Origin of the sequence: Kosakonia sacchari SP1 (assembly GCF_000300455.3) — a bacterium.
In the GTDB taxonomy this organism is placed as follows: domain Bacteria; phylum Pseudomonadota; class Gammaproteobacteria; order Enterobacterales; family Enterobacteriaceae; genus Kosakonia; species Kosakonia sacchari.
The window spans coordinates 171,976-229,646 of record NZ_CP007215.2 but is presented as its reverse complement, the minus strand read 5'-3'; the positions used below and the strand labels follow the sequence as shown (position 1 = coordinate 229,646).

Annotated in this window: 42 protein-coding genes, 1 tRNA gene and 2 other RNA genes (2 of these 45 only partly in view); 13 read left to right on the top strand and 32 right to left on the bottom strand. The window is 55.9% G+C overall.

The window, feature by feature from the left end:
- Positions 1 to 90, top strand: the 3' portion of a protein-coding gene (locus C813_RS24035) for a YdeI family stress tolerance OB fold protein (RefSeq protein WP_017458274.1). Its footprint begins 309 nt before the window's first position; 90 of the gene's 399 nt are visible here — the last part of the coding sequence; its start codon lies off the left edge, out of view; its stop codon occupies positions 88 to 90.
- Between the two features lie 42 nt (positions 91 to 132).
- Here the strand turns inward: C813_RS24035 and C813_RS24030 are convergent, their stop codons facing one another.
- Positions 133 to 891, bottom strand: coding sequence for an SDR family NAD(P)-dependent oxidoreductase (locus C813_RS24030; RefSeq protein ID WP_017458273.1), 759 nt, complete (start codon positions 889 to 891; stop codon positions 133 to 135).
- Between the two features lie 119 nt (positions 892 to 1,010).
- Between C813_RS24030 and C813_RS24025 the strand changes: the two genes are divergently transcribed.
- The 3 genes from C813_RS24025 (at position 1,011) to C813_RS24015 (ending at position 4,583) form a co-directional block, all read left to right on the top strand.
- Positions 1,011 to 1,913 carry a LysR family transcriptional regulator gene (locus tag C813_RS24025; protein ID WP_025263804.1) on the top strand — a complete coding sequence of 301 codons (903 nt, stop codon included), beginning with the start codon at positions 1,011 to 1,013 and terminating at the stop codon, positions 1,911 to 1,913.
- A gap of 49 nt (positions 1,914 to 1,962) precedes the next feature.
- The gene (gene yhjD / locus C813_RS24020) at positions 1,963 to 2,994 is read left to right on the top strand and encodes an inner membrane protein YhjD (protein WP_017458271.1); all 1,032 of its coding nucleotides are present in this window, start codon (positions 1,963 to 1,965) and stop codon (positions 2,992 to 2,994) included.
- Between the two features lie 272 nt (positions 2,995 to 3,266).
- Positions 3,267 to 4,583 (top strand): MFS transporter, encoded by a 1,317-nt coding sequence (locus C813_RS24015; RefSeq protein WP_017458270.1) that lies wholly within the window; start codon positions 3,267 to 3,269, stop codon positions 4,581 to 4,583.
- A gap of 50 nt (positions 4,584 to 4,633) precedes the next feature.
- Here the strand turns inward: C813_RS24015 and C813_RS24010 are convergent, their stop codons facing one another.
- Positions 4,634 to 6,688, bottom strand: a complete 2,055-nt coding sequence (locus C813_RS24010; protein ID WP_017458269.1) for an AsmA family protein — start codon at positions 6,686 to 6,688, stop codon at positions 4,634 to 4,636.
- A 67-nt stretch (positions 6,689 to 6,755) separates the two neighbouring features.
- Entirely contained in the window at positions 6,756 to 7,526 is a 771-nt protein-coding gene (pdeH, locus tag C813_RS24005) for a cyclic-guanylate-specific phosphodiesterase (RefSeq protein ID WP_017458268.1), read from the bottom strand.
- Positions 7,527 to 7,759: 233 nt separating this feature from the next.
- Between pdeH and kdgK the strand changes: the two genes are divergently transcribed.
- Entirely contained in the window at positions 7,760 to 8,689 is a 930-nt protein-coding gene (kdgK, locus tag C813_RS24000; RefSeq protein WP_017458267.1) for a 2-dehydro-3-deoxygluconokinase, read from the top strand.
- A gap of 43 nt (positions 8,690 to 8,732) precedes the next feature.
- Here the strand turns inward: kdgK and C813_RS23995 are convergent, their stop codons facing one another.
- The 9 genes from C813_RS23995 to bcsR form a co-directional block, all read right to left on the bottom strand.
- Entirely contained in the window at positions 8,733 to 10,232 is a 1,500-nt protein-coding gene (locus C813_RS23995; RefSeq protein ID WP_017458266.1) for a M16 family metallopeptidase, read from the bottom strand.
- A 217-nt stretch (positions 10,233 to 10,449) separates the two neighbouring features.
- The gene (locus C813_RS23990) at positions 10,450 to 11,736 is read right to left on the bottom strand and encodes a dicarboxylate/amino acid:cation symporter (RefSeq protein ID WP_017458265.1); all 1,287 of its coding nucleotides are present in this window, start codon (positions 11,734 to 11,736) and stop codon (positions 10,450 to 10,452) included.
- Between the two features lie 157 nt (positions 11,737 to 11,893).
- Positions 11,894 to 13,900, bottom strand: a complete 2,007-nt coding sequence (hmsP, locus tag C813_RS23985; protein ID WP_017458264.1) for a biofilm formation regulator HmsP — start codon at positions 13,898 to 13,900, stop codon at positions 11,894 to 11,896.
- Positions 13,901 to 14,119: 219 nt separating this feature from the next.
- Complete coding sequence (bcsC, locus tag C813_RS23980) at positions 14,120 to 17,608, bottom strand: cellulose synthase complex outer membrane protein BcsC (RefSeq protein ID WP_017458263.1); 3,489 nt, start codon at positions 17,606 to 17,608, stop codon at positions 14,120 to 14,122.
- On the bottom strand, positions 17,590 to 18,696 hold the full coding sequence (gene bcsZ / locus C813_RS23975; protein ID WP_025263803.1) for a cellulose synthase complex periplasmic endoglucanase BcsZ: 1,107 nt from the start codon (positions 18,694 to 18,696) through the stop codon (positions 17,590 to 17,592). The genes bcsC and bcsZ overlap by 19 nt, the downstream gene beginning before the upstream one ends.
- Positions 18,697 to 18,701: 5 nt before the next feature.
- Positions 18,702 to 21,086 carry a cellulose biosynthesis cyclic di-GMP-binding regulatory protein BcsB gene (bcsB, locus tag C813_RS23970; protein WP_017458261.1) on the bottom strand — a complete coding sequence of 795 codons (2,385 nt, stop codon included), beginning with the start codon at positions 21,084 to 21,086 and terminating at the stop codon, positions 18,702 to 18,704.
- A gap of 25 nt (positions 21,087 to 21,111) precedes the next feature.
- Positions 21,112 to 23,715: a UDP-forming cellulose synthase catalytic subunit gene (gene bcsA, locus C813_RS23965; protein ID WP_017458260.1), complete on the bottom strand. Its 2,604-nt coding sequence runs from the start codon at positions 23,713 to 23,715 to the stop codon at positions 21,112 to 21,114.
- Positions 23,712 to 24,476: a cellulose biosynthesis protein BcsQ gene (gene bcsQ / locus C813_RS23960; protein WP_017458259.1), complete on the bottom strand. Its 765-nt coding sequence runs from the start codon at positions 24,474 to 24,476 to the stop codon at positions 23,712 to 23,714. Before bcsQ (C813_RS23960) ends, bcsA (C813_RS23965) begins: the two co-directional genes overlap by 4 nt.
- A gap of 12 nt (positions 24,477 to 24,488) precedes the next feature.
- The gene (gene bcsR, locus C813_RS23955; RefSeq protein ID WP_017458258.1) at positions 24,489 to 24,677 is read right to left on the bottom strand and encodes a cellulose biosynthesis protein BcsR; all 189 of its coding nucleotides are present in this window, start codon (positions 24,675 to 24,677) and stop codon (positions 24,489 to 24,491) included.
- Between the two features lie 173 nt (positions 24,678 to 24,850).
- Between bcsR and bcsE the strand changes: the two genes are divergently transcribed.
- The 3 genes from bcsE to bcsG are packed head-to-tail and all read left to right on the top strand — an operon-like array spanning position 24,851 to position 28,276.
- Positions 24,851 to 26,410: a cellulose biosynthesis c-di-GMP-binding protein BcsE gene (gene bcsE / locus C813_RS23950; RefSeq protein WP_017458257.1), complete on the top strand. Its 1,560-nt coding sequence runs from the start codon at positions 24,851 to 24,853 to the stop codon at positions 26,408 to 26,410.
- Entirely contained in the window at positions 26,407 to 26,604 is a 198-nt protein-coding gene (gene bcsF, locus C813_RS23945; protein ID WP_017458256.1) for a cellulose biosynthesis protein BcsF, read from the top strand. The genes bcsE and bcsF overlap by 4 nt, the downstream gene beginning before the upstream one ends.
- Positions 26,597 to 28,276 carry a cellulose biosynthesis protein BcsG gene (gene bcsG / locus C813_RS23940; RefSeq protein WP_017458255.1) on the top strand — a complete coding sequence of 560 codons (1,680 nt, stop codon included), beginning with the start codon at positions 26,597 to 26,599 and terminating at the stop codon, positions 28,274 to 28,276. The genes bcsF and bcsG overlap by 8 nt, the downstream gene beginning before the upstream one ends.
- Positions 28,277 to 28,315: 39 nt before the next feature.
- Here bcsG and C813_RS23935 read toward each other — a convergent pair whose 3' ends face one another.
- The 19 genes from C813_RS23935 to C813_RS23845 form a co-directional block, all read right to left on the bottom strand.
- Positions 28,316 to 29,311 carry a glycosyl hydrolase family 8 gene (locus tag C813_RS23935; protein ID WP_017458254.1) on the bottom strand — a complete coding sequence of 332 codons (996 nt, stop codon included), beginning with the start codon at positions 29,309 to 29,311 and terminating at the stop codon, positions 28,316 to 28,318.
- An 8-nt stretch (positions 29,312 to 29,319) separates the two neighbouring features.
- On the bottom strand, positions 29,320 to 29,799 hold the full coding sequence (bcsD, locus tag C813_RS23930) for a cellulose biosynthesis protein BcsD (protein WP_017458253.1): 480 nt from the start codon (positions 29,797 to 29,799) through the stop codon (positions 29,320 to 29,322).
- A complete protein-coding gene (locus tag C813_RS23925) occupies positions 29,799 to 33,782 on the bottom strand; it encodes a cellulose biosynthesis protein BcsC (RefSeq protein WP_017458252.1) in 3,984 nt (1,327 codons plus the stop codon). The genes bcsD and C813_RS23925 overlap by 1 nt, the downstream gene beginning before the upstream one ends.
- Positions 33,783 to 33,796: 14 nt before the next feature.
- Positions 33,797 to 36,082, bottom strand: a complete 2,286-nt coding sequence (bcsB, locus tag C813_RS23920; RefSeq protein ID WP_017458251.1) for a cellulose biosynthesis cyclic di-GMP-binding regulatory protein BcsB — start codon at positions 36,080 to 36,082, stop codon at positions 33,797 to 33,799.
- Positions 36,079 to 38,190 (bottom strand): UDP-forming cellulose synthase catalytic subunit, encoded by a 2,112-nt coding sequence (gene bcsA / locus C813_RS23915; protein WP_017458250.1) that lies wholly within the window; start codon positions 38,188 to 38,190, stop codon positions 36,079 to 36,081. Before bcsA (C813_RS23915) ends, bcsB (C813_RS23920) begins: the two co-directional genes overlap by 4 nt.
- A gap of 15 nt (positions 38,191 to 38,205) precedes the next feature.
- Positions 38,206 to 39,009: a cellulose biosynthesis protein BcsQ gene (gene bcsQ / locus C813_RS23910; RefSeq protein ID WP_017458249.1), complete on the bottom strand. Its 804-nt coding sequence runs from the start codon at positions 39,007 to 39,009 to the stop codon at positions 38,206 to 38,208.
- Positions 39,000 to 39,518 (bottom strand): cellulose biosynthesis protein BcsO, encoded by a 519-nt coding sequence (gene bcsO / locus C813_RS23905; protein WP_017458248.1) that lies wholly within the window; start codon positions 39,516 to 39,518, stop codon positions 39,000 to 39,002. Before bcsO ends, bcsQ (C813_RS23910) begins: the two co-directional genes overlap by 10 nt.
- Positions 39,519 to 40,138: 620 nt before the next feature.
- Entirely contained in the window at positions 40,139 to 41,152 is a 1,014-nt protein-coding gene (gene dppF / locus C813_RS23900; protein ID WP_017458247.1) for a dipeptide ABC transporter ATP-binding subunit DppF, read from the bottom strand.
- Positions 41,149 to 42,132, bottom strand: coding sequence for a dipeptide ABC transporter ATP-binding protein (gene dppD, locus C813_RS23895; RefSeq protein WP_017458246.1), 984 nt, complete (start codon positions 42,130 to 42,132; stop codon positions 41,149 to 41,151). The genes dppF and dppD overlap by 4 nt, the downstream gene beginning before the upstream one ends.
- A 10-nt stretch (positions 42,133 to 42,142) precedes the next feature.
- Positions 42,143 to 43,045 carry a dipeptide ABC transporter permease DppC gene (dppC, locus tag C813_RS23890; protein ID WP_017458245.1) on the bottom strand — a complete coding sequence of 301 codons (903 nt, stop codon included), beginning with the start codon at positions 43,043 to 43,045 and terminating at the stop codon, positions 42,143 to 42,145.
- A 9-nt stretch (positions 43,046 to 43,054) separates the two neighbouring features.
- Positions 43,055 to 44,074, bottom strand: a complete 1,020-nt coding sequence (gene dppB / locus C813_RS23885; protein ID WP_017458244.1) for a dipeptide ABC transporter permease DppB — start codon at positions 44,072 to 44,074, stop codon at positions 43,055 to 43,057.
- A gap of 108 nt (positions 44,075 to 44,182) precedes the next feature.
- Positions 44,183 to 45,790: a dipeptide ABC transporter periplasmic-binding protein DppA gene (dppA, locus tag C813_RS23880; protein ID WP_017458243.1), complete on the bottom strand. Its 1,608-nt coding sequence runs from the start codon at positions 45,788 to 45,790 to the stop codon at positions 44,183 to 44,185.
- Positions 45,791 to 46,486: 696 nt separating this feature from the next.
- Positions 46,487 to 46,584, bottom strand: a non-coding RNA gene (locus tag C813_RS23875) — RtT sRNA.
- Between the two features lie 56 nt (positions 46,585 to 46,640).
- A non-coding RNA gene (locus C813_RS23870) (RtT sRNA) lies at positions 46,641 to 46,773 on the bottom strand.
- Positions 46,774 to 46,809: 36 nt separating this feature from the next.
- Positions 46,810 to 46,886, bottom strand: a tRNA-Pro gene (locus C813_RS23865).
- A gap of 91 nt (positions 46,887 to 46,977) precedes the next feature.
- On the bottom strand, positions 46,978 to 48,660 hold the full coding sequence (eptB, locus tag C813_RS23860; RefSeq protein ID WP_017458242.1) for a kdo(2)-lipid A phosphoethanolamine 7''-transferase: 1,683 nt from the start codon (positions 48,658 to 48,660) through the stop codon (positions 46,978 to 46,980).
- A 215-nt stretch (positions 48,661 to 48,875) separates the two neighbouring features.
- Positions 48,876 to 49,307, bottom strand: a complete 432-nt coding sequence (locus tag C813_RS23855) for an organic hydroperoxide resistance protein (RefSeq protein WP_017458241.1) — start codon at positions 49,305 to 49,307, stop codon at positions 48,876 to 48,878.
- 115 nt (positions 49,308 to 49,422) lie between these two features.
- Positions 49,423 to 50,625: an L-lactate MFS transporter gene (locus C813_RS23850; RefSeq protein WP_017458240.1), complete on the bottom strand. Its 1,203-nt coding sequence runs from the start codon at positions 50,623 to 50,625 to the stop codon at positions 49,423 to 49,425.
- Between the two features lie 244 nt (positions 50,626 to 50,869).
- A complete protein-coding gene (locus C813_RS23845) occupies positions 50,870 to 51,559 on the bottom strand; it encodes an autotransporter domain-containing protein (protein WP_017458239.1) in 690 nt (229 codons plus the stop codon).
- Between the two features lie 148 nt (positions 51,560 to 51,707).
- Here C813_RS23845 and tag point away from each other — a divergent pair, with 148 nt between their 5' ends.
- Together tag and C813_RS23835 are read left to right on the top strand one after the other, a co-directional pair.
- Entirely contained in the window at positions 51,708 to 52,286 is a 579-nt protein-coding gene (tag, locus tag C813_RS23840) for a DNA-3-methyladenine glycosylase I (RefSeq protein ID WP_017458238.1), read from the top strand.
- Entirely contained in the window at positions 52,267 to 52,713 is a 447-nt protein-coding gene (locus C813_RS23835; protein WP_017458237.1) for an N-acetyltransferase, read from the top strand. Before tag ends, C813_RS23835 begins: the two co-directional genes overlap by 20 nt.
- Here the strand turns inward: C813_RS23835 and C813_RS23830 are convergent.
- Positions 52,676 to 54,955, bottom strand: a complete 2,280-nt coding sequence (locus tag C813_RS23830; protein ID WP_238593066.1) for a molybdopterin guanine dinucleotide-containing S/N-oxide reductase — start codon at positions 54,953 to 54,955, stop codon at positions 52,676 to 52,678. The genes C813_RS23835 and C813_RS23830 overlap by 38 nt on opposite strands.
- Before the next feature lie 241 nt (positions 54,956 to 55,196).
- On the opposite strand from C813_RS23830, the gene C813_RS23825 reads away from it, so the two are divergent.
- The 3 genes from C813_RS23825 to C813_RS23815 all read left to right on the top strand — a co-directional run.
- Complete coding sequence (locus C813_RS23825) at positions 55,197 to 56,213, top strand: LacI family DNA-binding transcriptional regulator (RefSeq protein WP_017458235.1); 1,017 nt, start codon at positions 55,197 to 55,199, stop codon at positions 56,211 to 56,213.
- A 112-nt stretch (positions 56,214 to 56,325) separates the two neighbouring features.
- Entirely contained in the window at positions 56,326 to 57,087 is a 762-nt protein-coding gene (locus tag C813_RS23820; RefSeq protein ID WP_017458234.1) for a sugar phosphate isomerase/epimerase family protein, read from the top strand.
- Positions 57,080 to 57,671 carry the 5' portion of a sugar kinase gene (locus C813_RS23815; RefSeq protein ID WP_017458233.1) on the top strand. The gene runs 350 nt beyond the window's last position, so only the first 592 of its 942 coding nucleotides appear in the window; it begins with the start codon at positions 57,080 to 57,082; the stop codon falls past the right edge of the window. Before C813_RS23820 ends, C813_RS23815 begins: the two co-directional genes overlap by 8 nt.

Here is a 57,671-nt window from a genome sequence, read left to right as displayed (position 1 = left end):
TCGCCGGATGAACTGATCGGCATCAGCGGCTCGCTGGATAAAAAACAGCAACCGGTGCGTGTCCGGATAACGCATTTCCAGAAACAGTAACGCTGCACGCCCGGTAGCGAAAACTGCCGGGCGTGACCGGTTTTACAGGAACATCCCGCCCGACACTTCCACGCGTTGCGCCGTCATCCATGCCAAATCATCGCTCAGCAATGCGGCAATCGCATCGCCGATATCGTCGGGCTGTCCGACGCGGCCCAGCGCGGTTTGCGAGGCAATGTACTGGTGAACCTGCTCATTATCCCGCACCACGCCGCCGCTGAAATCGGTGGCAATCGCGCCCGGCGCGATGATGTTGACGGAAATACCGCGCTCGCCCAGCTCTTTCGCCTGATAGCGGGTCAACACTTCCATCGCCCCTTTTACTGCGGCATAGCTGGCGCGACCCGGCTGGCAGAAACGCGTTAAGCCAGTCGAAACATTCAGAATGCGCCCGCCCTCTTTAATCAGCGGCAACAGCAGCTGCGTCAGAAAGAATGGTCCTTTAAAGTGGATGTTCACCATCTGGTCGAATTGCTCTTCGCTGGTATCAGCGAAAGTTGCGCTGATACCGACGCCAGCATTGTTCAATAAATAATCAAATGTCTCGCGTTGCCACAACGATTTCAACTGTTCCTGCACATTACGCACAAAAGCATCAAACCCGGTGATATCGCCGACGTTAAGCTGCAATGCCACCGCTTTCACGCCTTTTTGTTCAATTTCACGCACTACATTCTGCGCTTCTTCGGCGTTATTGTTGTAGGTCAGGATAATCCCCGTTCCCTTCGCCGCTAGCTTCAGCGCCGCGTTCTTACCCAAACCGCGACTGCCACCCGTCACTAAAGCAATATGTTGTGTCATAAGAAACCTCGTTTTCGCTGATGTGAGACTGTGGAAAAAGCTTATTAGCTGACGAATAAACAATAAAGGTGCTAAATTACGCTTCACTGTTTCATTACAGGCAACAATCGAGCGTGATGATGGATAAAATTTACGCAATGCAGCTGTTTATCCGCGTGGCGGAACTGGAGAGTTTTTCCCGCGCGGCAGACTCGATGGGGCTTCCTAAGGGTAGCGTATCGCGCCAGATCCAGGCGCTGGAGACGCACCTCGGCACCCAGTTGTTGCACCGCACCACGCGCCGCGTCCAGCTCACGCAGGACGGCATGGTTTACTACGAGCGGGCGAAAGATCTGCTGGCGAATATGGATGAGCTCGACGGCATGTTCCTGCATGATCCCTCGAGCATCAGCGGCCGTTTGCGCGTCGATATGCCGGTCGGGGTGGCGAAAAATCTGGTGATCCCGCGCCTGCCCGCTTTCCTGCAACAATACCCCGGCATTGAACTGGAGCTCAGCAGCAGCGACAGGTTGGTGGATATTATTCGCGAAGGGTTCGACTGCGTCGTGCGCGTCGGCACGCTCAAAGATTCCGGCCTGATCGCCCGCCAGCTCGGTCGGCTGTCGGTCATTAACTGCGCCAGCCCCGATTATCTGGCGCGTTTTGGCTACCCCGAAACGCTCGACGACTTATCCTCCCACGCGCTGGTGCATTACGCCGTTAACCTTGGTACGCGCCCGCCGGGCTTTGAGGTCTGGCAGGATAAGCAGACACACTGGGTGAAAACGGGTGGAATACTGACGGTAAACAGCACCGAAACATACCACGCTGCCTGTCTGGCCGGATTAGGGATTATTCAGGTTCCGCGCGTGGGCGTACGCGACGCGCTGCGGATGGGGAAACTGGTGGAGATCCTGCCGCAATATCGTGCGGAACCGATGCCGGTTTCGCTGATTTACCCGCACCGCCGTAATTTATCGCGCCGTGTGCATCTGTTTATGGAGTGGCTGGCGACGGTGCTGAAGGATTACGTCGACCACTAGCAGCTATAATTTCAGTTACAACACATTCAGGAGAAGGAAAACAGACCTGATGACGCCGGAAAATCATGAAAAACGCCCGACGCAAGACCTCGACTACGAACCCGTCAGGAAGATGGCTGAGCAGCCCACCGAAAAGAAACATTCTGCCCCCACAGCCGCCAGTACAACGCTGGCATCACTCACCGACATGGTGCAAAAAATCCAGCGCTGGCCTGTAGTTGCGCACCTGATCCGCGCGACGGAACGTTTTAACGACCGCATGGGTAACCAGTTTGGCGCGGCCATCACCTACTTCTCGTTTCTGTCGATGATACCCATCATGATGGTGTCGTTTGCCGCCGCTGGTTTTGTGCTCGCCTCGCACCCGACGCTGTTGCAGGACATCTTCAATAAAATACTCATGAGCGTGAGCGATCCGACGATGGCTTCGACACTGCAAAATACCCTCAATATTGCCGTCCAGCAGCGCACGACGGTAGGGATTGTCGGGCTGGCTATCGCCCTCTATTCCGGCGTGAACTGGACCGGTAACCTGCGTGAGGCGATCCGCGCCCAGTCGCGCGATGTCTGGGAGCGTAACGCGCAGGATGAAGAGAAAATCTGGGTAAAGTATTTCCGCGACTTCATTTCGCTCATTGGCCTGTTAGTCGCGCTGATCGTGACGCTTTCAATAACGTCGGTCGCAGGCTCCGCGCAGCAGTTGATTATTAACGCGCTGCACCTCGATTACATCGAATGGTTGAAACCGGCCTGGCGGCTGATTGGTCTGGCTATTTCGATTTTCGCGAACTATCTGCTCTTCTTCTGGATCTTCTGGCGTTTGCCGCGCCACCGCCCGCGCAGGAAGGCGCTGATCCGCGGCACCTTTATCGCCGCGATTGGGTTTGAAGTGATCAAAATGATCATGACCTGGACGCTGCCATCGCTGGTGAAATCCCCCTCCGGCGCGGCATTTGGTTCGGTGCTCGGGTTGATGGCGTTCTTCTACTTCTTTGCTCGCCTGACGCTGTTTTGCGCGGCGTGGATCGCTACCGCGCAGTACAAAGGTGACCCGCGCATGCCGGACAAAACCCACCACTAAAGATGCTATCGGGCTGAAGGAAATGGAATATTTCAGCCCGCTCGGCGATTTCAGCATGAAAATCCAGTCCGTAACTTTTATTTAACCAAAAACCAGTTTTATTCTCTGATTATTAAAATCTGTGAAGCATTTCATAGAAGGTAAATCGTGAGTCTGAAAATTATTCGCTTTTTGCCGGTTTTTTGCGCGAAAGCCCGATTTGTTACAGATTGAAATGTCGCTTTTGCTGTGGCTAATATGGTCGTTCGTTCGCGCAAAAATAAGAAAATTCTATGCAAGTTACAGCCACAACTTTCGACAACGAGCAGGAAAATCCGCCGGTAAATTCACGAAATAAAGTCGTCGTTGCGTCTCTGATTGGTACCGCCATCGAGTTCTTCGATTTCTATATTTACGCCACCGCCGCAGTGATTGTGTTCCCGCATATCTTCTTCCCGCAGGGCGACCCGACGGCCGCCACGCTACAGTCGCTGGCGACCTTCGCCATTGCTTTTATTGCGCGCCCGATTGGTTCCGCTGTGTTTGGACACTTTGGCGACCGCGTTGGCCGTAAAGTGACGCTGGTGGCGTCGCTGCTGACGATGGGGATTTCAACCGTGCTGATCGGCCTGCTGCCAGGGTACGAAACTATCGGCGTGATGGCACCGTTGCTGCTGGCGCTGGCGCGTTTCGGCCAGGGTCTGGGGCTCGGCGGTGAATGGGGCGGCGCAGCGCTGCTGGCCACGGAGAACGCCCCGCCGCGCAAACGCGCACTGTACGGCTCTTTCCCGCAACTGGGCGCGCCGATTGGCTTCTTCTTTGCGAACGGCACCTTCCTGCTGCTCTCCTGGTTACTGACTGATGAGCAGTTTATGGCGTGGGGCTGGCGTGTCCCGTTTATCTTCTCTGCCGTGCTGGTGCTGATTGGCCTGTATGTCCGCGTTTCGCTGCATGAAACACCGGTGTTTGCCAAAGTCGCCGCCGCGAAGAAGCAGGTGAAAGTGCCGCTGGGCACGCTGCTGACCAAACATGTGCGCGTTACCGTGCTGGGCACCTTTATCATGCTGGCGACCTACACGCTGTTCTACATTATGACGGTCTACTCCATGACCTTCAGTACCTCGCCGCAGGGCTTAGGTCTGCCGCGTAACGAAGTGCTGTGGATGCTGATGATGGCGGTGATCGGTTTTGGTGTGATGGTGCCAGTCGCTGGCCTGCTGGCGGACGCGTTTGGCCGCCGTAAAAGCATGATTGTTATCACATCGCTGATTATTCTGTTCGCACTGTTTGTTTTCCCGCCGCTGCTCGGTTCCGGTAGCCCGGCGCTGGTGATGGCCTACCTGCTGATTGGCCTGAGCCTGATGGGGCTGACCTTCGGTCCGATGGGTGCGCTGCTGCCGGAGCTGTTCCCGACGGAAGTGCGTTATACCGGCGCGTCGTTCTCCTACAACGTGTCGTCGATCCTCGGCGCATCGGTGGCACCGTATATCGCCACCTGGCTGCAGGCGAATTATGGTCTGATGTATGTCGGGATTTACCTGGCCGCGATGGCAACATTAACGCTTATCGCGCTGCTGCTGACTCACGAAACCAAACACCAGTCGCTGTAACCTTTTGGCCCTCTCTTCGCGAAAGAGAGGGCCACTTCCCGTAGTGCTGCTTAGTGTTTCATCTGCGACAAAATGGCCTGGCACTGATTCTGCTCGCCTTCCGATGGCGAGATCAACGCCAGTAATGCCGCCGCCGGGGTGACCAGGGTTGCCAGCGCTGCCGCCACCGCACCGCGCGCAATCAACGGCCCGGGTTTTACGCCCGCCTGCGGACTTTTAAAACTGCCACGTACGTAGAGCGGTGAGCGCAGCGTGACTATACGCACGCCTTTGCTTTCAGGATCAATGGTTAAGTCGAGCTGCTCCGACGCCATGCTGGCGGTGCCGGTAATGTTAATCAGCGCGTTTTCCGTATCAAAAGCGAAGATTTGCGGACGTGCGACACCGTTGACTAAATCAAGGTTCGCAGCGGCGCAATTCACCCGTACTTCGTCATCACCAAACAACTGCCCGACAATATAGTTGCCGACGTTAAGGCCGAGAATTTCCATCAGGTTACGGCTGACTACCCCGTCGTTCATCAACAGTTTCAGGTTGCCATTGCTGGTGCCCAGTAGCGCCGCTACGGAGTTGCCCACGCCGCGAAGCTCTGCGTCACCGTTCATCTCACCGAGGGTTTTCTGCATCAGTTCAACATCCGGCATCAGCGCTTTGAGCTTCAGCCGCCGCGCCTGGATCTCCGCCCGACCTTGCATCGGTTTTTTATCCCCTTCGAGATGGATATTCGATGAGATGGTGCCGCCCGCAAGACCAAACTTCAGCGGTTGCAGGCGCAGGTCGGCATTTTTCAGCAGAATGTGGGTCGACAAGTCGCTGATGGGTAGCGTTGAGCCGTGCTCAATCCGGCGGCCTTTAAAGCGCACATCGGCATCCATGACGTCCCACTTATCGGTTTCAAAGCGGTCATACGGCAGCACTTTGTCTGCCGGTTGCCCCGCTTTCTCGCCTTTCTGCTGCTCGGTGCGTTTCGACTGCTCAGCACCTTTGCCGGAATCCACACCAATCAGCGGCCCCAAATCCACCAGCCGTAACTGGCGCGATTCAACGTCGCCTTCCAGTTTTGGTCGCGGTTTACCGGTGGTGTAGCGCAGCGTGCCGTGAATATCGCTTTCGCCGATATGGCCGTTAAAATCGCGGTAATCAAACACCGAGCCTTTATCATTATTGAGTTTCGCGATGAGATGACCATCGGTTTCAAACGGCGGCGTATCCGGCAGCAGCACGCCGGTTAAATCATACAGTTCGCCAAGGGAGTTACCGCCGAACTTGAGTTGCAGGTCGGCACCGCCCATGTTCATTGGGTCGTTGATGGTGCCGACAAACGCCACGCGCGTGTTACCGGAGCGGAAATCGGCCTGCACCGGGAAAGGCGTCCCTTCGCTGCGCAGCGCCAGCATGCCGCCGATTTTGCCATTGCCGGAGAGCGACTGGTCGTTGTAATGCCCTTTCGCGGTCAAACCAAAGACGTAATCGCCAGCTTTGACTTTGCTGTCGCTTTTGCCGGTCACTTCGCTAAACGGTAGCGGCTTGCCTAAGGGGTTGACCAGAATCTCGATATCAGCGCGGTTGAGTGCATCATCAATGGCGATACGCCCGCGATCAAAAAGAATATTATCCAGTCGGAATGACCAACTGGAAGGCTGCGCGTTGGCGTCTTTGTTGGCGTCGCTGGCCAGCGTGAAGGTCCAGTTATTGAGCTTTTCCGAGCGACGAATCAGCCTGGCATCGGGTTGTTGCAGCTTGATCCATGGCAGGTAAACGGTTTTGGTGAATAGCGCCAGCGGCGCAAGCGTGGCTTCAACGCGGGGTAAATGCACCATCGTCACTTCGTCGATGCCCGGCGGGTTGCCAAGGATAATATCGTCGGCGTGAACATGCGGCCATGGAACCCAACTGCGCCAGCCGGTTTCCTCTTTTTGCCGCTCCCACACCACGCCCAAATCACCGCGAATGGCGAACGGGCGGTTAAGCTCCGTGGAGACTTTTTCGTTAATAGTGGGTTTGAGGCGGTTCCAGTCGAATGTGGCGATGATGATAATGGCGACCACAATCAGCAACAGCAACGTCGCGAAGACGGCAATAATCGCTTTACTCGTTTTTGTCATCGTTCTGCCTTTCCTTTAAAGCCTTACCTGTCATAAAGATAGTAGAGGCTCGCAGAAAGGGCTGCGGTTACAGCTCGAGTATCACGTGTTCAAGTTTGGCTAAAGGAACCGGACGGGAGAGAAAGTAGCCTTGTGCCGCGTAAGCAGGTGAATCCTGAACATCGCGCCACTCTTCCAGCGTTTCCACACCTTCGACAATCACGCCCTGGCAATAGCGGTTCATCAACTGCAACAGCATGGTGAACAGATTTTGCCCTTCCGGCGTTTTACGCAGCATGATGAACAGATCGCGCGCCACTTTGATGTAGTCGTAACGCACTTCGCTTAGCGCAGAGAAATTCGCCATGCCGGTGCCAAAGTCATCCAGCCACAGTGGGCCGATTTCGCTGATCGAGGCGAATGTTGAATCCTGCGGGAGACGGATATGTTCCACCAGTTCAAAGCGGATCCACGGCAGCGAATTAACCAGCGTCATCAGATCGCTATCCTGGCGCATCGCCAGCAGTGTTGGGCCGTCAACATTCACCGAGGCCAGCACATCATTGCTGAGGAAGAACTCTTTTTGTTCCGCCAGCAGCGCCACTTGCTCATGCACCACATCAACACGCTGGCGCACCGCCACTTCGGAAAAGTAGCGATCCGGCGCAATGCGCGTTTCCGGCTGCGACGGGTGGGTAACAATGGTTAATACTTCAACAGCCATCAGACGACCATCGGTTTTATAGATGGGCTGATAAGTATAAGCACGCTCGCATTGCAGCCAATAACGACGCTCCTGCAAGCTTTCAATGCTTGCTTCCGGAATGTTTAGCTGCTGGATGACCTGCTTTAACTTCATTTCTGCTGTCCTGTCGAAGGCGATGACCGGGAGGAATTCGTCAATGAGTTATCGGCGGGCGTGTCAATAACTTTACGCTCTGTCTGCGGGCAAATTTAAAAACCGCCGACGAGAAATCTGCCAGGAACAGGCTTTAGCTCAAAAAAATACTGGAACGTTGTTTTAATATAGTTGACCACGAATCACCCACTAACGCACACTACCGTTAATTTATCTGATCCAGGTTGATGACTATGTCCAGGAAAATTGCCGTCATTGGCGAATGCATGATTGAACTGTCACAAAAAGGCACGGAAGTGAACCGTGGCTTTGGTGGCGATACGCTTAACACGTCTGTTTATATCGCCCGCCAGGTCAACCCTGCGGCGCTTTCCGTGCACTATGTTACCGCGCTTGGCACCGACAATTTCAGCCAGCAGATGCTGGATGCCTGGCAAAGCGAGAACGTCGATACCAGCCTGACACAACGTATGGAAAACCGCCTGCCTGGTCTCTATTACATCGAAACCGACAGCACCGGCGAGCGTACCTTCTACTACTGGCGTAACGAAGCAGCCGCCAAATTCTGGCTAGAGAGCGAGCAGTCTGCGGCTATCTGCGAACAGCTTGCGACCTTCGATTACCTCTATCTGAGCGGCATCAGCCTCGCCATTCTTAGCCCGGCAAGCCGCAACAAGCTGTTGTCGCTGTTGCAGGCATGCCGTGCGAATGGCGGCAAAGTGATTTTTGATAACAACTACCGTCCGCGCCTGTGGGCAAGCAAAGAAGAGACGCGTCTGGTTTATCAACAAATGCTGGCTTGCACGGATATCGCGTTCCTGACGCTGGATGACGAAGATCTGCTGTGGGGCGAGAAACCGGTAGAAGAAGTTATCGAACGCACGCAGCACGCGGGCGTAAAAGAAGTGGTTATCAAGCGCGGCGCAGACTCCTGCCTGGTCGCTATTGCCGGTGAAGCGCTGGTGGAAGTGCCGGCGGTGAAACTGCCGAAAGAGAAAGTGGTTGATACCACAGCGGCCGGGGATTCGTTCAGCGCGGGTTACCTGTCGGTACGTCTGACCGGTGGCGACGCAGCAGAAGCGGCAAAACGCGGGCATTTAACCGCCAGCACAGTCATTCAGTATCGCGGCGCGATTATTCCGCGCGATGCCATGCCGCAATAACGGAGTTCGCCCCTCTCCTTTACCGGAGAGGGGCAATTAAGCATTACTGCTGCGGGGGAATGTCCGAGACGTCAGAATGGCTTTCGTCACCACTGGCAGCAGGTGCCGCGGCGTTATCCGCTGGTGGTGCCATCACTTCATCCCATGTTGCCTGCAAATCCTTCATGTTGAACTCCGGCTCGCCTTTCGGCTGCAGCAATACCAGCGCCATATCCTGTGAAAGCTGCTGGTGCAGATCCTGGTTCAGCATCTGCGGCGTCAGGTTGTTCAGGAAACTCTGGCGAAGCTTTTGATACTGCTCCGGCGCAATATCCACCACCTGGTTTTGCAAAGAGCGCATCCGCTGGCTGATCAGAATATCGGTGCTGGCGCGCGCATAGGTGGCGAACAGCTTTTGCAACTCAAGGTTTTTCTGCGCGATAAGCGCTTTAAATTCCTCTTCCGGCAGCCCTTTCTCGCGCACTTTCGCCAGCTCACGCGCAATCACGCCGACATTGGTATTGAGTTTGTCATTGGGTGAATCAACGTTAATAGCACATTGCGCCCGCTGGAACAGCACCCGGCAGTCAAAACCGAGCCCAATCTCTTTGGCGTTGTTTTTGCTCAGGTTCTGCTGGATATGCCAGAACAGGGCTTCACGTGCCAAATCCGCACGCCAGTAACGCTCAAGCGCGGCAGACTCGCGAATCGGTTGCCAGGCCGAATCCCACATAATCGACAAACGATCCTGGGTGACGCCTTCGGTCATCAAACTCACCGACTGGCGCGGCAGCGGCGACAGCGTCGCAACCGGCGCAGGCGTCTGGCGTTTCCCTTTCAGCTCGCCGAAGGTTTTACCAATTTGCTCGGCGATGGCGCGGCTATCCACGTTGCCGACCACAATCAGCGTCATGGCGTCCGGCGTGTACCATTTTTCGTAGAAACCCTTCAGTTGCGCCGCATCGACCGGCTCTTTCAGCGTTCCGGCGGGATCGTGTCCCAGCAGCGGAGAACCTTTCAGGCGGTAGCGCCACCAGCTGTCTTTGGTGTCGGGCGGCCAGGTAGCAACCATATCGTTGCTGGCGAGAGCGTGATTCACCGTTTCCGGCGTGATGGTGAGATTCCCGGCGGCATCCGCCAGGTAAACCATCGCCTCTTTCAGCAGGTCGCTGCGGTTATTCGGAAGGCTCAGGTTATATTGCGTGTATTCGTAGGAGACCAGCGCCGGCGGCAGCGGGCGCTTCGGGTCAATACCTTGTTGCCACAGCGAGCGCACCTGGGAAGGTTCGAGCCGACCGCTATGGGTCAACGCAACGCGGGGAATAAAGTGGCTGAAACCGCTCTGTTGGCTGCCTTCGGTGAGCGAACCGGTATCAATAGACAGGCGAATCTCAATGCGATCGCTGGGGCGCTGGGGCGTGGCCAGAACTTGCCACTGAAAACCATTTGCCAGCGTCCCTTGTTGCCAGGCCGGGTCAGGCTGGAGCGCATCTGCCTGCACATAACCGACAGCTGCCAGCATCAGCAAACCGCCCGTTAACAGTCGAATTTTTGTGCCCTGCATGTGAACCCCTAATCAACATTCCTGGTTAAAAAGTATGCCCGCACAAAGGGGCTAAAAGCGTGTTAAAACACTTCGCTTTTAGACCGCGGGAAATGCAAAACGTCACATCGCAACGTGAATTTTCACGAAATTGCATCGGAAATTGTGACGGATCCAGGAGGTAATTATGCGCAGGTACCCGCAGCCCGACAAGGGACTGCGGTCATAAGTCACGAAATTATGAAGAAATTCCGGGGGTTTTCGCCGCGCTGGACCGGTTATCCAGCGTGTCGACCAGCTGTTTTTGATCCAGCTCTTTTACCCATTTCGCCACCACGATTGTCGCGACGCCATTGCCCACCAGGTTGGTCAGCGCGCGTGCTTCGGACATAAAACGGTCGATGCCCAGAATCAGCGCCAGCCCCGCCACCGGCAAGTGCCCGACGGCGGAAAGCGTAGCGGCCAGCACAATAAACCCGCTGCCTGTCACCCCGGCAGCGCCTTTTGATGACAGCAGCAACACGACCAGCAGCGTTATCTGATGGAAAATATCCATATGGCTGTTGGTCGCCTGAGCGATAAACACCGCCGCCATCGTCAGATAAATGGAGGTGCCATCCAGGTTGAAGGAGTAGCCGGTTGGGATAACCAGCCCGACTACCGATTTACGGCAGCCCAGGCGCTCCATCTTCTCCAGCATGCGCGGCAGCGCCGATTCAGACGAAGAGGTACCCAGAACGATCAGCAACTCTTCGCGGATATAGCGGATGAACTTGAAGATACTGAATCCCGTCGCCCGGGCGATAGTGCCCAGCACCACCACCACAAACAGGATACAGGTGGCATAGAAGCAGATAATCAACTGGCCGAGTTGCACCAGCGTACCGACACCATATTTGCCGATGGTAAACGCCATCGCCCCGAATGCGCCAATCGGCGCCAGGCGCATGATCATATTGATGATGCCGAAGATCACCTGCGAGAAACTTTCGATAACGTTAAAAATCAGTTGGCCTTTATGGCCTAAGCGATGCAGCGCGAAGCCAAACAGCACCGCGAACAGCAGCACTTGCAGAATATTGCCGCTGGCGAAAGCGCCAATCACGCTCGCCGGTATGACATCAAGCAAGAAGGCGACAATCCCCTGCTGCTGCGCCTGCTCGGCATACACCGCCACGGCTTTGGCATCAAGTGTTGCGGGGTCGACGTTCATTCCGGCGCCCGGTTGCACCACGTTAACGATAACCAGCCCGATAATGAGCGCCAGCGTACTGACAATTTCGAAGTAGAGCAGTGCAACCGCACCGGTACGACCCACCGCCTTCATGCTTTCCATGCCGGCGATACCAGTAACAACAGTACAGAAAATCACCGGGGCAATGATCATCTTGATGAGCTTCACGAAGCCATCACCAAGCGGTTTCATCTGCGCCCCGAGTTCAGGGTAGTAATGACCAAGCAGAATACCGATGGCAATCGCGGTCAGAACCTGAAAGTAGAGACTTTTAAACAGGGAGGTTTTCATAAGGTGTCCTTGATATTAAACCTCAGGCTTTGTAGGGTTTTCAGTTAGCCTGCGGTTTAAAAATAACACCCGTCAAACATGACAGAAATAAACTTACATCAGATCTGAAACAACAATGTTAAAAACTTTGAACTGACTCGCACAAGCCCGTAACAAATTACGTGTTTTCAGGCTTATCCGATACGGCAAAAAACTGCTGTTCAAACGCCTCGGCAGATGCCGCGCGGCCAAATAAAAAGCCCTGCGCCACATCAACACCCGCATCAGCCAGCCATGTCCGCTGCGTTTCATTCTCCACGCCCTCAGCGACGATGCGCAGATCCAGACTACGTGCAAGGTGGATAATGGCGGCCACCATGCTGTTTTCATCCGGCAAACCGTCAACAAACATTTTGTCGATTTTCAACACATCCACCGGCAGCGACTTCATATGATGCAACTGGCGCAGCCCGGCATAGCCCATGCCGAAATCATCCAGCGCAATACGTACCCCGGCATCGCGCAGCGGGCGCAGAATCGCCACTGCTGCCTGGGGATCATCAATATGGCGGCTTTCTGTCACTTCGAGGATCAACGTTTGCGGCGCAATACGGTAACGCTGCAACAAATCCAGCATATCGGCCAGCATGGTGGGATGCGTCAACTGGCAGGCCGAGAGATTCACCGAGAGCGGCAGCATAATGCCGCGCGATTGCCAGCCCGCCAGCAGACGGCAGGACTCTTCCAGCACCCAATACCCGACGTTGACCATCAATCCGCAGGACTCAATACGTTCGATAAGCCCTTCCGGTAATGCCCAACTGCCATCTGGTTGGCGCAAACGGAGCAACGCTTCCGCGCTCACCAGTTCGCCGCTCGCCGCATCCACCTGCGGCTGCAACCAAATCGCGAAACGTCCCTCATCGAGCGCGGTAAGAATGTCGCTCTCCTGCGCCAGCCATTGCTGTGCCCGCTCCATCTGCTCTGGATCGAAGAACTGGATCTGGTTTTTCCCTTTGCGCTGCGCACTGACGACAGCGGAAGCCGCCCGGTGGTAAAGCTGCCCGGCAGAAAGGTTGCCGTAAAACATCGCCACACCAATATTGGCATTGGGGCGCAGTTGGATGCCATGCAGCGGCACACGCTCGTTAATTACAGTGAGCACTTGCTTACCGAGCGTCATGGCGTGCCACGGCTCACTCACACCATGGGCGATAATCGCAAAGTCATAAGCGCTCACCTGCGCCAGCACCATCTTCGGCGTCAGTATCGATTTCAGTTTCTCCACCAGCGTCAGCAGCAACATCTCGCGCTGAGACTCCTGCAGCACACCGGCGGTATCACGCAGTGTTTCACAGGCGATAACCAGCAGCGCGGTGGGATTTTGCCGGGTCACCGTTTGCTCCAGCAGCGCCATCAGGAAGGCTTTATTCGGCAATTCAGAAACCGGGAAATGCGTCGCCTGGGCGTTCAGCTCTTCTTGCTGACGCAGCAACAACTGCTGGTTGCGGTTGTAACTGCGCACCATGATGCCAATTTCATCATCATGATGGAGACGAGGCACCGGCAGTTGATGCCCGGCCAGCTCCGACGCCGGAAGATCATTAAGCGCCCGGGAAATTTTTCGCAGCGGGTGAACAACCAGCCGGTTGATACACCAGGTGAGCGCCACCGTGAGCATTAACGTCAAAAGTAAGTAAGCCGTCACTAACGTTGATAAGGTGCTGATAACGAACTTATAAACCCGATATGAATCCGCCTGCAGCACCAGGTAGGCCAGCGGTTGCGGGTTTGCCGGACGCTCCAGCGAATAGATGGGCAAGGAGATTTGTACGGGCAGTTCAAACATCCGGGTAATCATCACTGGAACTGGACGTTCCGGGATAAAACTCATGCGCAAGGCCTGAAATTGATTCGGCAGCACCACATCCGCGCGGCTGACAACGCCCGCCGGTTTAATCTGTTTGATAATCGCTTCTGCTTCGGGAATATCGGCTTTTAAAATCGCCGCGGAAAGCGGTTCGCGTACGGAGCGGGCAATGCTTTCCAGTTGTGTGGCCGTGTTATAGCGATTCTGCTGTAAGAAATGGAACAGCAAAATGACGCAGAAAATAAAAACAAACACCATAGAGACAACAGCAACCATGGCCATTTGTTTAATGGTTAAAGAACGGCTAACACGCAAAATCACTCTCCAGAGACACAATGAGCGCAGAACAGAAAAAAGGGGACTTAGCCGCCAGAGTATACTCTATCGCGCGTCGCTTGAGATAAACCGCTAAGCAGAATCTCAATCAGGGTAAAACTGCGGGGAAAGAAGGTGATAACGTGTTGAATCGCTGGCGGTTAACAACGGTGCGATTATCGCTTTATACCGTTATTTTCCGCCAGGAATACTCCTTTTTTACCAGTCGGCGTGCGGCACCAGCGGCTGGAGCGGCATATCCATATCGCCCTGCCAGCCCGCACCAGAATAACGCACATAAATCAGCGCGTGGCTTGGGGTGTAATCTTTGGCCTGCTGAATATCGACACCCGCACCGACAAACCAGTGGGAAGTTACCCGGCGTTCAATGAGCGCACGCGCGGTATAACCATAGCCATTACTGCTGCCACCGGATTCGGTCTGCTCGCTTGCCAGGGTGCGGAAATCCGCAGGGATCAGGCTAAGCAGAGGATAACGCGGCATCGTTTTAGTGCGGGAGTGCGACCACGACACCGTACCGCCAAGTTCCCAGGACCAGTTCTCCGTACGCTCACGCCACAACACCGGAACAGAGAAAGAGAGATACTCCTGCGGGCTGTAGTAACCGCCATGGCCTAAGGTGTAATAGCTCAAATCTTTGTCGTAGTGCCAGATCATATTGTTCAGGCCCACGGTGACGCGCCGGTTATTTTCGTTGATCAGTTTGTAGTAGTAACCGGTCATCCAGCGCACGCGCCAGTTGTCGTCAACGTTTTTGCCTTCCAGCGTATCCGCCCCGAGGCTCGCCCACACGCCGTTCGCTTCGCCCTTGTCATAACTGAGGCTCAGCGTGCCGCCGTTCGCCCGTACGCCACCCCAGGTTTTACCGGTGTTGCTGCCGGGATCTTTTTGCCCGCCAAAGGCCAGCAAGGAGCTGGAAATGGGGCGGCGATGTAAATCCACGGTATAGCCAAACGGCCCGAGATCGCTGCTGTAACTGACTCCGCCCACCATATCAACAACGTTAAAGCCCATCGGCGTGGTGCCAATATCCATCGACCAGGTATTGTTTCGCCAACCCACCGCTACGCTGGCGCCGTTGTCAGACTGGTGGCGATTCCCGCCAACGCAAGGAACATCAACGCACGTCCCAAAGCGCGGGCGATACGTGCCATCATCACGTGTGCTGAATGTCCCGACATCCATATTCACCACATCGGTACGGAAGAACATCCGCCCGTCTGACAGTGGCGCATCCACCTGCAACATGGTGTTATGCGCTTTTAAATTCGAATACCCCCCTGTACCGCTGGAGTCCGAATACTCATGCTGCAAGGTGACATTGAGATCCTGCTGACGATAGAGATCGGCGGCATCGCTGCGCACCCCGCGTTTCAGCCAGTCATCTTTTTCATCATTGCGTGTCAGACGGGTAAAGGTGTCGTTATCCACCGGGCGCGTCGTCGTGATGCCGGATGCCACCATCGCATCTTTATAACTCTCCAGTGCCTGCTGCGGCTCGCCGTTTTGTACCTCAAAGCGCGCTGCATCGCGCAATACCAGCGCGCTTTCCATTGACGGCGGCTGAGACTTCGCCTGCGGGACAATGGTTGTGAAGATCCGTTTTGCGCTGGCGGTATCGCCCAACTGGGTTTGTACCAGCGCCAGCCGACGCTGGGTGTTGATTGATGGCGGCTGGGCGGGCGTCGTCGCAGGCAGTTTCGCCAGCGCCGCACGTGCGGCCATATGGTTGCCATCTGCGGCATACAGCTCCGCAAGGCCAAGCAACGCCTCTTCATTGGCGGGTTCTCTTTGCAGAACACGCTGGTAATAACGTTGTGCTTCACTATTGTCGCCGCGCTGCTGCGCCCAGTCGGCGAGGGTTAAATCAATGCGTGAAGACGCCGGTTGCTGCGCCAGCAGCGCTACCGCCTGATCTTCATGACCGCCATCGCGCAGCCGGTTGGCGTTGTCCAGCAACTGGTTGGCCTGCAGCCTGTCGGCGAGCTCCTGAATATTGCTGTTCCACTGGCTTTTCGGCAGCGCATTAAGGTGATTCAGCGCCGCCAATGGCTGGTTATTGCCGGAAAGGTAGAGGCCATACGCGTAGACCTGTTCCGGGTCGCGCGGTTTGAGCGTGACCAGCCGGTTCATCTGTGAATCGGCTTCGCCCCGCTGCCCTGCCTGGCGAAGATCGCTGGCCAGCCGGTAGGTTATCCATACGCTGCCGGGGTCGAGCGCCAGCCGCTTGCGTTGCAGCTCTGCCGCCTGCGCCCATTCACCGCTGTTTTCCAGCGCTTCTGCCTGCTGCGCGAGGCGGTCGTTCGTCAACCCGCGTTCAATATCATCAATGCTGCGCCGCTGGCTGGCAGAGAGCGACTGAATAAACTGCTCCGCTTTCTCCGGCGACTGCGCGCGGTAAATATTCGCCAGACCACGCACCGCATTACTGTTGCCGCTATCCATGCGCAGCGCCTGGCGATAGAAACCTTCGGCCGCCGCATTATCTTTGCGCGCCGCGGCAGCATCACCAAGCCCGAGCACCGCGTAACTGTCAGTGTTATCCGTGCTGCGCGCCTGCTGGTAATAACGTTCTGCCTGCTGCACATTGTTGGCTTTCAGCGCCGCATCACCCTGCTGAATCAATAGCCAATAGCGGTTAGTTTTCAACAAGCTGTCCCACTTGCTGCGATTGCCGCTGGTCGGATCCATGGCGATGGCTTTTTCCAGTTGCGCCACCGCGCGGGCGCGATCGCCACTTTGCGAATAGGCTTGCCCCAGCGCCCCAACCGCTTCGCTGTCCGCGCGGTTAGCATTGACCGCTTGCTGCAACTCGCCCACCGCTTTCGCGCCCTGCCCGGCATCCACCGCCGCAAGCCCTGTCGCTTTCGCGCGAAACGCCGGGTCTGCCAGCTGTTTTTGCTGCGCGGCAAGCAGCGTACGGGCGCTGTCTACCGTGTCGCCTGAACTAAACAGCGTCAGAAAACGCTGAAGGGCTTTTACGCTGGCGTCGCTGGTCGGCATTGCCTGAATTTGTTGATACCAGATGCTCGCTGCTGCTGCGCGGCCATTGCTGGTTTTCGCCATCTGTTCCAGCACCGCATACCCTTCCGCGCTGCGTCCGTCGGCAAATAACATCTGCGCCAGCCCACCCTGCAACTGATCGTTGCCAGGATTCGCAGCATTCAATGCTTGCAAACGTTTAACTGCTTCCGCATGACGCGCGGGCACTTTTGCCACCAGCATCCAGTACTCAACCGCCAGATCGCCCTGCGGCGGGTTACCTTTGAATAGGGCGTCGTAGGCCGCAAGCGCTTCCTGCGTATGGCCGGTGGTGGCCTGCAAACGCGCTTGTTGCAGCGCCTGGCGACCTTCCGGCGTGGAGAGCGCCATGGTGGTCACCGCCGATTTATAGGTGCTGGAATCGGGTGCCAGTTGTTTCATGCGATCAAGCTGCTTTTGTGCGCCTGCGTTATCGCCCTGGCGCAGCAAATAGCGTAAGCGCGCGGCGATAACTTCCGGGTCATCCGGCGCGATAAGCTCAAGGCGATAAAGCGACTGGCGCACCAGATCCTCGCGTTTGGTGCTTTCACCAAGACGCACCTGCTCAAGCAGTTGCTGCTGCGCGCCAGCATCGGCCGCATGCGTAGCGGGAGCCAGCGCAAGGGCGAGGGAGAAACAGAGTAAGCTTACTGTGAAGTTGCGCATTCCTGGCCCCAGTCAGGTTGTAACTCACCGCGAGGGGTGAAGCGAAAACGGTGCTGGTCCCACCCCTGGCCAAACAGGGTCAGAACATAGCTATAGTAGGCATCGTCGCCGGGGAAATGATCGGCGACCCATTGCCGTTGTACGGCTTGCGCATCGCGATCCTGTAAAAAGGGTAACAGCGCGGCGGCAAACCCCACCGGGCCATCCCCAAGAATTTTTCCGCTCGCCACGTCCACTTTTTCCGGCACGCGGCCGTTTTTCGTGGTCACGCTGGCCATCGGTTTGAATTTCTCCAGCAGGCGCGCTTTCTGCGTATCCCGGTCATGCATCATGCCGACCCACAAATAAACGCGGATGGCATCGTAACCACTCACCAGCGTCTTTTCGGGTTTAAGCTGCCAGCCGCTCCCTTTCTGAAAACGTACCCAATCGGGTGCAAAGCCTTTCGGCGCGGTTTCGAGCAACAGGCGAAGATTGGTTTCGCGCAACGTCGACCACGGTGCGCCAAAGCGGCTGAAATAGCTCGCCAGCTGCGGCGGCAGATAGCTCGGGTTAAAACGCCAGGTAGTCGGTTCGGCAAAGCCAATTTTGCCCGGCAGCAGCATCGAGCCCAACCCTGGCACCGTCACCACTTCTTCTTTGGCAACGAGGGCTAACAACGCTTTACCCAGCTGGCTGTACTCGTCGTTTTTCCATAAACGTCCCGCTTCCAGTAGCGACCAGGCAATCCACAGATCGGAGTCAGATGCCGAATTGGTGTCGAGCACCGTCCAGCTATTGTCCTCTTTTTTGCCCCACAGCCAGGCGGGAAGATGGGTACTGAGCGAGCCCTGCGCCAGGTTGTTTTGCGTCCATTGCAGTACCCTGGCAAAGGTGTCGCGATCGTTAGCCGCCAGCGCGAAGAACAGCGCGTAACTCTGCCCTTCCGAGGTGGTTATCTTGCGTTGATCGCTGGGATCAACCACCCGGCCGCCTTCGCTGATATAGGCTTGTTTGAAGTGATCCCAGGCAGGCCAGGTGCAGGCGGCGCGCACATTTACCGCCGCCAGCATCAACGCCACTATTACCCACCAACGTCGCGTTCTCATTTTCGTTACTCGTGATCCGGGTCGAGACGGCGACGGCTAATGATCCGCAGCAAACGCCACAGCACCCACGCCAGCAACACCACGCTGATTGCCGCCAACACCGCCAGCAGCACCGGATGGTTAGCCAGCGCGTACCAGATGCGTTCAAACCACGGCAAGTGACCGACGTAATAAATATCGCCCACACGCAGGCCATTGACGCCAGATTCACGAATCACGGTCACCGAGCCATAAATCGCCGCGCGCTTGCCGCTGTCATTCATCGCGCCGTTAAGCAATTCATATCCGCGCGGGCTGTCTGCCAGCAGCGCGACCACGCTGCGCTGATCGTGATAAGGCGACTGGAAGCCGACAATCGCCGCCATTGGGCCATCGGACGTGATCCCGGTTTGCGCATCGGCCTGACGGTCGGCGGCATCCGGCACAATCGACGGGAACGGCGTCTGGCGCAGCGGCGTTTTCACCCAGCTTTGCGCCGCATTCACCAGCAGATCGATCTTCTTATCGTCTTTTAACGCCGGTGGAATGGTGCCGATGATCATGATGTCGGCGTCTTTATCATTGATTTGATTACCGTCGTTAGTCAGCTGCACATTGATTGCCGGGAAGCCAGTCTGTGCGCCCACTGCACCCAGCGAATCGAGCAGTGTACCCATCTGTGCAGGTGTGGGCTGCGGCGGCATGACGACGATAGTTTGCGATAAATCGGCCATCCGGCTAAACGGGAAGCCCGCATTGGCGAAGGCGCGTAAGTCCGGCATCGCAATAAAGTGGTAATACTTCGAGAAATCGATGGTGGAGTCGTCGCCAATCACCACACGGTTTGGCACCTGCTGGAAGGTCACACAGTTCTCAATAGTGCCGCCCGGCATCGGGTTCATATACTGGAAATCAAAGCGTAACTGGTTCACCGCGCCCAGCTTCAGCGCCGGAATAGAGACATCCGTTTTGCTGTCCAGCAACCCCTGCAACACCGGGAGATGCAGCAACAGACGGTTTGTGTCCTGGTTACTGGTCAGGTTGAAATATTGCAGGAACTGGTTGTTCAGGCTGATATCCATGCGCGAGCTGTCTTTGGTCGGCGGCGCGGTGTAACGATAATTCAGGTTCATATCGATACCGGTACTGCGCAGCAGATAGAGATCCGGTGGCAGGTTCAGCGACACGTTAATCGCCGAGGGTTCCAGCCCGGTTGACTGCAACTGCTCCTCATAGGTTTTCAGTTCGCCAAAGGTGACTGGGCGGTCGGTACGTATCCAGTTCGGTGCATCGTAAGGCTGGCGCGCCAGCAGCGGTTTCACCTCATCCACCGTAACGCTATCGCCACGGAACAGCACGTTACCCTGAGCGATACCTTTCGCCGCCTGCATCAGGTCTTTGTCATCCCGTCCAGACACCACCAGCAGCTTAACGTACGGGTTATTCGGGTGGTTGATCATGCTGATGGTTGGCCCTTTCACCGCCGGCGCATCACGCAGGAAATCAGGGCGTTTGTCATTGGTGGCGAAGACAATCGCGTTGCGGTCCGGCAGCGTGTTGTAAGTGACCGGGAAGCTCTGCCCACGCCAGCCAGTGCGGGAGCCAAACCAGGAGGCAATAACCGCAGCGGCTTGTTGCTGTTCAATATCCGGAGCGCCAGCGAAAACCATCGGCAGCGTCAGCGCTCTGTTGTCACGCGGGTCGAAGAACGGGATCGGGAAATGAGAGAGATCGTTTTGCACCGCCAGCTTCTGGTAAGTCAAATCCAGCGAGCTGCTGCGACCAATATCCAGCCATAACGTGCTGCTGGCGGGGTTTTCGCACACATCACGATAATGGCCGACGAATTCCAGCCGCACCCGGTTGAAGTCGGTGATAAACAGCGGGTTGATCGGCACCTGCGCCAGCGTTTTCTTGCCGAGTTGCTCTTTGGTGACCGGCAAGACGCCCATCAGTTCATCATTCAGATAGACCTTCAACTGAGATTGCACCGGCAGCAGAGAGGGCGATGGCGTGTATTCAAGATTGAGCACCGCTTTCGACACCAGCTCATCGCTGCGCATACCAAACTCAACGCCGCCGTCCGGGTTGATACCGCGCAGTACCATGCTGCCCGGCGGCGGCGCGATTTGGGCGAAAGTCAGTTTCACATCGCGTGACGGCGCGTTGGCGGCGACCACCGGCGCATTCGCACCCGGTACGCCAGGCATCACCTGTCCGACAACGTTCTGTCCGTCTGTCGGCGTGGTTGGCGTCAATGATTCCGTTTGTCCCGGCGCAGGCGTTGCCACCGGCTCAGTGGCGGGCGCAACAGCCGGAACCGTCGGGGCTGGCGCTGCATACGTCATCACCGGAGATAAAACACTCGTCCCCATAGCCACTGCACAGATCCAGGAAAGTTTTCTTTTCATCGCGTTTTCATCATTGTTGAGCCAATCACGTCATCGGTTGCTGCACTGCCACATTCCGTTCCGGACGGCGCGGAATAAAGGACACCACCCAGGACACCAGCATGGTGAATGAGCGGAAAATCACTTTGACAGACGGTGGAGCAAATTCCGCGAGATGGCGATAGCCGCGGAAACCCAGTTTCAAAATATCCATCAGACTTTCCAGAGGCTTGTCTTCCGGGAAGCTGTCCTGCCACAGCGCCCATGTGTCGGCGCGGGCAAAAGTACACTGCACAAAATCGATATGCTGTCTGGTCGTCAACGGCATTAATTGCAAGCCAACTTCGTTGCCATGAACACGCGCCACGGTGGTGGGGAACGCATACTCCTGCTGGCCACGTTTGAGCAGCAAATTCACTTTTTGCCCTTCAAGCACCTGCGCCTGACCGTTGATCTTGATACCCAGCCCGCCGTCGGAGAAATCCTGCACGGTACAGGAGAACAGATGACCATCTTCACGGGCGATAACCGCCGGCATCGACATCTCAACGCGGTGCGAGCGACGAACCTGTTTACTCTCTACAGAAACCGCCACCGCGCCGCCAAGGATAACCATGTTGTAGAACACCCACGCGATACTGACGAAAACGGTGAGTATTTCGTTTTCCGGGCCGTAGAAATAACGCCAAATCCCCACCAGTACGCCCACCAGGTTGAGCAGCACAAGATAGATGTAAGGACGTGAAATCACCCAGTCCACATACTCTTCTTCCACCAGGCCGCCTTTGGCGGTGACGTTAAACTTCCCTTTGTGCGGGTTGAACAGCGCCACCAGCGTCGGTGGCGCGATATACCACGCCAACACGGTTTCGTAGATCTCGCTCCAGAAAGAGTGACGATATTTGCCCTGAATCTTCGAATTAGTCAGGCTGGCGTGAATCATGTGCGGCAACACGAACAGCGCAATCATCAGCGCTGGCGCGTAAATGATGTAGGCATGCAGCAGCAAAAAGGCCAGCGGTGCGGTCAGGAAGATGAGCCGCGGTATGCCCGATAAGAAATGGAACATTGCGTTGACGTAACACAGACGCTGCGCCAGTTTGAGACCTTTGCCCATCAGCGGATTGTCGAGGCGGAAAATCTGCACCATGCCGCGCGCCCAGCGAATACGCTGGCCAATATGCGCAGACAGGCTTTCTGTCGCCAGCCCCGCCGCCTGCGGGATGCGCATATACGCCGACGTATGCCCAAGGCGGTGTAAACGCAGCGAGGTGTGAGCATCTTCGGTGACGGTTTCAACGGCGATACCGCCAATCTGATCCAGCGGCCCACGGCGGATCACCGCACAAGAACCGCAGAAAAAGGTGGCGTCCCACATATCGTTGCCATCCTGCACCAGCCCGTAGAACAGCGTGCCTTCATTCGGGGTTTTACGAAAACGCCCCAGGTTGCGTTCAAACGGATCCGGCGAGAAAAAGTGGTGGGGCGTCTGCATCATCGCCAGCTTTTTCTCTTTTAAGAACCAGCCCATGGTCATTTGCAGGAACGAGCGTGTCGGCACGTGGTCGCAGTCAAAAATCGACACGAACTCGCCTTTCGCGTGTTTCAGTGCGTTGTTGATGTTGCCCGCTTTTGCGTGCTCATGCGTGGTTCGCGCGATGTACTCGACGCCGACGCTTTTGGCGAACTGGCGGAACTCTTCGCGCCCGCCATCATCAAGGATCCAAATCTTCAGCTTATCTTTCGGCCAGTCGATGCCCAACGAGGCATAGATGGTGTTTTTCACCACATTCAAATCTTCGTTATAGGTCGGTACAAAAATATCGACAGAAGGCCATAGCGACATATCTTTCGGCAGCGGCACCGGCTGGCGATTAAGTGGCCATACCACCTGGAAATAGCCAAGCACCAGCACAATCCACGCGTAGGTTTCCGCAAACAGCAGCACCAGGCCACACACCAGGCTCACCGGATCGTCCCAGTTCAGGGTCGACGTGTAGCGCCACCAGATATAGCGACAGGAAACGGTTAGCGAGAGCACGATGAGCATCAAGGCGGAGAAACGTCCCGGAATTCGGCGTACCAGCAGCGCCACGCCCCACAACAACATCAGGAAGACAAACTGTGAAAGCGGGTTAAACGGCTGCGTAATGCACAGAATGGCGAGGATCAGCGAGAAAACCACAATGATGCCGAGAATAAAGCGGCGCGTACGAGGGCTGATATGCGCCAACTCTTTTTTATCATCCAGATGACCGGTACGGTGCGTTACGCGCTCCGGCAGCGTATCCAGCCAGTGATACCAGCGCCCACGCAGCACGCGCGCCCGGGCAAAACGTTGGCGACGGGGCGACTTTCTATCACCCCAGGGGAGCATGACCAGCAACCATAATGTTTGCAGCAGGTAACGCGCCGGATCGAGCGGTCGCGGTTTATCAGGATCAATATGCGGGAACCACAAATGCTGCTGCGCACGGAGCTGCTGCCAGCGCGGGTGCTCCAGCGGAATAAATATCCATGCGAGGATCGCCCAGAAACAGCCAGAGGCTGCGCTAAACCCGGAAGCGCCGTGTTCACGGTAACGCTGGAAGCGCTCACTTAACCGCGCGCTCACCGGCGGGATCAGCAACCAGGCGGAAAGGCGGCTCATTGCGGGCTCCCTTCCTGCTCGCCGGTTACTTCTTGCATGTGTGCACAGTGCAACAGGCACCAGTTCGCCAGCGTTAATATCTCTTCCGCCGCCAGCGAATCCGCCCGGTATTCGCCCAATGGCTGTTTCGACGCCTGAGATTCCGCCATCGCTTCATCACGGTGGATAAGGGTCGGGAGGATCTGCCGCTGACTTTGCAGCCACACCTGCCAGAGATCGTCCTGCAACTGGCTGCCGATGCGCAGATCGTTAAGCAGAATATGCGCGCCCGCAGGCAACAGTTGTTGATGCAAACGGATATGGCAGTTGGTGTCGGGTTTTACCACCGTAAACAGATGGTCGCACTGCGCCACAAACTGGCGCGTCAGCGGTGAAACACCGTGCGGGAGATCGATTAACACCCACTGATAACGTTGCTGCGTTTTCAGCGCCTGCAAAATAGTGGTGAGTTGGCCAAGCGGTTCATGCAATAAATGGAGGTTTTCCCACTCATTCGCCGTCAAACAGCCAAAAGGCAAGAGATCGAGCTGCGAGGTATAGCGCATTCCGGCATCGCGCCAGTCTTGTCCATCCAATACCGCGCGCGCCCAGCCGTGTTGATGTTCAAAGTCGACATTAAATGACAGGCGCAAAAGATTATCAGGGCAGGCATCAATCACCAGCACCGATTCGCCTAAAATTTGTAATGACCAGGCCAGAGCCGCAGTGATCGATGTTGTACCCACACCACCGCGAATCCCCTGTAATCCCAAGATGGCCATCCTGGTTATCCCTTATTGTTGACGGGCTAATTCTGCCAGCAGCGGCCAGCGCTTAAATGCCGCCGCCAACTGTTCTCGCTGGGAAATATCGGCGTAATCAATTTCAGGCAATGAAAATGCTTTACTTAACGCCAGAAAATCATTTTGGAATGTATAGCCCAGAGTAGGGTCTGACTGCGTTTTGGGTTCATTGTTATGCATTCTGGCCCGATCCCTTTGAATAGAAATACATGTACAGATATAGCAAGGCATCGTACCCCGAGAAAATTCGTTTACATGCTAAATCTGATGTTCTTTAATTTCAATGTTAGGTTTATTTCTCGGCTTTCGCTAGTAAACTGAGATACAGACAATTTTGCATCAAGAGGGACATCGTGGAGCCCATATTTTCTATCGGCATTGAGTCGTTATGGGACGAATTGCGTCATATGCCTGCGGGCGGCGTTTGGTGGGTAAATACCGATCGTGAAAAAGATGCAATAAGCCTGATAAATCAAACGCTCGCGGCCCAGGATAAAGACGCGCTGGTAGCGGCAATCGGTATGGGTCATGACCTGCGGAAAATCATTAAGTTAGATAAAGAGCAGGGTCCTGATAAAATCAGAATTTTCACCATGCCAAATCAGAACAATGGTCTATACTTTTTTGCCCGCGACTTGCTTTGTTCATTTGAACCTGAAAATTATTTACTGATTCTGCTGTGCGCAAATAATGCCTGGCAGAATATATCGGCGCCTGATTTACAACAATGGTTAGAAAGAACTCATGCCTGGGCGAAATATCATAAATGTTCCTTACTGGTTATTAACCCTGGCAACAATAACGACAAACAATCATCCATTTTAATGAGTGAATATCGTTCGTTGTTTGGACTAGCAAGTTTACGCTACCGAAACGATATGCATCTTTATGATGTTGCCTGGTGGTGTAATGAGAAAGGGATTAGTGCGCGCCAGCAATTAGTGCTTAATCATCATCAAGATCGCTGGCAACTTGCGCAACAAGAAGAAACGTCAGTGCAACCCCGCAGCGATGAGAAACGCATATTAAGTAATGTCGCCGTGCTGGAAGGCGCACCGCCGCTGTCGGAACACTGGACATTATTTGATACCAACGAAGCGTTATTTGAAGAAGCGCGCTCCAGCCAGGCAGCGACGTTGATTTTCACCCTTGCGCGGAACAATCAAATCGATAACCTCGCACGCCAGGTGCACACGCTGCGCCGCCAGCGTGGCAGCGGGCTAAAAATCATTGTCCGTGAAAGCCAGGCCAGCCTGCGTGCTACCGACGAACGCCTGTTGCTCGGTTGTGGCGCCAATATGGTGATCCCGTGGAATGCGCCCCTTTCCCGCTGTCTGACGCTGATTGAAAGTGTGCAGGGCCAGCAGTTTAACCGCCTGGTGCCGGAAGATATCACCACATTACTGTCCATGACTCAGCCGCTAAAACTGCGTGGTTTTCAGCCGTGGAACGTGTTCTGCGACGCCGTCGGGAATATGGTCAATAACCCGCTGTTACCCGCCGATGGCAAAGGAGTGCTGGTCGCGTTGCGCCCGGTGCCAGGCATCCGCGTTGAACAAGCGCTAACGCTGTGCCGCCCAAACCGCGTGGGCGATATTGTCAGCCTCGGCGATAATCGTCTGGTGCTGTTTTTGTCGTTCTGCCGGGTTAACGATCTCGACACGGCGCTAAACCACATTTTCCCGCTGCCCACGGCAGATATTTTCTCTAATCGCGTGGTGTGGTTTGAAGATAACCAGATTGCCGCAGAGTTAGTGCAAATGCGCACGCTGTCACCGGAGAAATGGGCGAAACCGCTGTCCGTCACCGTAGCCGGGAAGAAAATCATTAACGCTGAGCACGACGGTACAAGCTGGCGTCGGATCCCGGAACCGTTGCGGTTATTCAGTGAAGCCACGGAGCGCACATCATGATGTCAGTCAGCGATATTATTCAGCTTGTGGTGCTTTGCGCCCTGATCTTTTTCCCATTGGGCTACCTTACACGCCACTGGATACGCCCTATCCGCAGCGCGTTGCGCATACTGTTTACCAAACCACGCTATGTAAAACCGGCGGGCGTGCTGCGCCGGGAATCGTTCGTCAAGGCAGACCGAAAACATGACTAATCATACTATGACCACTTCAACACCTTCGCCATTATGGCAATACTGGCGCGGTCTTTCCGGCTGGAATTTCTATTTTCTGGTGAAATTCGGTCTGTTGTGGGCGGGCTACCTTAACTTTCACCCGCTGCTGAATCTGGTGTTTATGGCTTTTCTGCTGATGCCGCTGCCGCGCGTCCGCCTGCATCGCTTACGCCACTGGGTTGCCATTCCCATCGGTTTCGGTCTGTTCTGGCACGACACCTGGCTGCCGGGTCTTGAAAGCATGATGAGCCAGGGCTCGCAGGTCGCGGGCTTCAGCGCCGATTACCTGTGGGATCTGGTAACACGTTTTATCAACTGGCAGATGATTGGCGCGATTTTCGTGATGCTAATTGCCTGGTTGTTCTTGTCGCAGTGGATCCGCGTCACCGTGTTTGTCGTTGCGATTATGATCTGGTTAAACGTACTGACGTTGACCGGGCCGGCGTTTAGTCTGTGGCCCGCAGGTCAACCGACCACGACCATCACCACCACTGGCGGTTCGGCGGCGGCAACGGTCGCAGCGGCGGGCGATACGCCGGTGGTTGGCGATATTCCCGCACAAACCGCGCCGCCAACTTCAGAGAATCTGAACGCGTGGCTGGCAAGTTTCTACGCGGCAGAAGAGAAGCGCCAAAGCACCTTCCCGGCGCAACTTCCGGCAGACGCCCAACCGTTCGATCTGCTGTTCATCAATATTTGTTCCCTCTCATGGGCCGATATTGAAGCTGCCGGTCTGGCGTCGCACCCGCTGTGGTCGCACTTTGATATTGAGTTCAAAAACTTCAATTCGGCGACCGCCTACAGCGGCCCGGCGGCGATTCGCCTGCTGCGCGCCAGCTGCGGTCAGCCGTCGCATAAAAACCTCTACCAGCAGGCCAACACGCAGTGCTACCTGTTTGATAACCTGTCGAAACTCGGCTTCAGCCAGCAGTTGATGATGGACCACAACGGTGAGTTCGGCGGTTTCCTCAAAGAAGTGCGCGACAACGGCGGTATGCAAGCGCCGTTGATGAACCAGGCGGGTCTGCCGCCGGTGCTGCTCTCGTTTGATGGCTCGCCGATTTATGACGACACCGCGGTACTGAACCGCTGGATGGAGTCAGATGCCTTTAAAGAGGGCAAGCGCACCGCGACTTTCTACAACCTGCTGCCGCTGCACGATGGCAACCACTATCCGGGCAATCGCAAAACCGCCGATTACAAACTGCGCGCGCAGAAGTTATTTGATGAGCTGGATGCGTTCTTCACGCAACTGGATAAATCCGGGCGTAAGGTGATGGTGGTGCTGGTGCCGGAGCACGGTGCAGCGCTACAGGGCGATAAAATGCAGGTTTCCGGCCTGCGCGATATCCCAAGCCCGTCGATTACCAACGTGCCAACGGCGATTAAATTCTTTGGTATGAAATCCCCGCATCAGGGTGCGCCGATAACCATTACGCAGCCGAGCAGCTTCCTCGCTATCTCCGAGATTGTTACCCGCGTGCTGGATGGCAAAATCTTTACCGAGGACAACGTCAACTGGCAGCAACTGACCAGCAATCTGCCGCAAACCGCGCCGGTGTCCGAAAACGCCAACGCCATTGTGTTGCAGTACCAGAATAAGCCGTATGTTCGCCTGAACGGCGGTGACTGGGTGCCCTACCCGCAGTGATCCTGCAAACCTCTCCCCTGGCGGGGAGAGGTTATCGCTTTAGCGCTGCTGCGCCAGCCAGACCAGCATTTTCAGGCTGGCGGAGTAGTAATCATCCTGCGCGGTGATCTGCGGTTGTACAGGCGTTCCACCCAACGTTAAATCCCGCACCGCCAGTAAACCGTCATTCATGTTGTACGGCGCATTGTCGTTGGTCGCCACATCCACCCATGCGGGTGTCTGGCTGCGGCTAAAACCCTGCCACCAGTTACGCCACGGGGTTAACAGCGCGCTGTGCGGATCCTGCCAGCTCACATACAGTGGAATACGAATGGCGTCGTAGCTCATGCGCGGCGGCCACTCCTTCGCCGGGTTCAGTTTGCCGTCCGCCGAGAGTGACACCCAGTCCGTCGGCAGGCGCGCTTTACCAAATGCCATATTGCCAAGCAGCGTTTGCCCGTCTTTGATCAAATCGCGCCACACCACCTGATGGCTGCGCTCAGCGAAAGCCTGCCACGCCGGGAAAATAAAGTAGGACGGATTCAGGTTTACATAGGTGTTGAGGTTAAAACCATTGGCACCCGGTAACATCACGCGGTAACCCGCAAAGCTGATAACCGCATGCTTGAGCACCGCCTGGGTAATCGCATCGGACGCGGCAAGGTACGCGGCGTTATTCCAGCGCTCACCAGCTTTTAACAGCGCCCAGGCTATCAGCACATCGCCATCGGTAGCATCGTTTTTATCAGCGATGGGATCGGCTTCCACCGGGTTATAACGCCAGTAAAACAGGCCATTGGCTTTGTTCTTCAGCGTTTTATTAGTCCAGCCCCACATGCTGTCAAAGGCCGCTTTGTCGTCGCTGGCGACCGCCATCAGCATAGCGAAACCCTGACCTTCGGTGTGGGAGACGTTTTTGTTGCCGGTATCGACAATGCGACCATCCGGCATCAAAAACCGCGCTTTATAACTCTCCCAGGCGCCAGCGGCCTGGGAAACGGATGCAAATAGCAGACTCACCATCACCACCATCGCGGTGAAAACGCGCTTCAACATGGGCAAACTCACTGTGGGTTAGCGTAACGGAAGAGAACATCCGCCACAGAATAGAGCCTTTCGCGGGTAAACACGAGGCTCGCCTCGCCGCCCTGGTTTTGCAGCCAGCGCGAATAAAGCCCTTCAAGAATGGCGCAAAACGCATAGCACCAAGGGGTCTGGTAGGCCTCTTCACGCGCCACCGGCAGTGCCTGGTGGCGAAACGCCATGCCGTGTTCCGTGGTTTCGATATCAATAAACCCCCAGTTGAACACCGCCAGTTGCGCGTTAATATTCGCTTCCAGCTCGCCGACCGTCGCCGACGCCGGAAGCGGCACACGGTCCGCTAATGCTTCGCCCATCTGGCGCAGAAACGGCAGGCTTTCCGCTTCGCCGACATTTCTCACCATGCCGTCAATCATCACGCTCAGCAAATCAAACCAGCCCGGCGGCGTTTGCTGCTGCTGGAAATAGCCAAGCAGCAGCGTGTTGGCAGTGTTGGTTGTCATTATTTGTCTCCCAGCATGTACCGGAGCCAAACCCCGGCGGTGCTTTCGTTGTAACTGCCGAAGGTGTCATAACCGACTTTTCCACCTACCGACATGTTTTTATTCACGTTGTAATCGAGCCCGGCATGGAAGTTATAGCCAATGCCATTCTGTGAACCGCCCTGGTACTGCGCCTCTTTTACAAAGCCCATATCGGCGAGCTGTTGCAGCATCTTCTGTGCTTCCGGTTCTGTGGGGAAATAATTGCTCTTGTCCTGCGTATAGGACTGGTAGCCCACCGCGCCGCCAATACTGAGGTTCCAGTTATCGATTTTCTGCGACAAATCAACCGGCAGCGACACGCTCACGTAGTTTTGCGGGCTAAAGTAACCGCCCTGGCCGTAAGTGAAGTAACTGAGGTTTTTCGAGTAGTTCATCCAGCCAACGCTCAGCCCTGTCTGTAACTGGCGGAAATCGTCGTGCCACGGGCGCAGATAAACGCCAGCATTGGCGTTCACGCTGGTGTTGCTCGCCACATCTTTACCGATATAGCTATACCCGCCGCCGCCAATGTAGAACCCGGCATCGCCGTCATCGTAGCTTAATTGCGCGCTGCCGCCGTTTTTGGTGACCTGCCCCCAGCGCTCGCCGGAGTAAGCGTCCCGCAGCCCAACATATGACAGCAAACTGTCGGTCACCGCGCGACGCTCGCCGGTCAGGATAAGCGTCAGGTAATTGGTCAGTTTCGGCGACCATTTCACGCCGCCGACCAGCGAGGTTAAATCCTGCCCCAGCGGCGTGCTGCCAATATCCAGCTTATAACTGTCGCCGCTCAGCGCCATATTCAGCTCAACGCCGCTGGCGTTTTGCGAATCGGTAGAAGACTTAATCGGATCGCTATAGTTGGTCTTATAGTTTGATTCACTCAAACTCTTCAGACGGCTCGATGACAGCAGCGAAGTGAGATTGTCGTAACCCGTTTCGGTAAATGGCGACAATTTGCTGGCATCAGCATAACCGGCGAGATCGGTAAATTTATCGCTGCCGTCGGTGGCGATAGAACTGTTGGCGTTTTTAATGGAGGTGGCGATATTGGCTACGCCATTCGCTAGCGGGTTCGCACCATAACGCCGCCAGGCATCACCGTTAGCACTGCCGGAACTGAGCGAAACCGGCGTGGCGGTAAATTCAAAACGCGCATCGCCAAACGGTGAACTGGACCAGGTGAGCGGCGCTTTGGCTTCCGTCAGCTTGCTGGTGCCGGTTTCCCCGTCGCGGCCACGAATTTCCACGCCGCCCTGCAACCACATGCCGGTTTTCTCGTTCATCTGCTGCATCATGTCGTCGACCTGGCGCAGCGTTCGCGTTTGCGCCGTTTCGACCGGCAGATCGGTACGCGTGGTCCCCGGCAAATTACTGCCCGGTTCGTGCGCCACCTGAGCGACTTGCCACGGCAGCGTTTTCCCGTACAGCGACTGCGGCGCCGCGCTTTTACTGGTGGTGGTAAACGGGTTATCCGCCAGCAGCACACCGCCGATTGTCGGCGTTGCCGCGCTGTTATTCGACTCCAGCCCCACCAGCTTGCCGCGCGCGCTGCGCAGATAGGTCATCGCCTGCTGATGATTGCCTTTCGCCTCTTCCAGTCGCGCCAGCAACAACAAGCGATCCGGTGAATTATTGCTGCGCAGGCCACTGGCTAAGGTTTGCGCTTTGTCGACGTTATTTTCCGCCAGCGCGACATCAATCGCACCGACGCGCGCTGCCTGATCCTCGCTGTCGCGCGTCATCAGGTAGTCATACAGTACGCCCGCTTCTTTGTTCATCTTGCCGGACTGATACAAACGCCCCATCGCGAACATCAAATCCGTGTTCTGCGGGTCGTTTTGCAACGCGCGGATCAGCTTGTCATAGGCGGCGGCATAATTGCCCTGCTCACGCAGTTGATCCGCTTCGTTGATCACATAACCATTACGCACCCCGGCAAGCTGGGCTGGCGTGCTGCGCGCCTGCACATCCGGGCGGGAAACAAAGGCTTGCGCCTCCTGGTTAAGCCCTGCCTGGTTAAGCACCGCAACCTGATCGGCATAATCGCCGATGTTGCCCTGCACGCCCTGTTTCATGTTTTCACGCACCAGCGCAACAGCGGTAGTGGTATCGCCGGTCTGTGCCAGCATGCGCGCCAGTTTCCCGGCATCGACCGGGCTTTTCGGCGGTGTGGCCGCCAGCGCTTTCAGGGTATTGGCTGCCGCCGTCATATTGCCCTGCGCGAGGTAGCGCTCGGCAGTCGCCATTTGCAGGTTGTAATTAACCCGCTGCGCGAGGTCGCGCATCTGGCCGTTCTGGCTGGCGGGCGAAATACGTGACAGCAGCGAACTGGCCTGCTGCCAGCCGCCATTTTCACTGGCGAACAGTGCGGCAGCGTACAGCGAACTGGCACCGGCTCGCGGGTTTTGCGCGGGCAGCATCACGCTCGCGGCTTCATTTTCCTGACCCGCTTGTTGCAGCAAACGCGCCAAATCAAGGCGCAACCACGGATCATCAGGCAGGCGCGCCACGCCCTGGCGCAGCACGGCAATGGCCTGCGACGTATTTCCGCTGGCTGCCAGTTGTTGCGCCTGCCGACGCAGCGGGTCGCCAGGCGTCCCCGTCACCACGCGCGGTTGCAGTTTTTCCTGCAAACTCGCCGGTAACGTGCGCAGCATGCTTTGCGCTTCTGCTGCTTTGTTTTGATCGCGCAGCACGTAGTAGAGATTTTCCCGCGCCGGGGCATTCTGTGGCTGCTCGTTGAGGATCTCGCGCAGCGCTTGTTCCGCCTGCGGGTAATCTTTGTTCTGGCGTAGCACATCGGCGCGGAACAGTTTGGCGGCCGTGCCTCGCTCACCGCTCTGCTGCGCCAGCGGCGCGGAAAGTGCCAGCGCCTGGCTGACATTGCCCATTTTTAACGCTTGCTGTGCTTGCGCCAGCTGGCCATAAAACGCGGCGTCTTCCGCCTGCGCTTTACGTTCTGCAGAAGCCTCGCCCCCCTGGCTCGCCGCCCGGTTCAGATATTGTGCCGCCGCCTGGTAATCACCGTTACGCTGGGCGATATACCCCATGCCTGCCAGTGCATCGGCGTCTTCCGGGTTGGTTTGCAGTACCTGCTCAAACTGGCGTTTTGCGGCATTGCTGTCGCCGCTATTCAGCGCGGTAAAGCCTGCGCCTTTCGCGCTGCCACCGACATTTTTACGGTAGTACGCCTGCATCTCGCTATCCTGCGGATGGCGCTGCAACCAGGTATCGTAAAAGCGCTCATCGCCAGCCTGCGGCGCAAGCCACAGCAGCGCCTGACGCAGCCCTTCATCCGCCTCTTTATTGCCGCTGGCCATCGGCTCCAGCAGCAAAATCCCGTCGCGGCGCGTTGCTTCGCGCCAGGTCAACATCTTGCCCAGCGCCACGCGGGCGGCATTGTCCTGCGGATGCTGGACGACGAAGCGCTGAATTTCCGCCAGCGCCTGCGGGTAGAGCGCTTTATCGCCCGCCATCGTCAAATAGTATTCCGGCGCGAGACTCGGCGGCGGCGTGTCGCCATTGAACAGGTTGCGCCAGGTTTCCAGCGCCGCCGGAACATTGCCGCTGCGCGCTTGCTGGCGAGCAAGCGTTAACTGCCCTTGCGGCACCTGTGCCAACTGTTTTGCGTTATCCAGCGCCTGCAAACCGCTATCGTCCGGCGCGGTTTTCGCCAGCCTGGCGCGCCACTGCGCGGCGGCTTGCAAATCGCCATTTTGCTGTGCCCACAGCGCCATTAAGTACATCGCCTGGGTGTTATTGGCATCGACCATTAACACCTTTTTGAGCGACTCCATCGCCAGGTCGTCGTGGGACTTTTCGTGCCAGTAGTTCGCCTGATCAAACAACGCCTTCAGCGCCGCATCATTCGGCGCGGCCTGCGCGATGCCGGAGGTCGCCAGCGTTAGCACGCCGGAGAGGCAAATTGTTGTCAGCCGACGGGCGGTTTTTTTAGGCATTATTGTCACCCTTTTCACTTGCTGTTCCCCGCATCCAGACGTTTACGCTCGCGCTTTTTAAGCACGCGATACACCATGCCACCCACCAGCGACCCGACCAGCAGGCTCAGGATCGCCAGCAGCGCCGAGTGTTGGTTGGCGTACCAGACCACTTTCATCTGCGGCGGCATTTCGCCGCTGGGGAACTGCTCGCCGACGCGGAAGCTGCGCACACCGTTTTCATTGGTAATGATGGCGGCGTCGCCGCGAATGCCGGCGTTGATTTTTGCCGAAGCCAGATCGTTATGCAGATGCGATAACTGCTCATCGTTGCTGCCAAGCGCCAGCACCACCAGCCGGGCATCGTTCCATGGCGAGCGGAAACTGATAAAGCCGCGCCACGCTTCATTAGAAGAGAAGTAGCGATCGGCTTCCAACCCTTCTGCCGCCCAGTCGCCCGCTATCCAGCGCTGCACTTTCTGCCAGCTGGAAGGCTCACGTACACCCAGCGTGCTGTCGTGGGTGACAAACGGCGAATTCGCCAGCAGCGCACGGTTAAAGTCATGCTGATCCATACCGCTTACCGCCAGCACATCGCGGTCACGCAACAGCTCCAGAAAACTGCCGCCAGTCGGTACACCAAACACTACGCGGTTATGACCGAGCGCGGTTCCGGTGGCGTTGCCTGAGCGCGCCGCCATATCAAACAGCGTGGCGATCTGCGTTTCGCTGGGGTTGACCGGCAGCATCAGGACCGTTTCTGAGTAATCCGCCAGGCGGGTAAACGGGAAAGAAGCCCCGACGAAATAGGAAAGATTCGGCAACAGCGCAAAGTGGCGGGTGTGGCTGAGATCGATCCACGAATCGTCATCAATGCGGCTTTTAATGTTGTTATTCAGCAAGGTGCTGCACGGCGCGTTCTTTTTCGGCACGATGTTGAAATAGAGTGAAAGCTGGTTGTCGCCGTAAATCATGTACGGCTCCAGCGGCATATCAAACTGCTCCTGGCGCGCATCGCCACCGAGCTTGTGCCACAGCGTCTCCAGCGCCCCCTGCTTATTGACCGGCAGGTTGTGCAGGAACGTGTCGTTCAGGGTCATGCTCAGCCACGAACGTTGCTCGTCAATCCAGTTTTCCGTCGGGAAACGGTAACCGATATGCAGCGGGATGGTTTCACCGTCCCACAAGAACAGATCGGGAGCGGCGCGAAACGCCACCTGCAACGGCGGATGCCAGATCCCGGTGGCGGTCAGGCTTTGATCTTTACGGATCAGCTCCGATAACTTCACCGGACGATCGGTTGGGATCCAGCGCGGTGCATCGTACGGTTTGCTCAACGGGATCGTCTGCGCATCAACATCCACCGCTGGGGTTTGCAGCGCAAAGTTGCCGCGCGTTAAACGCCAGGCCGCCGCGCGTAATTCCCTTTCATCTTTCCCCACCACCAGCAGCAGTTTGTAAACCGGGTTCGCCGGGTTATCGATAATTTTCAGCAGCGGCTGGCTGGTTTGCGGCAGCGTTAAACCGCCAATTTGCTCACCGGGATGACCAATCAGAATGCCGTTTTTTTCCGGAAGACGGTCATGGTAGGCCGCGAACGAAACGCCGCGATAATCGGCCTGAATACCCAGCCACGAGGCGATCAGCGCCCCGGCGCTAATCGCGTCCGGGCTCAGTTTTGAGGCGAATGCCACAGCAATCGCCGCCGGAGACATCTGCATGCCGTCAAAGAAGGGGCGCGGGAAATGGCTCAGATCCGCGCCGATATCCAGTTGTTGCCCTTCCAGTTCAAAGCGCGAATCCGGCAGGATAGTGACCCGATATTTGTCATTCAGGTCACGCTGACACTGCATGGCATCGCCATCGTTAATCTTAACGCTGAGGCTGTTACTGGAGACCATCAGCGCGGCGGGAATATCAAGCTGGTAACGGGCAAGGTCGCTGTCGGTCGCCGTCAGCGGCACAGTGCCGAGCGGCTGACCGTTGAGCATCAACTGCATGGTGGCGTTACGCGCCGCCAGCGCCGGAGAGATACGCAGGTTGAGCGCCAGCCGGGCGCTGGTTATGACCTGATCGACCGGCAGGGTAAAATCAACGCCGCCCTGGAATTGCCCGCCGCTGAGGGTTATCCCTTGCGGTTGGCCCATCTGCGCGATGCTGACGCTACTCATCACCGACGGCACAAATGTCGGTGTGGCTGCCATTGTTGTTGGCGGCGGCAGATTCAGCGGCAGCAGCGATTCAACCGTCGTTTCTTCACTGTGTAACGGCGCGATAAACAGCGCGCCGAGCAGTACCGCAAGCGTGGTTAGCCGTTTCATACGCTCTCCTCCTGAGCGACCTTTGCCGCCTGCTGCGCACGTAAACGGCGGGTTTCGCGGCGTGATTTCCACGTCAGCCAGAAGAGGTCAAAGACACAACGCACAATGGTCAATAGGGAGCGGAACGGGTTGTCCTGCGGCTTTGGCGGGTGGATCCACGCATCGGCGCGGGAGAGCACCACGCGCACCAGCTCACGGCGGCGCGATAGCGGAATATCGTCGAACATCAGGCGGATATGCTGTTCGTCGCTGGCGACGGTTTGCACCGGAATACTAATCGCGCCGGATTGCAGCAGCAGTTCAATCGCTTCGATTTCATCAGTCAGATGACGATCGTCCGGGGCCACGATACGGCAGCCGCCCATCGACAAATCCGCCGTCTGGCTGCGCGAGGTGATCCCGCTGGCGTAATGGATAAGCACCGGGATATCGACATCAATACGGATAGTTTTGCGCGTCTGGCGGGTTTCGCGCGCAACGGCAATCGCCGCCAGCAGGAAGATCAGGCTATACAGTCCCCAGCCAACGTTCAGCACAATAACGCGCGGATCCACACCAAAGTAGTCATGCGCGCAGGCACGGACAATCCCGGCGACCACGCCCGCCGCCAGCAGCAAGGCAATGATCAAATGCGGGCGCACCACACTGAAGTCGAAATAGCCGACATCCAGCAACCCGCCTTTATCGGTAACGTTGAACTTGCCGCGTTTGGGAAACAGCATGGTCACCATGGTTGGTAGCGCAATGTGAAACGCCATCACCAGGTCATAAATCTCGCCCCAGAAGCTGTAACGGAAGCGGCCATTCAGCCGCGAGTTCACATACACCGCCAGGAACAGGTGCGGTAGCGCGTAGGCAAACACCAGACTGGCCGAAGAGTGAATAATATTCAGGTTAAACAGCAGGTAAGCCAACGGTGCAGTGACAAAGGCGATGCGCGGCAAAGCAAACTGGTAATAAAGCATCGCGCTCAGGTAACACAGGCGCTGCTGAATGGTCAGCCCACGGCCAAACAACGGGTTATCGAGACGGAAAATCTGCGTCATACCGCGCGCCCAGCGGGTTCGCTGGATCACATGCAGCACCAGACGCTCGGTCGCCAGGCCTGCGGCCAGCGGAATATCAATAAACGCCGAACCCCAACCAAGACGCTGCATTTTCAGGGCGGTATGCGCATCTTCGGTGACCGTTTCTACGGCAAAACCGCCAATCTCTTCCAGCGCGCTACGGCGGATCACCGCGCACGAGCCGCAGAAGAAGGTGGCGTTCCAGTTATCGTTGCCCTGCTGAATTGGGCCGTAAAATAGCGCCCCTTCGTTGGGGATATTGCGCCCGACAGAGAGGTTACGCTCGAACGGATCGGGCGAATAGAAGTAGTGCGGCGTCTGCACCAGCGCCAGTTTCGGGTCTTTCAGGAAACCGCCGACCGTAGCCTGCAAGAAGATGCGGGTCGCTACGTGGTCGCAGTCAAACACGCAAATCAGCTCGCCGTTGGTGAGTTTCATCGCATGGTTGAGATTACCGGCTTTGGCGTGCGCGTTATCGTTACGGGTGATGTAGCCGACACCAGCATCGGCGGCAAACACGGCGAATTCACTGCGTTTGCCGTCGTCGAGCAGATAGATTTTCATCTTATCGCGCGGGTAATCCATGCACTGCGCAGCCAGCACCGTATCGCGCACCACATCCAGCGGTTCGTTATAGGTCGGGATATAGACATCGACCGTCGGCCACAGGCTCATGTCATCCGGCAACTGTACGAGTTCACGTTTCAATGGCCAGACCGTTTGCAGGTAGCTGAGCAGCAGCATGACCCAGACATAAACTTCCGCGAGAAACAGCCCCATGCCGAGGATGGTTTCAATTTCGGAATTAAAGTGCAGGGTTTGCGTCAGGCGAAAATAGATATAGCGCGTTGAGAGCAGCACCGACATCACCACCATGATCACTGAAATACTGCGCTTTTTGCTCAAGCCCATTAAACAGAGAATGCCGATGCTGATCAGGCCAAAAATGTACTGTTTTTGGCTGTCCATGGGCGTGATCACCACCAACAGGGCAACAGGCAGCACTGCCAGAACCAGCAAAAGAGAGAGAAACTTTTTCATACGTTGCCCGAAACGTTAGAGGCCTGACATGCGTGGCGAGTTGTGTACCGTGCCGTCACCGATTTTGACGCCCAAAATTCCGGCGACCCGTTTAGCAATCAGTTCGATATCGAACGCCGCGGCGGACGCCGGGCTGAAATCAAATACCGACTGCTGCGACGCATTGGCTTCGGCGACACTTTCATCGCGGTGCAACACGCCAAGCAATTGATTGCCCAAGCGTTGTTCCATAAACGCGGTAACATCGCGGCTGATTTGCCGGCGGTTGTCGCTCTGGTTCACCACAAAGTAGTGACCCGCTTTGCGGTTCAGCACATCGCCGGTAAGGCGGTTATTTTCGATATACGGCAGCAGTGAGAGCGAGGCAGTATCGGCCAGCAGCGTGACTAAATGCACATCCGCGAGCCGCGACATCGCTTTCAGCGCCGCAGACGGCCCCGGAGGAAAGTCGGCAACGATAATCAAGCCCGGATAGTTGAGCAGCGTATTCAGGCCGCGCGTCAGAAAATGCTCGTCATTCGTTAAACGCTCATCGAAGGCGAGGCGCTGCTCTTCCGTGACATCACCATACGGCAGCACGAAAATATTGCCGCCCGCAGTGAGCACAAACTGGCTCCAGTCGGAAGACTCCGCCGCGCGCGCCACATAGCCGCGTCCGTCCGACAGCGGCACACCAAAATGCAAACGCAGCGCGTTTTGCACGTCAAAATCAAGCGCCAGCACTTTGCTGCCTGCGCGGGCAAGGGCGTAGGCTAGGTTTGCCGTCAGTGTCGTTTTTCCGACACCGCCTTTCGGCGAACACACACAAATCAACGGCATGAAGCGATCCTTTCTAACAACGAGTGTAAGGGCTGATTTTTGTCCGCGCGGGGCTTCTCCTCCGTCGCTTTCGCTGCGAACAGGCGCGCATAGCTGACAGGAGCCGAAGAAGGATTTGCAGGCGATGGCATCTGCATGACAGGCGCAACGCTTGCAGGCACAGGCACATAAGCTGCGGCGTTGAATGCCGGAGCCACCGCATCAAGCTGGCTGGCAACGTCTTTTAGCAGAGAGGAGCCTGGCGCAGAGGGAGGCGCAGGCGCAACGTCATCCACCGTCGCAGCAAGTTCTTGCGCGGCAAACACCTCAGGATCGACGGATTGCGGGACAGGCAGTGACACATGGCCGCCCATCGCCAGCATGGATTCATCCGTGGCGGGAGAAAGTTGATTAATGATTGCCCAACTGCTCTGGTCTTGCGCGAGGTTCTGCGCGGAGAGATCCTTAAAATCGTGCTTCTGATTGCGAGTCTTATCCTTAAACCTCTGCAAATCATCGTAATGACCCATAATTATTCTCATGATTTACAAAATAAAATTGCACCCATCACCGTCAGGATCGGTGTCCTGATAGCATCATGTGATGGTTTTTTAATTGCGGCGGTGCGGTTTTACGCGGGTACGAAGTATTGCTTCAGCGATGGTTTTCAGCCTGGTTTTACGTGCCAAAGTTTAGTGGGGCTAAAACGCTGTTTAATTTGAGCAAATATATAAACATTGGCTATAGATGCGCCATCTTTTTTTCACGCGAATTCTATTAAAGTGTAAATGACGCCATTAAACAAAAATCGCCAAATAATATTCACTATTAAAATAAATTATTTAGTTTAAATGTCTTTTTATGATAAATAAAAAGACAAATATGCTGGCACCCTTTGAATCATTGTTAATTTTTTCATTACTATTTGAAATAATTAGAGATATTCATAGTTGTTATTTCTCTGACTCACTATTCCCGTTGTAATTATTTCACCACGGGGTTTCAGGCTATTTTTTGGAAATTTCTAAATAAAGCAGGAAGGTTTATCTGGAAAGGCCACCAACAATAATGCCTGATGGCACCACCATCACCGGACCTACAACATTGCGTAGATCCGCTAAACGCCGGGCCACCAGGCATAACGTGGGGATTAAACGTGCGGTTTTTCGCCGTTTTCATCCTGGTCGACAGCAAAGCAAGCCACCAACTGCCCGCGGTAGTCTTTCAACTGCGGTTGCAACTGCGTGCAAGGGCCGAAACGACGGCTGCAGCGGGCGTTAAAGGCGCAGCCCGGCGGCGGGTTGAGCGGGCTTGGCAGCTCGCCGGTCAGTTTGATGCGCTCGCGGCGCTCGTCCGGGTTCAGGCGCGGCGTAGCGGAAAGCAGCGCCTGCGTGTACGGATGACGCGGGTTCGAGAAAATCTGCTCCTTGGTGCCTTTCTCTACGCAGCGGCCGAGATACATCACCATCACTTCATCGGCAATGTGCTCAACTACCGACAAGTCATGCGAAATAAAGACGTAAGAGAGCCCCAAATCCTGCTGCAAATCCATCATCAGGTTCAGCACCTGCGCACGCACGGAGACGTCCAGCGCCGAAACCGGTTCATCGGCGATCACCACATCCGGATCTAACATCAGACCACGGGCGATAGCGATACGCTGGCGCTGACCGCCAGAAAACATATGCGGATAGCGATCATAATGTTCGGTTTTCAGGCCGACTTTCGCCATCATCGCCAGCGCTTTTTCCCGACGCGCCTCTTTGCTGAGCGACGAGTTGATAAGCAGCGGCTCTTCGAGGATCTGTCCCACTTTTTTACGCGGGTTCAGCGAACCGTACGGGTTCTGAAAAACAATCTGGATTTTCTGCCGACGCAACTTTTGCGCATGCGGATCGTGCTTCAGCAGATCCTGCCCCTGGTAGTAAAGTTCACCGCCGGTCGGGGTTTCAATCATCGTCAGCAGGCGACCCAGCGTGGATTTGCCACAACCGGATTCGCCCACCACCGCCAGCGTTTTGCCGCGCTCAAGGGTGAACGACACGCCATCCAGCGCTTTCACCAGGCGTTCCGGGGCAAAAAGCCCCTTCTTCACCGGGTAGTGTTTTTTCAAGTCGATAGCCTGCAACAGTGGCTGTTGCGAGGTGGCCTCGTGCGTACTCATAGTGTCGGCCTCCCGGCGTCATCGAGTGGGTAGTGACATTTGGACTGACGGCCGCCATCGACGGTGTTCAGCTCCGGCTCCTGCTCGCGGCACTTGTCCGTGGCATACGGGCAGCGCGGGTTCAGCAGGCAACCGTTCGGGCGGTCATATTTGCCCGGCACCACGCCCGGCAACGAGGCCAGCCGCGCTTTATCCTGCGCAAACTCCGGCAACGCACGCAGCAGCGCCTGGGTGTACGGATGGCGCGGCGCGCGGAAGATATCCTTCGCTTCGCCGGTTTCCACCACCTGGCCTGCGTACATCACAATGATTTTGTGCGCCGCTTCCGCCACCAGCGCCAGATCGTGAGTGATCAGGATCAGCGCCATATTTTCTTTTTGCTGCAATTCCAGCAAAAGCTCGATGATCTGCGCCTGGATGGTCACGTCCAGTGCGGTTGTTGGTTCGTCGGCGATCAGCAGTTTCGGCTGGCAGGCAATCGCCATCGCAATCATCACGCGCTGGCTCATACCGCCGGAAAGCTGGTGCGGATAGACATCCAGACGCGAAGCCGGATCGGGGATACCCACCTGGTTCAGCAGGTCAATCGCCCGCTGACGGCGGGTTTTCTTATTCCCGCCCTGATGCACCTTAATAGCTTCCATAATCTGGAAACCGACCGTGTAACACGGGTTCAGGCTGGTCATCGGATCCTGGAAAATCATCGCCACTTCTGAACCCACCAGGCTGCGGCGCTCTTTTTCCGAAATGCGTTTCAGATCCTGGCCGTTAAACTCCAGTTTTTCCGCCATCACGCGGCCCGGGAAATCAATCAGCCCCATAATCGCCAGTGAACTGACCGATTTACCGGAGCCGGACTCGCCGACGATGCCGACCACCTCGCCCTGGCTTACGCTATAGCTTACGCGGTCTACGGCGCGGAATTCGGAGCCAACGTCGCCGAAATGCACCGATAACTTATCTACATTTAATAACGCCATCTCGAGCCTCTTACTGCTTCAGTTTGGGGTCGAGCGCATCACGCAGGCCGTCACCCATCAGGTTAAATGCCAGCACCGTCAGCAGGATCGCAAGACCCGGGAAGGTCACGACCCACCAGGCACTTTGTGCGAACTGCAACACGTCGGAGAGCATGGTGCCCCACTCCGGTGTTGGCGGCTGCGCACCCATGCCAAGGAAGCCAAGGGCGGCCATATCGAGAATGGCGTTGGAAAAACCAAGCGACGCCTGAACAATCAGCGGCGCAAGGCAGTTAGGGAAAATATTGACAAACATCTGGCGCATCGCGCCGGCACCCGCCACGCGGGACGCGGTGACGTAATCGCGGTTCACTTCCACCAGCACCGCCGCGCGCGTCAAACGCACATAGTGCGGCAAGGCAACGAAGGTTAGCGCCAGCGAGGCATTAACAATCGACGGGCCAAAAATAGCCACCAGCACCAGCGCCAGCAACAGGCTTGGCAGCGCCAGCATGATATCGACGATACGCATGATGATGTTGTCGATAATACCGCCGAAGTAACCGGCGACCAGACCGAGGATAATCCCGGCGATCAGCGACAACACAACCACTAAACAGCCGACCAGCAGCGACAAACGCGCGCCGAACATCAGGCGCGACAGCGTATCGCGGCCAACGTCATCAGTACCGAGAATGTGCGACCAGGTGCCGCCATCCTGCCAGACCGGCGGTGCAAGCAGCGCATCGCGGAACTGATCCGCCGGGTTGTGCGGGGCGAGGAAGTTGGCGAACACGGCGATGATCAACATGATCACCACATAAACCAGCCCGACAACCGCGCCTTTGTTACGTTTGAAATAGTGCCAGAACTCCTGCAGCGGGGTCATCGGCACCGGTGCGGAGACAACTTTATTTTCAGTGACTTGTGACATGATGGCCCCTTACTTCTTATGCCGAATACGCGGGTTCACCACGCCGTAAAGCAGGTCGACCAGCAGGTTGACGAGGATAATCATCGTCGCGACCAGCAGTACCCCGCCCTGCACCACCGGATAGTCACGGCGTTGCAGTGCATCAATCAACCAGCGTCCCAGACCAGGCCAGGAGAAGATGGTTTCCGTCAGGATCGCGCCCGCCAGCAGCGTGCCGACCTGTAAGCCGATCACCGTCACCACCGGCAGCATCGCGTTGCGCAGCGCATGAACGATGATCACGCGCATACGGGTCAGCCCCTTCGCGCGCGCAGTGCGGATATAGTCTTCGCCCAACACTTCCAGCATTGACGAGCGCGTCATACGCACAATCACCGCCAGCGGAATCGTACCGAGCACGATGGCGGGCAGGATCATGTGCGCAACGGCATCGATGAAGTTTCCGTCCTCGCCCCAGATGGCGGTATCAATCAGCATAAAGCCGGTCAATGGGTTGCTGTCGTCGAGGAACACCATATCACTGACGCGCCCGGAAACCGGGGTCAGGTTCAGTTGTACCGAGACCAGCATAATCAGCATCATGCCCCACCAGAAGATAGGCATGGAATAACCGGTCAGCGCGAGGCTCACGGCGGTGTGATCGAAGATGGAACCGCGCTTCACAGCGGCCATTACGCCCACCGGAATGCCTACGGCCACCGCAAAAATCATGGCGCAGATGCCGAGTTCCAGCGTCGCTTTAAAACGCGGTACGAACTCGTCCCACACCGGAAGACGGCTTTTCAGCGACATACCTAAGTCACCATGTAGCACGCCCCACACATAGTTGACGTATTGCTCCCATAGCGGCTTGTCGAGACCAAGCTCGGCCAGCAACTGGGCGTGACGCTCAGGAGAGATACCACGCTCACCCGCCATGATCATTACCGGGTCGCCGGGGATCATATGGACAAAGGCAAAGGTGAGAAGGGTGATACCGATAAACGTTGGGATAACCAGCCCCAAACGTCGGAGAATGAACTGCAACATAACCCGGATTCTCAGTAGTGACGCTACGCCTGGCGACGGCGCGTCTGTATTGCTCACAAATGTAAATTCCCCCTCCCCAAAGGGGAGAGGGAAAAGGCACCGTGCTTATTATTCAACAGACACGTTTTCGAAGTGGTGTTTGCCTAATGGATCGACCACATAGCCTTTGACTTCTTTACGCACTGGCTCGTAAACGGTGGAGTGAGCGACGATCAGCGCCGGAGCCTGGTCATGCATCACAACTTGAGCCTGTTTGTAGAGTTCAACACGCTTGTTGTGGTCGTCGGTAGCGCGCGCCGGTTGAATCAGATCTTCAAACGGCTTGTAGCACCAGCGAGAGTAGTTGGAGCCGTCTTTAGCCGCTGCGCAGCTGAACAGGGTGGCGAAGAAGTTATCCGGATCCCCGTTGTCGCCGGTCCAGCCCATCATTACCGCCTGGTGTTCGCCCGCTTTCGCGCGCTTCAGGTATTCACCCCACTCATAGGTAACGATTTTGGCTTGTACGCCCACTTTCGCCCAGTCAGCCTGAATCATCTCGGCCATACGGCGAGCGTTCGGGTTGTACGGACGCTGTACCGGCATTGCCCACAGCTCAACGGTAAAACCTTTATCCTGGCCGGCTTCTTTCAGCAGCTGTTTCGCCTTCTCAGGATCGTAGGTGTAGTCTTTAACGTCGTCGTTATAGCCCCACATGGTCGGCGGGATCAGGTTTTTCGCCGCAACGCCAGCGCCCTGGTAAACCGCTTTGATGATCGCTTCTTTGTTTACCGCGTAAGTCAGCGCTTGACGCACTTTCACGTCATCAAACGGTTTCTTCTCGGTGTTGAAAGACATGTAACCGACGTTCAGGCCTGCCTGTTCCATCAGGTTAATGTTTTTATCCTGCTTCATACGCGCGATGTCAGCCGGGTTCGGGTACGGCATAACCTGGCACTCGTTTTTCTGCAGTTTGGCATAACGTACGGACGCGTCAGGCGTAATGGAGAAGACCAGACGATCGATTTTCGGCTTGGTGCCCCAGAAACCTTCAAACGCTTTGTACAGAATGCGGGAGTCTTTTTGGTATTGCAGCAGCTGGAACGGACCAGTACCAATCGGATCCAGGTCAACTTTCTCCGGCGTGCCCGCTTTCAGCATGTTATCGGCGTACTCTTTGGACAAAATGGACGCGAAGTCCATCGCCAGGTCAGCCAGGAACGGTGATTCCGGACGCGTCAGCACGAACTGAACGGTGTAGTCGTCGACTTTCTTCACTTCGCTAATCAGGTCCGGCAGACCCATGCCTTCGAAGTATTCGTAGCTGCCGCCAGAAACTTTATGGTACGGGTTCTGGTCGTTTTTCTGACGATCGAAGGAGAACACAACGTCATCAGCGTTGAATTCACGCGACGGTTTGAAATCTTTGTTGTCCTGCCACTTCACGCCTTTACGCAGGTGGAAAGTGTAGGTTTTGCCATCGGCGCTGATATCCCACTTCTCAGCCAGACCCGGAATCACTTCCGTGGTGCCGGTTTTGAATTCTACCAGGCGGTTATAGATTGGCACGGAGCTGGCATCGTAAGTGGTACCAGAGGTGAAAAGCTGTGGGTTAAAGCCTTCAGGCGAGCCTTCAGAACAATAAACCAGGGTTTTAGCCTGCACGCTTGCCGCGACGGTCATGGCCACCAGGCTAAGACCGAGCTTCAGCATCCCTGACTTCTTCAAGGAAATACTCATTGATTCTGCTCCAATGTGATATGTGTTGTTACCCATGCAGTGGGTATATCCGACAGCCCTTTATTAGATTTTTACCCGGTCTGGTCGGTTGTGCCCGAAGGCGTTATGAGAGATGGGGATTCCTTTCACAAGGTTGACTGAGTTGCAGTGCAGATTCTCCTTGAAATGCCCCTCACGCCCTACAATCTGTCAACAGAATGTCAAAACGTCAATACAGGTAACCGGGATTTACAACGACGGTGAGAATCGGTAAACAAAGTTAAAAAAAACTTCAGGCACCTGTTTTCAGCAGGGAAATTTGTGCTAGCGGCAAGATGCCAGAATAATGCGCTTATTAATTCGCCGTAATCAGTGATTAACATTCATGCAGATAATGAAAAAATTCTTGCGAAATGCTGAATATCTGAGCGATTAATGCCGCGAACGTTAAAACGCACAGGTGAAAATGCTGCCTCTATCCATAAGCAACGCGAAAAAAGATTCAAACATATATAAAAAAATACAATGGAATATCGCACAAAACAGTGAACTGGCAGCGGGAAATGGGGATAAGGGAGATTTCGGCCAATTTGCCGCTTTGCATTCTGCCAGGTATTACCGCGTTAAGCAGGCTTATACATCGCCCTGGCGAAACCGCCAGGTTGGCACAGGGGAAAGGGTTTCGTGCGTGAGAAGTCTGTCAGACACATCCTTTTTGATGACTCGTCACTGCGTGGCTCGCCCTTCGGGCCGTTGCTGAAGCAACGTTCTCTCGCTACGCTCGAGTTGAACCTCTGCCCCCGGAGGTTCTCATCCTCTTCCGGGCGCAGAAAGCAAAAAACCCAACCTTACGGTTGGGCTTTTTTGAATTTGGTCGGTGATAGAGGATGACTCGCCACTGCGTGGCTCGCCCTGCGGGCCGTTGCTGAAGCAACGTTCTCTCGCTACGCTCGAGTCGAACCTCTGCCCCCGGAGGTTCTCATCCTCTTTCGGGCGCAGAAAGCAAAAAACCCAACCTTGCGGTTGGGCTTTTTTGAATTTGGTCGGTGATAGAGGATTCGAACCTCCGACCCCTTCGTCCCGAACGAAGTGCGCTACCAGGCTGCGCCAATCACCGAATGCGGGGCGCATCTTACTGCCGCCGACATGCCCCGTCAATCCCTTCGTGTAAAAAAGCTAACTGACTGGTGATAAAGCCAGCAAGCGGCTTATTTCGCCGCCTGTGACGGCAAATGGCACCAGTTGTTGTTCTCATTAATCCCGCCATTCGGCGAGGTATAGCCCAGGCATCCCATGATGGTGTCATACAGCTCAACATGGCGGCGCGGCGTTTTAAATGCAGCCTGCTGCTTAAGCTGCGCGAACATTTGCGCTTTCTGCGGATCCTGCAAATATTTGTCCGACATCCAGACCATCATCGGCACGCGAAATTGCTCCGGTGGCGCCATTTTGCGTGGTGTACCGTGCAGATGCTCTTTCTCATTGATCGACTCACCATGATCGGCCGCATAGAACACAATCGCTTTGCGATCGCGTACCTTATCAATCACCGTATCGATAAAGTTGTCCACATACGTTACCGAGTTATCGAAGGAGTTAATCAGCTCTTCCTTACTGCACTTATCATCCACGCTGACACACTCTGGCGTCCACTTCGCAAAGCTGCGCGGATAGCGCTGCGTGTAGTTAAAGTGCGAGCCTTTAGTATGCATAATAATCAAGCGTTTACCGGGAGTGTCTTTATCCAGAGAAGCCTGCATCTCATTAATCAGCAGCATATCATCGACGTTTTTGCCACGGTTGCGCGGCTCAGCGCCAATCTGCTCACGGTACGCTATGTTGTCGGCCATGGTGTTGCTGTAGAACCACATCTCGCTCTGCATAGCATACAAATCGCTGGAAAAGCCGAGCTGTTTCAGTACCGCAAAGACGTTTTGCTCTTTCAGCGTGCGCTGCGGGTTATCATCCGCCCCCCCCTCACGCACAAACATACAGCGCAGAGAGAGTTTGGTCGCGGTATCACAGGAGTAACCACGGAACGCCACCAGGTTTTTCTCCTGCGCCAGTTTCGGCGTGGTATCACGGGAATAGCCCAGCATCCCCATATGATCCCAGCGCGTGGTCTCGCCGATGATAAACACCACCATGGTGTCATCGATATCTTTCGGCGCGACATAGGTAAATTTTTTCGCCGGGTTGATCAGCGATTTGTAATCGGACGATTCATCCACCTGCGCCCAGGCGTACAAGCCCAGCGCTGAAAGCCAGTTCGACGGCAGATAAGAGTTTGCCACCACGCCGCCGTAGCTCGGCATATCGACACCGGACGTCCGCTCCGAGTTTTTCTGCTGCAAATCAAGCAGGCGAATCGGTCCCCAGACCATTAAACCGGCCAGCAGCACGATGCTCACGCTGCGAATGCGCGCGCCCGGCGTACTCAACTGGCGGAGCAATGTGTCACGACAGCGGTTACTCCAGATAGAAAGCAACGGCAGCGCGCTGACTAGCACTACCCAAACGATAAGCTGCCAGCCCACCACCTCTTTGGAGAGATCGATATCCGTGGTCATCACCGAGGCGATAATGCCGTAACCAATCACCACGTTGAGAAACGTCATGTAATAGCTGGCGGCGGCGGAGAAAATAACCACCAGCGACGCCAGCACACGCCAAACCCGGCGGCCCAGCAGCGACAAAAGGCGGAGCAAAAAGAAGGTGACCAGCACCGTACCAATAAGCTCAACAACCGCAGAGAGTCCTTTCAAAACGGTGAACGCTTGTGCGTAACCGTCGAATCGACGGTAGAACACAGCGCTATTCATAAACAGACCGATATATATCGCCAGCAGGAAGCTCAGCTTCTGCTGCGTCATCGCTTTGATAAAAGTCATGCAAGCAACTCTGAAGGAAGAAAAAAACACCTGGCGAGCGTTATTCGCTAACGTCCGCAGGGTGATAAGTCGCGCAGGAAGTTTTTCCCGGAAACACCTAAAGCGCGCTAAGTAGACCATAGCGGCGGGAAAAAGTGTCATGAGGAAGTGCTAACCGGCCATATATTTACAAAAAAATATGGCCGGGATCAGAAAACCTTTACAGAGATGGGCTATCAGGAGGTGATCACGTTGAGCTTCACATCAATATTGCCGCGGGTCGCATTCGAATACGGACAAACGATGTGCGCTTTCTGCACCAGCGCTTCCGCTTCCTGGTGATCCATGCCTGGCAGGTGAATATCCAGCTGCGCTTCAATACCAAAACCGGTCGGCAACGGGCCAATGCCTACCTGTCCTTCAATGTAAGCTTCCTGCGGCACTTTCTTTTTCTCTACCGACGCAACATGTTTCAGCGCTCCAAGGAAACAGGCGGAGTAACCTGCGGCAAAAAGCTGCTCCGGGTTGGTCACTTCACCGCCCGCGCCACCCATCTCTTTTGGCACGCCCAGTTTGACATCCAGCACGCCATCAGAGGAGGTTGCACGGCCATCACGGCCCCCGGTTGCTTTCGCTTTCGCACGATAAACCACTTTTTCTAAAGACATTTGAGACTCCTTTAGTAGGTAGAACCTGACCAATAAGGATAGTCGCTCTGGCGGGAGTGTGCGGCAGATACAGAAAAACCGCCGACATTGCGGCGGTTTCTGCACAATTTTACTTTCAGGCGTGCGCTTCTTTGTAAACCCGGCGTTGTGGCTGGCGAATGGTGGTAGAGAGCGCCAGAGAAACAATCAGCAGGGCGAAGATAACGCAGAAGGTGACATAGAAGCCGCCAAACAGCGAAGCAATAATCGACCCGCAGATACTGCCGATACCGAAGCCCAGATAAATCACACCGTAGTTTTTCGCCAGATTGTTCAGGCCGAAGAACTCGCTCACCAGCGACGGGAACACGGTGAGATTACCGCCAAAGTTAAACGCTACGCAGGCGATAGCGGCGAAAAAGGTCATGGCATTCAGCGGTGCGAACAACAGCGCCGCCATACCGACCAGCGAAATAATCTGACCCAGCGTAATCACACGAATACGGGAAATTTTGTCAGACAGCATGCCCAGCACCAGACGACCGCTCAGGTTAGCAATCGCAATCACGGTCACTGCACCTGCCGCCGTCACCGCATCCAAATGCACCATGCCCTGCGCGATATCTTTTGCCACGCCAATCACATACAGGCCGCTCATGCAGGAGGTCAGGAACATTACAGCGAGCATCCAGTACTGCGGTTTACGCATGGATTGCGCCAGCGTGAAGTCGTTTTCTACTACGCCGTTTACCGTGGTTACTTTTTGCAGCGGCGCATCGGTCATCAGCATCGCGCCAAAAACAATCATCACCAGCACAATCGCGCCCCAGATCATAAAGGTACTTTCCAGGCCGACGGTGGCTAACAGATGGCTGTCGATAAATTTAAAACCCAGGCTGCCAAGGCCGTAAGAACCGATGGAGAACGCGGAGATCAGCCCTTTGCGCTCCGGGAACCACTTCACGCAGTTGGAAAGCGTCAGCAAATAACCTGCGCCGTCTGCCAGACCAACCAACACACCGGCGCTCAGCCACAGCATCAGCAGGTTGCTGGAGTGCGCTGTAAGGAAGAAACCCAGCCCCAGCAGCACACCGGAAGCGATGGTGACGCGTTTTACACCAAAACGTTCCTGTAATTTCCCGGCGACAGAAGAGGCCAGCGCCAGACCGAGGCTCAGCAGACCAAACGAGAACGCCACCTGGCTTACTGGTTCATCCAGTTTTTCCGAAAGCGAGCTATTAAACAGGCTCCAGGTATAAACAGATCCTAATGCAAACTGCGTAATAATGGTGCCGAACAGTGTCAGCCAGCGAGTGCGATTAGCAGATGGTGTATTCATGGCAGTCGTCCTGCAAAGAAAAAGAGAAGGAGTTCACTGCCGACAACAATAACGAAGCGCATTTCACGCCTGGCGAAAAAAGGCATGAAATGCGCGTCAGAAGGAATGAAATGCACCTAAGCGGGAATGAATGGCACCGGCATCACTTCATGCGCCGAATTTTAAATGTGAGTTAGTACATACTATCTCGATAAATCGCGCGGTGATTGTTTCTCAAGTGTAAAAAGTTTGTTTTAAATAGCGATCAGAATCGCGCGCTTACGCCCATGCTATAAAGATAATTTTGCCCAAAGGTGGCATTTTCCGACTGCGACATTGCCGCGTAAGCCGCCAGATGTGGATTCAGCAGCATGTCTGCGCCGAGTGTCACATCCATCCAGTTGCCGTATTGGTTGGCGGCGGTTAAGCGGTAAAGCCCGGACTGGCTCTTCCAGACATTTTCGCCAAATTGCTGGTTGAAACTGACTTGCGCCCACGGGCGAAGATCGCCAAAGCGGCTATCCACGCGCCAGCCGAGCGAGCTCACGCTGGCGTGCCACAGCGGATCGCTGTACTGCATGGTGGTCGCACTGTCGCCAAATTCGTTATACATTGAGGTCATTGAGCCATCGTAATGCCACACCGCAACCGGGCCGGTAGTCACGCTGCTCGCCAGCGGAATATTCAGGCCAATGCTCATGGTACTGATGGAGTCCAGCGGGGTTTCATCGGGCAGGTTAAACGCCACGCCGGGCAAGTTTTGCGTCGAGCGGATGCGCTCTTCAAGAATGTCGTTATAGCGCGGCTGCCGATCGCTATCCCAGGTGTAGCGTTCGGCGGTCACATTCAGTTTGTCGCTGCCACTGTATTCTTGTTGCCAGGCCGCTACCGTCTGGCAAAAAAGCAGACAAGCAGGCAGCAGCACCAGCGAAAGACCACTGCGGTTTATTTTCATCAAGTTGCGACTCCAGAGAAGAGCCGAATTCGGCGTAATTGTTATCGTTGTTTGTTAGGGTCAAGACCCTTTAATAAATATTGTCTTTCCGGGGTGCGCGTCAAGACAGGCAGAGGTTTATTTTACATATCACAGACGGAGTAAGGATATGCAGCGTTGTGGTTGGGTTACTCAGGATCCGCTTTATCTCGCTTACCATGATACCGAGTGGGGTGTTGCGCAAAAGGACGGGAAAAAGCTGTTCGAGATGATCTGCCTCGAGGGGCAACAAGCGGGGTTATCGTGGATTACCGTTTTGAAAAAAAGGGAAAACTACCGCAAAGCTTTCCACCAGTTTGAGCCTGAACGCGTCGCGGCAATGACCGCCGAAGAGGTAGAAATATTGCTGCAGGACGCCGGTATTATTCGTCATCGCGGCAAGATTGAAGCCATCATCGGCAACGCCCGCGCCTACCTGGCGATGGCGCAAAACGGCGAGCCATTTTCAGAATTTGTCTGGGGTTTTGTTGATAACATCCCGCAACTCACTCAGGCCGCCACGCTTGCGGAAATCCCCACCTCCACTCCGGCGTCAGATGCGTTATCAAAAGCGCTGAAAAAACGCGGCTTCAAATTTGTCGGCACCACCATTTGCTACTCATTTATGCAGGCGTGCGGGCTGGTCAACGACCATATTACCGGCTGTTTCTGTCACCCCGGAGGAAAACATGATCCGCGCGTGGCATAGCAAGGATCTGTCGCCGTTGCTCACGCTGTGGATGGAGAGCACAAGCTTTGCCCATCCGTTTATTGATGTGCGCTACTGGCAGGACAGCGAAGCGCTGGTGCGCGACGCGTATCTGCCGGTGGCAAAAACCTGGGTCTGGGAAGAGAACGGCGAGCTGCAAGGCTTTATCAGTGTGATGGACGCGCAGTTTATCGGGGCGCTGTTTGTGCGCCCCGCCGCCATTGGTCGCGGCATTGGCAAAGCGCTGATGGATCACGCCAAACAGCGCTTTAACTGGCTAAGCCTTGAGGTGTATCAGAAAAACGTGCGGGCAGTGAATTTCTACCATGCTCAGGGCTTTCGTATCGAAGATAGCGCCTGGCAGGAAGAAACCCGCCACCCGACGTGGATCATGAACTGGCAGGCGGATCAAACGCCGTTAGCGTAAGCGCCGGCCCCTGATATTTCTCTACCCACGCCAGCGCCGTATTTCCGGCGCAACCATTGCCCAGCCGTGAGCTGGGCAGATCTTTGGTGAGCACATTGACCGCGCCGTTTTTACAGATGCCGCCCGCAGCAGGGTCCAGATCCGGCCACGCGCCTTCGTGAATGCAAATCACGCCAGGTTTAATCCCGTCAGTCACCACCGCGCCCGCCAGCACCTGCCCGCGTTGGTTCCACACGCGCACCACATCACCCGCAACAATCCCGCGCGCTTTCGCATCAGCAGGATGCAGCGTGACAGGTTCGCGACCAGCAACGGCATACGCTTCCCGTAAGCGGGAATAGTTAAGCTGGCTGTGCAGGCGATGCGCCGGATGCGCAGACAACACCTGTAACTGCTGCGGTTGTGCGTTGCCGTGCCATTCATCCGGCTCCAGCCACATCGGGTGCGGCGGACAATCGGCATAACCGAAGCTGTTAATCCGCTCGGAGAAAATTTCGATTTTTCCGCTCGGCGTTTTCAACGGGTTAGCTTGCGGATCGCGACGGAAATCCGCAAAGCGAACGAAGCGCGCATGCTGCTCACTCTCCGGCATTTCAATAAGCTGGTTCGCCTGCCAGAATTCTGCAAACGGCGGCAGCGTCACTTGCTGGCTGGCTCCGCGCTCGGCAGCGATGTTGTAAAACGTCTCCAGCCATTGCAGGTCGTTTTTGCCTTCGGTAAAACGCTCGCGGCCGCCCGCTTCCCAGCGTTCGCTCAGCTCAGCAAATACCTCCCAGTCATCGCGCGCTTCATATTGCGGCGCGACCACGCGCTTCATCGGCACAAGGTGCTGGTTGCTGTAATCACCGGTCATGGTGAGATCGTTACGCTCAAACGAGGTGGTTGCTGGCAGCACGATATCCGCGTGTTTCGCCGCCGCTGTCCAGAAGCATTCGGAAATCACCACCAGCTCCGGTTTTTGCCAGGCGCGAATAAGGCGGTTGGTATCCTGATGATGGGTAAAGTTTGCGCCGCCCGCCCACCAGACAAAGCGAATATCCGGGAAGTGCCTGTCCATACCGTTGTGCTGATACGGCGCACCGGGGTTTTCCAGCGCTTCGACAATGCGCGCAACGGGGATTTTATCCACCGCATCAACACCGTCTTTCACCGTGCCCTGCATTGAGGCCAGCACCGCTGCGCGGCGCGTTGGGTTGCCGCCATTGGCGAAATGGTAAGAGAGGCCAAAACCGCCGCCGGGTGTGCCGATTTGTCCCAGCATGGCCGCCAGCGTTACCAGCATCCAGTGCTTTTGCTCGCCGAACTGCTGGCGCTGCATTCCCCAGCCGGACATCAAGATGGTGGTGTTTTCGTGGAAAAGTGCTGCCAGTTCGCGGATTTTGTTGGCAGTAATGCCGCAAATCTCTGCCGCCCACTCGGCGGTTTTTGCCACGCCGTCACGCTCACCGGTCAGGTAGGCAGAGAACGTGTCGAACCCGACAGTGCAGCGGGAGAGGAAATCCTCATCCTGCCAGCCATTTTCCACCAGCGTATGCGCAATACCGAGCATCAGCGCGACATCGGTTCCCATATGCGGCGCAATCCACTCCATGCTGTCGCCAAAGAAATCAACGGTTTCCGAACGCATCGGATCGATGCAGATCACCCGCTTGCCGCTTTTGCGCAGCGCGTCGAAATAAGGAATGCCCTGCTCGTCGCTGGCATTCCAGGCAATTTTCAGCGTATTGAGCGGGTTAGCGCTCCACAGCACCACCACATCGCTATGCTCAAGAATAAGCGGCCAACTCGTCTGCTGCTGATACACTTCGTTGCCGCCAACGACATGCGGCATGATCGCCTGCGCCGCGCCGGTGGAGTAATCGCCGAGATGCCCGGTGTACCCTCCGGCAAGGCTCATGTAGCGTTGCAACAAGGTCGCAGCTTTGTGCAGCACGCCGTTGGAGCGCCAGCCATAAGAACCTGCGAAAATCGACGAGGGGCCATACGTGTCGCGAATACGCTGGTGCTGCTGGTGAATCAGCGTCAGCGCCTCATCCCAGCTCACGCGCACGAACTCATCCTGCCCGCGTACACCCTGCGGCCTGGAAGGCGAAGCGAGAAAACCTTTACGCACCATCGGATAGCGCACGCGCGTTGGGCTATGGACCTGATCCTGCACAACGGTTTGCAGTGAGTTGGGGTGACGCGTCGGCAGCGCACCGCGCGAAGCGAGCACGTTTTCGCCGTCGGTGTCGACCAGCATCGGCCCCCAGTGGGCAGCCGTGAGAACAGTTTTGATTGCAGAGTTTGCCAACGCGCGCTCCTGGATAGATTGCAGGTGGTGTCGATTTTGTTTTGCGCTCTATCATCCACAGCGGCAGCGCGATAGCAAAGAATTAAACGTCATTACGCTCACACTGCGGGTGATAAGCCTCGCTTAGTGCTTGATTGCGCGCTATTTCGCGCTAAGGTGTGGGCAACCATTCACGGCGAGGGAAGCAATCATGGCGAAAACGGCGCGGCCAACCATCAGCGATGTCGCGAAAGCGGCAAAAACGGGAAAAACCAGTATTTCACGCTACCTGAATGGTGAAAAACATCTGCTTTCCGCCGCGCTGCTGGCACGTATCGAGCAGGCGGTGGCCGATCTCGACTATCGTCCAAGCCTGATGGCGCGTGGGTTAAAGCGCGGTCGTACCCGCCTGATTGGCCTGATCATCGCCGATATCACCAATCCTTACTCTGTGCATGTGCTGAGCGGCATTGAAGCCGCCTGTCGCGAAAAAGGGTTCACGCCGCTGGTGTGTAACACCAACAACGAAGTGGATCAGGAGCTGCATTATCTCGACTTGCTGCGCAGTTATCAGGTGGAAGGCATTGTGGTTAACGCCGTAGGGATGCGTGAAGAGGGGCTAAACCGCCTGCAACAATCCTCGCTGCCGATGGTGCTGATTGACCGCAAAATCCCCGATTTCGCCTGCGATGTAGTCGGGCTGGATAACACCCAGGCTGCCACCACCGCCACCGAGCACCTGATTGAACAGGGTTTTGAAGCGCTATTGTTCCTGAGTGAACCACTGGGCTCGGTGAATACTCGCCGCGAGCGCCTGGCCGCCTTTCGCGCAACGCTTGCCCGTTATCCCGGCATGGTGGCGGAAAACGCGGAAATTGTGCTGCATGAGGCCGCGCAACTCGATAATACCCTGCGCCAGTTCCACGCCAGCCACCGGGGCATGCGCAAAGCCGTGATCTCCGCCAACGGCGCACTCACCCTGCAAGTGGCGCGCTCACTAAAACGCATCGGTCTGAACTGGGGCAGCGATATTGGCCTGCTCGGTTTTGACGAGCTGGAGTGGGCGGAGCTGGCAGGCGTTGGCATTACCACCCTCAAACAACCAACCTGGCAAATCGGCTTTGCCGCCGTCGAGCAAGTCGTGCGGCGCATTGAAGGACACAGCGACACCGTTCGTGAACAGGTTTTTTCCGGCGAACTGATCGTTCGCGGTTCTACAGCGCGTTAAATAACCTTCGTGATGACGATCATACTTCCGGCACAGCGATCTTTTCTTTGGAACCGGTTCCATCTAGCGTTAAAGACATACGAAAGCGAGAAAATCGCCCGGGAGTCGGACAATGCAGAGAAAAATTATCGTCGTCACCGCCGCTTACGGCCACACGCAAATCGAGGCGCTGGGCGGGCAAATTGCCCTGCTGCCGATTATCGCCAAAGCCGGAGCCGACGGCGTTGAGATCCGCCGCGAACTGTTAAGCGAAGAAGCGTTAGCCCATCTGGCCTCACTGGCCTTCGCCATCGACCTGCACAATCTGCAAGTCTGTTATTCGGCACCGGAAGCGCTGTTCGAAGCGGATGGCGAACTGAACCCGCTCTTACCGGCCTTGCTGGCAGAAGCGCAAACGCTGAAAGCCCAGTGGTTAAAACTCTCGCTCGGGCACTTCCGCCATAACGCTGCACTGGAAACGCTGCGCGACTGGCTGGCGACCAGCCCGGTGCCGCTGGTGGTGGAAAACGACCAGACCACTTGCGGCAAACTCGCGCCAATGCTGCGCTTTAAAGCCGTCTGCCACACGCTTGCCTTGCCGGTGAGCCTGACCTTCGACACCGGTAACTGGCTGTGGGTTGGCGAAACGCCTGAAAACGCCGCACGCCAGCTTGCGCCTGCGGTCAGTTATATCCATGTCAAAGCCGCCGTGACACATGGCGACAGTTTCCGCGCCGTACCGCCGGACACTGCCGATGCCCGTTGGCTGGCGCTGCTGAATAACTTACCTGCCGATGCGCCGCGTGGTATCGAATTCCCGCTCGAGGGCGAGGATCTGACCGCCGTTACCCGTCATTACGTTAATTTGTTACGCGAGGAGCCCCATCATGCATAAACCGCTGGATGTCATTACGATTGGCGAAGCGATGGCGATGTTTGTCGCCAGCGAAACCGGCGATCTGGCTGATGCCGGGCAGTTTATCAAGCGGGCGGCAGGCGCAGAGCTGAATGTCGCCACAGGGCTGGCGCGCCTGGGTTTGCAGGTCAGTTGGGTAAGCCGCGTCGGCGATGATAGCTTCGGGCGCTTTATCCTCAATACGCTGCGTAAAGAAAATATCAGTACCGCCGGCGTGACGCTCGACGGGCGTTATGCCACCGGCTTTCAACTGAAATCGAAAGCCGAAAATGGAACCGATCCCATCGTGGAATATTTCCGTAAAGGCTCGGCGGGCAGCCACCTTTCGACAGACGATTTTCACGCGGCGCTGTTTAACGAAGCCCGCCATTTACACCTCAGCGGTGTGGCGGCGGCGCTGTCCGCCTCCTCTTACGCGCTGCTGGAACATGCTGCACAAAGCATGAAAGCGCAGGGCAAAACCATCTCGTTTGACCCTAATCTGCGACCGGTGCTGTGGAAAAGCGAAGCGGAGATGGTGGAAAAACTCAACCGCCTCGCCTTCCAGGCCGACTGGGTTCTGC

Excerpts from the sequence above, each read along its gene's own strand:
- C813_RS23855 (WP_017458241.1), bottom strand. The coding sequence starts at position 49,307 with ATGTCTTTAGAAAAAGTGGTTTATCGTGCGAAAGCGAAAGCAACCGGG.
- dppC (WP_017458245.1), bottom strand. The coding sequence starts at position 43,045 with ATGTCACAAGTCACTGAAAATAAAGTTGTCTCCGCACCGGTGCCGATG.
- yhjD (WP_017458271.1), top strand. The coding sequence starts at position 1,963 with ATGACGCCGGAAAATCATGAAAAACGCCCGACGCAAGACCTCGACTAC.
- C813_RS24015 (WP_017458270.1), top strand. The coding sequence starts at position 3,267 with ATGCAAGTTACAGCCACAACTTTCGACAACGAGCAGGAAAATCCGCCG.
- C813_RS24010 (WP_017458269.1), bottom strand. The coding sequence starts at position 6,688 with ATGACAAAAACGAGTAAAGCGATTATTGCCGTCTTCGCGACGTTGCTG.
- bcsO (WP_017458248.1), bottom strand. The coding sequence starts at position 39,518 with ATGGGTCATTACGATGATTTGCAGAGGTTTAAGGATAAGACTCGCAAT.
- bcsQ (WP_017458259.1), bottom strand. The coding sequence starts at position 24,476 with ATGGCCATCTTGGGATTACAGGGGATTCGCGGTGGTGTGGGTACAACA.
- bcsG (WP_017458255.1), top strand. The coding sequence starts at position 26,597 with ATGACTAATCATACTATGACCACTTCAACACCTTCGCCATTATGGCAA.
- bcsA (WP_017458260.1), bottom strand. The coding sequence starts at position 23,715 with ATGAGCCGCCTTTCCGCCTGGTTGCTGATCCCGCCGGTGAGCGCGCGG.
- C813_RS23835 (WP_017458237.1), top strand. The coding sequence starts at position 52,267 with ATGATCCGCGCGTGGCATAGCAAGGATCTGTCGCCGTTGCTCACGCTG.
- C813_RS23935 (WP_017458254.1), bottom strand. The coding sequence starts at position 29,311 with ATGTTGAAGCGCGTTTTCACCGCGATGGTGGTGATGGTGAGTCTGCTA.
- kdgK (WP_017458267.1), top strand. The coding sequence starts at position 7,760 with ATGTCCAGGAAAATTGCCGTCATTGGCGAATGCATGATTGAACTGTCA.
- bcsD (WP_017458253.1), bottom strand. The coding sequence starts at position 29,799 with ATGACAACCAACACTGCCAACACGCTGCTGCTTGGCTATTTCCAGCAG.
- C813_RS23845 (WP_017458239.1), bottom strand. The coding sequence starts at position 51,559 with ATGAAAATAAACCGCAGTGGTCTTTCGCTGGTGCTGCTGCCTGCTTGT.
- C813_RS23820 (WP_017458234.1), top strand. The coding sequence starts at position 56,326 with ATGCAGAGAAAAATTATCGTCGTCACCGCCGCTTACGGCCACACGCAA.
- tag (WP_017458238.1), top strand. The coding sequence starts at position 51,708 with ATGCAGCGTTGTGGTTGGGTTACTCAGGATCCGCTTTATCTCGCTTAC.
- C813_RS23995 (WP_017458266.1), bottom strand. The coding sequence starts at position 10,232 with ATGCAGGGCACAAAAATTCGACTGTTAACGGGCGGTTTGCTGATGCTG.
- dppA (WP_017458243.1), bottom strand. The coding sequence starts at position 45,790 with ATGAGTATTTCCTTGAAGAAGTCAGGGATGCTGAAGCTCGGTCTTAGC.
- dppF (WP_017458247.1), bottom strand. The coding sequence starts at position 41,152 with ATGAGTACGCACGAGGCCACCTCGCAACAGCCACTGTTGCAGGCTATC.
- C813_RS24030 (WP_017458273.1), bottom strand. The coding sequence starts at position 891 with ATGACACAACATATTGCTTTAGTGACGGGTGGCAGTCGCGGTTTGGGT.
- dppB (WP_017458244.1), bottom strand. The coding sequence starts at position 44,074 with ATGTTGCAGTTCATTCTCCGACGTTTGGGGCTGGTTATCCCAACGTTT.
- pdeH (WP_017458268.1), bottom strand. The coding sequence starts at position 7,526 with ATGAAGTTAAAGCAGGTCATCCAGCAGCTAAACATTCCGGAAGCAAGC.
- C813_RS23990 (WP_017458265.1), bottom strand. The coding sequence starts at position 11,736 with ATGAAAACCTCCCTGTTTAAAAGTCTCTACTTTCAGGTTCTGACCGCG.
- bcsR (WP_017458258.1), bottom strand. The coding sequence starts at position 24,677 with ATGCATAACAATGAACCCAAAACGCAGTCAGACCCTACTCTGGGCTAT.
- C813_RS23925 (WP_017458252.1), bottom strand. The coding sequence starts at position 33,782 with ATGCCTAAAAAAACCGCCCGTCGGCTGACAACAATTTGCCTCTCCGGC.
- bcsF (WP_017458256.1), top strand. The coding sequence starts at position 26,407 with ATGATGTCAGTCAGCGATATTATTCAGCTTGTGGTGCTTTGCGCCCTG.
- bcsZ (WP_025263803.1), bottom strand. The coding sequence starts at position 18,696 with ATGAGAACGCGACGTTGGTGGGTAATAGTGGCGTTGATGCTGGCGGCG.
- C813_RS23830 (WP_238593066.1), bottom strand. The coding sequence starts at position 54,955 with ATGCTGGTCGACACCGACGGCGAAAACGTGCTCGCTTCGCGCGGTGCG.
- bcsQ (WP_017458249.1), bottom strand. The coding sequence starts at position 39,009 with ATGCCGTTGATTTGTGTGTGTTCGCCGAAAGGCGGTGTCGGAAAAACG.
- eptB (WP_017458242.1), bottom strand. The coding sequence starts at position 48,660 with ATGACTTTTATCAAAGCGATGACGCAGCAGAAGCTGAGCTTCCTGCTG.
- C813_RS23850 (WP_017458240.1), bottom strand. The coding sequence starts at position 50,625 with ATGAATACACCATCTGCTAATCGCACTCGCTGGCTGACACTGTTCGGC.
- bcsA (WP_017458250.1), bottom strand. The coding sequence starts at position 38,190 with ATGAAAAAGTTTCTCTCTCTTTTGCTGGTTCTGGCAGTGCTGCCTGTT.
- C813_RS24025 (WP_025263804.1), top strand. The coding sequence starts at position 1,011 with ATGGATAAAATTTACGCAATGCAGCTGTTTATCCGCGTGGCGGAACTG.
- C813_RS23825 (WP_017458235.1), top strand. The coding sequence starts at position 55,197 with ATGGCGAAAACGGCGCGGCCAACCATCAGCGATGTCGCGAAAGCGGCA.
- bcsC (WP_017458263.1), bottom strand. The coding sequence starts at position 17,608 with ATGCGCAACTTCACAGTAAGCTTACTCTGTTTCTCCCTCGCCCTTGCG.
- bcsB (WP_017458261.1), bottom strand. The coding sequence starts at position 21,086 with ATGAAAAGAAAACTTTCCTGGATCTGTGCAGTGGCTATGGGGACGAGT.
- bcsB (WP_017458251.1), bottom strand. The coding sequence starts at position 36,082 with ATGAAACGGCTAACCACGCTTGCGGTACTGCTCGGCGCGCTGTTTATC.
- dppD (WP_017458246.1), bottom strand. The coding sequence starts at position 42,132 with ATGGCGTTATTAAATGTAGATAAGTTATCGGTGCATTTCGGCGACGTT.